Source organism: Treponema sp. OMZ 805 (genome assembly GCF_050937395.1).
Taxonomy (GTDB): domain Bacteria; phylum Spirochaetota; class Spirochaetia; order Treponematales; family Treponemataceae; genus Treponema.
In genome coordinates, this window is record NZ_JACCLP010000013.1 from 1 (window position 1) to 57671 (window position 57671).

Genomic DNA, 57671 nt, shown 5'->3' on the forward strand with positions numbered 1-57671 from the left:
GATCCAACTGAGCTATAATCTCAAATATCCCCGATATGCTTTGTCCATTAATGCATTCTTACCGCTTAATGCACAACAATACCCGGTTTTATCTTACGGAGCAGGGGGGATTCGAACCCCCGGTACCCGGATGGGTACAACTCCTTAGCAGGGAGCCCGATTCGGCCACTCTCGCACCGCTCCAAAGTTATTGCCTGTCTAAGTTATCGGTTTTATATACGCACATATAAAGGAACGTGCCGCCCTTTATTTTACGGAGCAGGGGGGATTCGAACCCCCGGTACCTCGCAGCACAACGGTTTTCAAGACCGCCGCCTTAAACCACTCGGCCACCGCTCCATAATTGGCTTATATATTAGCCTAGAATAACGCCGAATGTCAAGACTATCGCTCAAACCGTATCGATTTTTCTATTTAATAGCCCATAACAGCGCATGTAAAAAAAATTATAAATTTTTTTGCAAAAATACCGTAAATTTCCAGCCATTTTTAAATGAATGCTTTATATAACAGGTACTACAAGATCAAAAGAGACCGGAACCGCGGCGAGCGGGAATTCGGTTCTCTTATTTTAGGAGGCTATTATGCACAATTTGAATTCGTTGATCATTGAGGGAAATGTGGTTCGCGATCCCGTGGTAAAGGCAACGCCTAAAGGGACGCCGCTCTGTGTATTCTCTATCGCTTCGAACCGCTTTTTTAAGCAGGAAGATCAAACAACACAGGAAACTTCGTTTTTTGATGTTGAAACATGGGCACGCTTAGCGGAACTCTGCGGGGAGAATTGCACAAAAGGCCGCGGAGTGCGGGTTGTCGGACGTTTAAAGCAAGACCGCTGGGTAGGTACCGATGGCAAACACTACAGCAAGATTAAAGTAGTAGCCGAGCACATCGAGTTTAAGCCCTTGTTTAAAAACGGGAAACAGCCTGCCGATGCATTAGACGATATGCGTGAGGAGACCGTCCCTGAAAAAGAGGCTGTACCTGCCTTTTAAAAAAAATGCCGGTGGCTCCATATTTAGAACCACCGGCAGATAGTATGTGGCTAACACAAAGTCCCAAAAGTATTATTTGCTACGCTGATTTTTAATTTGTTCAATCGCGTAGTCCATCGCTTGATTAAAGAAATCTTGCGGCGGTTCTTTGATAAATCCGCTATCCATCAGCTGCTGTGTCAGCGCCCTGCTTTCTGCAATTTCAGCCTTAGCCTGCTTAAACGCTTCATCCCATGTAATGGTGATACGGGCAAGACCTTCTTTTATCGCCTGCATTGCGACATCGGCCGCTTCGACGGCAAAGACATCTTCATCATCCATCTTTACGACGATGTTTTCGGGATCAATGCCTTTTTTCTCCGAATAGTCGGCAATGGAGTGCGCACAGCGGATAGCCATACCGTCGGAAATCTTCCGTGCACGAACCAACAACGCACCTTTCAAAATTCCGGGGAAGCAGACGGAGTTATTGATCTGATTCGGGAAGTCTCCACGTCCGGTACCGGTAATAAAGGCGCCGGCAGCTTTGGCATCGTGCGGCCAAATTTCGGGGACGGGATTGGCGCAGGTGAAAACGATGGGTTTATCGCCCATAGAGGCAATTTGCTCTTTGGTTACCGTGTTCGGTCCCGGTTTGGACAGAGCGATCAGCACGTCGGCGCCTTTTAGCGCTTCGTTAAAGTCATTTATCCGCTTGGGGTTTGTCGCTTGGCACAACTCCCACTTACGGTAATAGCGTGTGTCGGCTTTGATATCCTCGCGACCTGCATGGAGCGCACCCTTTGAGTCGCAAATAATCATCTTTGCAGGATCTCCGCCATCCTGAAGGATGAGGCGTGCAATCGTCGTGTTGGAAGCGCCTGCACCGAGAAGTACAATGCGGCAGTCTCCAATTTTTTTACCGGCAAGTTTCAGCGCATTGAGTAAACCGGCAAGCGTAATACAGGCCGTTCCTTGAGCGTCGTCGTGCCAAACAGGAATGTCGCATTCTTCCCGCAGCGTATCCAGAACTTTAAAGCAATCCGGCTGCTGAATATCTTCCAGATTAACTGCGCCGACGCTTGGTTCCAGCATTTTCACAAAATCGATAATCTTATCGGGGCAATGTTTACCGGCGGGGAAGTTGTATTTCTTTTCTTCATTCGGCTTGACGTAGGAATCGATACAGATGGGATAGGCGTCCACACCGCCTAAGTACTTCATCAGCATGCATTTTCCTTCCATAACACCAAGTCCGCCGGAAGGAGAACAATCCCCGTCGCCCAGTACGCGGGTGGAATCACTGACAACCGCTACAAGATTCCCTCGATTGGAAAGCATAAAGGAGCTGTCGTGATTATCGCGGATACCGGTAGAAACGGCGGATACGCCCGGCGTATACCAAACGTTAAACCAGTTAAATCCGTAAATCCCGCATTTTGGGACGGTTTGCAGTTTTCCGCCATAAAATTCGTGTGTTAACAGTGAAAGTTTTTTTAAAAACAGCGTTTTCGCCGCCGCTTTTTCATTTTCCGTAAAGTCGGAAGGGAAGTGTTCCGTAATAGACTGTAAATCTTTATTGATAGTTTTCATACGATAAGTGTAGCACGGTTATACTGTCCCTGCAAGCTATCCTTTTGAAATATACGACGCATCTGCGTTGTCGCTTAACAAAAAACAGTCCTCGACGTACAACAAGTACGCCTGCGGGTGTTTTTTGTACGCTCCTAGCATCTGCATCATCTATTTCAAAAGGCTTACGGAAAGGATGAACAGTAAATGCCGCTACTGCAATAAATGCTCGACGTACAACAAGTACGCCTCCGCTTTATTTTTGTTCGCGCCTTGTATCCGGTATCACTATTTTCAAAAGGCTTACGGTGAAAGACTTTTCAGAACGGACAGGGATGTCCGTGAAATTGAGCAGCAGCGAGTTTGCCCCGCAAACTCGACGTTGAACAGTGCACACGGAAGTACACTGGTCAACAGGCTATTTTCAAAAGGCTTACGGAAGGGGGCAAATCCTCGACGTATCAAAAACTTGATTTACATAGTTTCCGTAGCAGCTTCGATTTTTCCACCGGTGAGGATTTTTGGATACACTGTTATGCCCAGTTTCTTCTCGATGCCTTGCAAAAGGCGCAGCTCGTATTCGTCTCCGATGACGATGTTGATACCTTTTCTCCCAGCCCTTCCGGTACGCCCCGCGCGGTGTATAAAGACATCGACATCCTTTGAAAGCTGCATCTGTACGATGTAATCAATGTCGGCAATATCGAGTCCTCGGGCGGACAAATCGCTGGTAATCAATATCCGCGTTTTACCCGATCTGAACCGAGCGATAATTTGTTTTCGCTCGGAACCGTTCAGTTTACCGTATAGCGGCACGGCATCGATCTTTTTATATTGCAGCTTTTGTGCAAGGTTTTCAACTTCTTGTGCAGGCGCCGTAAAAATGAGCATTTTTTTGGGGGAATCCACTGTTGCAGTGTTCAAAGCATGAATTAACGCACGTAAGGTATCGGCTTTGCCGCGCCGCTCGCTCAAAAGAGCCCAATGCTCGATGGACTTTTGCAGTACACCCGTATTTGCAATCGAAATATGATCCGGTAATGTAGCGGTTTCTGAACGCCGCAAAAAAACGTTGAGTAATGCACTATTTTTTCTGTTAAAAGTTGCCGAACACGCAAGCGCCTGCACATCTTGCGGCAGCGCTGCAAGAACGGTTTGCAGCGCATCTCTGCTTTCCCTCGTAAGCTGCCGGTCTGCTTCGTCAATCACTACAGCTTTTATTTCTTGCAGCTTGAGCTTCTTTAGTCCGATCAAATCGGAAATACGCGCCGGTGTTCCGATGATTACGGCAGGTTTTTCTTTTAATCCGTCTATTTGCCGTTTTAGCGAGCTGCCGCCGACACAGAGCAGCGTCTTAAAACATTTAGTATCAACTCCTTGTAATTGTGCAGCCGCTTCTTTAATTTGAGATGCAAGCTCTACCGTCGGACTTAAAATAAGAATACGCGGAGCGGTTGACTTTTTCTCTTCCTGCATCAGCCGAGTTAAAAGCGGCAGCAAAAAGGCAAAGGTTTTACCCGTGCCGGTTTCGGATTCAAAAAAGACGCTTTTGCCTTCTAAGGCAAGCGGTATTACTTTTTCTTGTATAGGGGTCAAGTGTATAATCCCTCCGGCGGCAAGTGTTTCAACAAAAGGTTTGTACAGCGGCAAATCCAAAAAGTCAGTCATTCGGCAAGGATAGCATATTGTTACGGTAAATGCTATAATCGTGAGTGTATCCGCCAGAGCAGTCTCACCGGATGTTTTATATAACCCCGCAGAATAATCGAGGCTGCGATTTTGATTTATTTATCCGGTGAGACTGCTCTGAGATGCTTAAAAATAAAAAAAAGAGGCTTATTTTGAAAATAGGGATTGATACGCTCGGATGCGATCATGGCAGATCGGGGATCGGGGCATACATTCTTTCATTAGTACATAACTTGCCAAAAACCGAGCACAGTATTCAGCTTTTTGGGCACGAATTGGATAAATATACCTATACGTCGGGTGTTGAAGGGGTCAAATACACCTGCGTCTCCGTCGGGGATTCTGCTTTTGCCGAGCAGACATGGCATCATCTCTCTTTTAATAGCTTTGCTCGTAAGCAGCAATATGACATTGTTTTATTCCCGTCGGGCACAAAGCTTTTACCTATGCGTTTTGAGGTTCCTGCGGTACTGGTTATGCAGAATATACTTGGGGATAACTCCCAAGGGTATTTAAAAAACATATCATCACTTGTATCAAAATTAACGCTCAGAGCTATCAAAGGTATCATCAGCCCCAGTAATTATATCAAGAATAATCTGCTTAAAAACGGTCTTACGGAAGATAAAATTAGGGTTATCCACAACGGAATCGACACCGAGCTGTTTCATCCGCATAACCTGCAAGCGCAGGAAGCGCTGATGATTAAGCCTTTTGCTATTCGGCGTCCATACATTATTTATGCCTCGCGGATTATTCATCCTGAAAAACGGCATATCGAGTTGATAAATGCTTTTTCTATCTTTAAGCAAAAAACAAAGGCGCCGCATCGGCTGGTAATTGCCGGAGCGGACGGTGAACAGGCGGAACAGGTGCATCAGGCTGTTCTTCGCTCTCCCTTTGCATCGGACATCTTGCTTACCGGATATTTCCCGCACGAAAATCTTCCGCTCCTCTATTCTGCAGCGGATCTTTGTGTGTTTCCGTCGCCCGTCGAAGGAGTCGGCTTGCCGGTAATCGAAGCGATGGCTTGCGGTATTCCGACCGCCTGCGTCCGTGCAGGTGCACTACCGGAAATTGCAGGCGACTGCACCTGCTATTTTGAACCCGATAAGCCGGAAGAGATTGCCTCAGTCATCGGCAGCCTTATCAACGATACCGCCGGTGCAAATAAAGAGCGGCGGCAAAAACTGATTGATGCAGGAATAGAATGGGTAAAGCAATACAGCTGGAAAAAAACGGCGGAAGAAACGCTTGCCTATTTGGAGACTATTAGATAATTGATGATAATTAGGGTAAATGCATCAGGCTGTTTTTTTTAAACCCCGCGGAAACTTTATTTCGGTAGCGGGAGACCGTCGGGGCGGATGTCGGCGTATCGGCCGGAATTATTCCAATAGGCATAGCCTTCATCAATGGAATCCTTGATGCCGATAATCTGCCGCTGCACATAATCTTCATTATAATACTTTTTGTCGTAGGATACGGGAATGTAAAACGCCTGTGTCCACGGTCGGATAATCACTTTATTGTGCGCAATAATCTTGTTCCGGTAGGAGCCTTGCTGATAAATACGGTACGGGCGTTCCTCAGCGGGTTTTTGCGCAAGAAAGCTTTGCCGGAAATGGCTGGGATAAAACATCGGGCATATCACATCAACGTAGTCGGCAAGTACTTCCACCTCCTGCCCCGTGCGCGCTCCGGTGCGGTACCATCCGTTCGCCCCGTAAATATCGATTGAAATCGGCGCGTGAATTTTTTCCCGGGCATAGGCAAGAAAGGACATGATTGCACTTTCCTTATCCATACCCTGTTCTTGCGCAGGGTATCGCGCCGCATAGAGATTCTCTCCATCGGTAGGGAAGCGGATATAGTCGAACTGAACTTCATCAAAACCTCTCCGGATCAGCTCTTCCGCAATAGCCGTATTGTACTTCCACACATTTTCGTTGTAGGGGTCTACCCAATATTCTTCAATCGGCTCTGCCGTTTCGTCAACGGTTTTATAACCCTGCCACGGGTTACCGTTTTTATCCTTTACCGCATATACATTTTTTCGGTATCGATACAGCTGCTTATCTTTGAACACGACGATGCGGGCAACGAGGTAGACGTTACGTTCTTTCGCTTTTGCGGTAAAATCTTCAAGCTGAATAAAGGGGCGCACCGCTCCCACTGCCTGTATTTCTTCATCCTGCGAATCGTAGCGGACAAAACCGAAATCATCTTTCATATCGATAACGAGCGTGTCGAGCTTATTTTGTTCAAGCAGGTCAAAGTAACGCTGCAAACCGGCAGCCGTCCTTGCCTGATACGCCGGTAGATACACTCCTTTCCGTCCCGTAGCGCGGCGGAGATATTCCGTTTTCCGTGTTTTTTCTCCTTCGTCGAACAGCCACAATTCCGAAAGACTGACTGCTTTGCCGAGCCGCGTCATCCGTTGCGGTATCCACGCCGAAAGAGGCTGTGAGGCAATACGTTTCAGGCTGAATTCTATTCCTTTTAGTCGGTTGGGAGCGGGTGCTGGCAGCATCAGCGGTATTTCAAACAAGCCGCCGTTTTTACAGCCGATGATGGATACCGCAGCAGGGCTGAGTCCGTCGATGCAGCGTGCAGCTGTAATGCTGTCCGTCCACTCCGCGACAGCATAGAAGCGTTTTGCCGTCCAATCGAGCTGGTACAGTTTGCCGGTAAATGTTTGCGCAGCATACACCTCCTGTTTTTGCTGATGGGTATACACAACAATATCTGAAATTTCTTCATCGCTTTCCGGTCCGGGGATAAGTCCCTCGCTCAAAGGTTGCCATTTGTCGGAAACGGACGGCTGTTTCCATGCCACGCCGTAGATGGAGTGGGAGGCAAGGACGGTTAGCTGCGGATTTCCCTGCGCATCCGGCAAATCGAGCACGCAGACAGCTTTTAATCCGTTGACCTGAGTATGGCAGCCGAGATTGCACCAATGCCGTCCGCCGTCTTCGCTTAAAAATACGGCGCTGTTTGTTGCGGTAATAAGGGTATCGGGGCGGGACGGATGCGCTTCCAAATCTTTTAACATCTGAGGCTTTTTAATAAAGGATTTTTCCCCATCGGGTATCTTTTTTATCACTTTTATCGGAAGGCCATTGTTGATATAGTCAAACCGTATTAAATCATTTGAGCGTGCAATGCCGTTATCGGTGAGGAAAAACCATGTATTCCCGCTTCTGATAATTTTACGCACCGCAGCCGTATCCCAAATCTTTTGTGTGGACACCGAGGTAAGTCTATATAATCCGTCTTGCGTACCTGCCAGAAGGAAATCCTGCGCATGAACCGACATCGCAGTAACAAACAATAAAACAATCAACAGCCGTTTCATAGGGGGCAATTATAACTTATATAATAACGGGGGTCTATGGAAATCTTGCTTATTTACTGCAAATTGAATACACTGTGATATTATGGAAAAGAAACTGTTTGTTTTACTGATGACGTTTGTGCTCTTTTTGTTTTCTTGTACTACCGGCAATAATATGATGGTGCCGGATATGCCGTCAAGCGAGACGAGAACACTTGCAGAAGAAATCGTAAAAGAGCTGAATTTCGTACGGACAAATCCTAAGCAGTATGCGGCGGAAGTATTGGAACCGCGGCTTAAATACTTTGATGGGAACATGTATGCCGAACCGGGAAAAGTCCGGCTTTTGACCCAAGAAGGTATTGCACCATTACAGGAATGTATCCGGGTACTAAAGACTACGGCTGCTGTGGAACCTTTAACCTTGGAAACGGGGCTGTGCCGTTCGGCACAATGGCTTGCGGATGATCAGGCGCGTACCGGAGAGATGGGGCATACGGGGAGCGATGGTTCCGACCTTGCTACCCGCATCAACCGCTATGGTACATGGGGTGTGCTTTGCGGCGAAAACTGCGCTTACGGCAGCGTTACGGCACGGGAAATCGTTGTTCAGCTTTTGATCGATGACGGAGTTCCGAGTAGGGGACACCGAATCAACATCCTAAAACAGGAGTTTAAGAAGGTTGGTATCGGCTTTAACGAGACCGGAAATGCACCGTATGGCGCCGTTACCGTAATGGATTTTGCGGGCAGTTATATTTCACAATAAATTTTTAGAGATGCCCGACGAGTTTTACTTTAAGTCTTTATATTGTAATGACTTAAAGCAAAACATCGCAAGTAAATCTAAGGAAAACCTCTAAAAAACTGAGGTTTTTAGAGGTTCCCTCTAGAAATACTAAAAGTTTTTTTGTTAAAATTTTACTTATTTTTTTATGAATACCCTCTTTTTTTTGTGGGATATTTACGATATAATATTCTTTATTCAAAATCAAGCATTTTACCGGGAGTGAGCATGGACGCAAGCAAAGAGGCAGTTGACAACACAAAAAAATATAAACCGACAGTACATTTATGGAGTAGTGTCCGTATAAAGTTCGTAGTTATTATTGTTATTATTTTGCTTGTCGTTATTTCAAGTGTTGCCACATCTCTTGCCATTACCATTATTCGCCCATATAAAGATTTACTTTCGAACAGTCTCTTGTTGCAAACAAAAATATTGCTCGATAACCTTGAATTACGGGTTCAAACTCATTTTTCGGATCCCAATCAGGAAGATTTTGATCTTTTGTTATTGAATCGCGTTACTTTTCCCGAAGCAAAATATGTCGTTGTTACAGGCAGGAGCAATCTTCCCGGGCGGACAGGGCTTCATTATGTCCTCGCGACCGACTATCAGGATATCACTAAAATGATTAATACTCATCGGTATATTCCCGGAGAATCTCAGTTTTATCCTGAAGGAATCGAAGAAATCTTACAAAAGCTGACGCATATCAATAACGAGGCCTCAATAATCGTTCAGCAGTACATCGACTCGCTTCAACTACTCACGAATGAGATGGATGAACTGAATATACATCGTGATCCATATATGCTTAAACGCCAAACTGAAATTCAGGCAAATATCAGACATCTGGAAGCAAAGCTGCAAGCTAATCTTTCGGCGCTGGCCGATCAAGGTTTTGGTTCATATCCTGACTATTCAATGCAGAATCTTTCAAAAAAACGAACCGAGTATTTATTTTACGAACCTATTATCTATTATAATCCTGCAAATCCGCAAGAGAGCGTGCAGGGTATCGTATTTGTTGATGTTTCGGTAGAAAATCTATTGAAAAAAATAAACGAACAGCAAAACCGATTGATTCGCCTTATTGTCAAAATCTCATTGGTTGTGTTGATTGCAGGTATCTTTACCGCATGGATCCTTAGCTCATTATTTGTACGTCCGCTCGGTCTATTGGCAGCGCATGTTGCATTAATTCGCGATACCGAAGATAAAGAGAAATTGGCCGGTAAGTCAGTTCAAGTTACTTCACGAGACGAATTTGGAATGCTGGGAACAACGATTAACGATATGACTGAAAGATTGGCCGCCGCTGCTGCTATTTCTAAAGATTTAAAGGTTGGGAAAGAAATACAAAAGATGTTTATCCCGCTGGATCTCAGTTCCTCCGGCAGAAAGCTGACAACGGGTAGCCATCGCGACCTCTATTCCGAGTTTTTCGGGTACTATGAAGGTGCGCACGGTGTTTCGGGTGATTATTTTGATTATCGGAAATTGGATGCTTTCCACTATGCTGTTATAAAGTGCGATGTTGCAGGGAAGGGGGTTCCTGCTGCCCTTATTATGGTAGAAGTTGCGACTTTGTTTCAAAATTATTTTCAAAATTGGAACTATAAACGCGATGGCTATAACCTCAGCAATATCGTTATGCGGATTAATGACGTTATCGAATCGCACGGATTTGTGGGACGTTTTGCTGCATTCAGCCTTTGTATTATCAATATGCGTGTCGGCGATGCGTATTTTTGTAATGCCGGCGATAATATTGTTCATATCTACGATAAGCAGACACGGCGTTTGAAAAGCTATACATTGCGTTCAGGCTCAGCAGCCGGAGCCTTTTCTTCAGAGATGATAAATCTTAATGGCGGATACCCTGTTGAAAAAATACACTTGAATTGTGGAGATATACTGTTCCTTTATACTGACGGTATTGAAGAATCGAAACGAAAGCTTCGTGTGCCGATTTTGAAGTCGAAGGATGGTTCCGATCCTATACTGTTGGAGGATAATGGCGATAGTAGTCATCTGCTGGGTACCGACAGCGAAACATTGGGAAAAGATAGGGTTGAAGCGATTATTGAGGCTGTTTTTGCCCGAAAAAAATTTACGCTCAAAAAACGGCAGAGTGATTTTATCTACGAACAGATGGATTTTGATTTTTCTTCGTGTAATGGAACGATTGAAGATGCTGTTTTGGCACTTATTTCCGTTGAAAAAGTCTTTAGAATGTATAAAGACAGCTCCGCGCAATCCTTTGATTGTGTCCAAGTGGATAAAAAAATTGATGCATTCTTGAGTAAGTGCTTCTTGCAATATGATATTTACTGTTGCGACAAGGCGCCTCATCCTATTTACGATGAATATGTTTACTACCAACAAATAAAGGAAGATATTCAATACGATGATTTAACCATCCTCGGCATTGCACGGCGCGTACCGGTGTAAATAATTTGTTTTGATACGCTTGACATTTTTCCGATTGTGGTTTATCTTAGGCGCCGTACATCGCAGGGTAGAGCAGTTGGCAGCTCGTCGGGCTCATAACCCGGAAGTCGTAGGTTCAAGTCCTACCCCTGCTAGGTTTGAAAAGGCATCCTTATTTAAGGATGCCTTTTTTTGGATTCTCAATGCGCGAAGTTTTAAATAAAATTTCGCGCATTTTTTTATTCGTGCGATGGTTTAATACCCCGACGCTTGCGTCGGGGTTGTTTATTGAGCCCTTTTTTCAGTAAAAGGGGGAAAACGCATCAGAGAAATAAATCAAATACCACAGAATAAAGAGGCTGTGAGACCATTTGAACCGCGAAGTGGTTCAACTCTGGTTGAACAGCCTCTTTATTCTGCGGGCGTGTATTAAAGGATCTGATGCGTTTTACCCCGAAGCGATAGATTGACTTTTTTATAGTGCTATAGTATAGTCGTCTGTCTAGTATATTGAGGAAGGTTTATTTTCAGCCGCTAAAGATAGCGCGGCTGAAAAACACGGCGAGTTCGCTTTCGCGAACGTCGCTTATTGACGTATGCGCGTTTCGCGCATCAATGCAACAATCTCCAAAATTGATATTTTGTTCGGTCGTTGCATTTTAAGGAAATTTGGCTTTCCTCGCTATCCCGATATCTTTTAGGCGGATAATGCGCCTGATAACTATATATAGAAGGAGTCTAGTTTTATGAAACGGACATTTCAACCGAGTAGAACGAAACGTTTGCGCCGTCATGGATTTCGTGCGCGTATGGCAACACGCGGAGGGCGCGCTGTTTTAAAAAGCCGCCGTGCAAAAGGACGCTATAAGCTTTCCGTATCCGACGAAAAAAAGAGTTACTAAGAGTTTTAACACATGGAGCGCTCTTGTTTACCTAAAGAAGAGCGCCTTTGCGGCGCCGTGCGGATACGGGAAATGTTTAAAATAGGACACCGCTATAGCTGCGACGGCGCGAAGTTGTTCGTTTTACCGAATAAATTACCATATAATCGTTTTGTTTGTACATTTAAGCGACATTACGGTTCTGCTGTACAAAGAAATAAAGCGCGCCGTTTATCTAAAGAGGTATACCGGCAAATGAAATCCCAGCTTGTAATAGGGAAGGATATTCTTTTGCTTATATTTCCGGGGCACGATACTTTTTCTCTACGTATGGCTCAGCTGGACTGTTTGTTTAAAAAAGCGGATATGTTCTCTATTCGATCTCAATAATATGAAACACAATTATCTGAAAACGATTGAGCGTATTTTTACGTCTTTATTATGTGCGGGGGTAAAGGCATACCAAAAGTGTATTTCTCCCTTGTTTCCGCCTTGTTGTAGATATTATCCCACCTGTTCTCATTACGCCCTTGAAAGCCTGACCAAATACGGGCCTGTTAAGGGAGGGTATTTAGCGGTAAGACGAATCCTTAGATGTCATCCTTTTCATAAGGGAGGGTATGATCCCGTTCCCTAGGAGATTCGTTTATGAATAAAAATACCGTTATTGCAATGGTCCTTTCCGGTCTTGTCATTGCAGCTGCGATGTTTGTGCAATACAAATTTTTTCCTCCTGCACCCGTACAGCAACAGCCGTCTACCACCGCTTCTACAACGGAGCAGCAGGCAGAAGTTCCGCAAAATACCTTTGTAGCGGAGACCGCTCCCGCCGATTTCGGAGTGCTGGAAACTCCTGACGAAACCGTTATCGGTGAGCAGACTGTTACCGTTAAAACCGATATTGCGGAAATCACGCTTACAAACCGAGGTGGCGATATCATTTCGTATAAGCTGTTGGAGCACAGCAGTTCCAAAGGCGATTCTTATGTGGAATTGGTAAAAAACCTAACCGATCGGAATAGAGCATTCTCGATTGCGCTGGGCGGTGCTCAGGCTTCCGCTTTAAATCAATTCTTTAATGTCAAAGAAGAAACGGTAAATGGAAAGCAGATTGTCGGCTTTTTTAAGACAATTTCGATAAAGAACCAAGACGGTTCCGTATCTTCATTTACGCTTGCTAAAAGATATACCTTTCTGCCTGATGACTATATGTTTGAACTTGCCGTTACAATAAGCGGCGATGCCGATATGAAAGGGCTGAATTTTGATAATGCAGGGTATACGCTGAGGACAATGCCTCAAATCGGTCCCGACTGGGATGCAAAAGCAGACCGTTACGAATACCGGCGCTTTTTTTCTTACATAAACGGAAAGAAAAAAGACACTGCATTAAAAGCCAACCAGACCAAAGTGATTACGGATTCCGTTCCGTGGGCGGGAATTTCAGGCAAGTATTTCAGCCTTATCGTTATTCCTTCGATTCCCGCACAGCAGATATTGTATTCCGCTGCACAGCCTAATGCGGATACGGTACAAGACGGCCAGCTGTTTTTTTCGCGGCCTGTGATTACCGGCAATAAGGCAACCGACGTATACCGTATCTACCTCGGCCCTTGTTCCGAAAATATTTTAAGTACTTACAATATTCCATCAAAAAATAACTACAACTATGATAATCTGCGGATTGATACGGTCGCCGTTTCCAGCGGGATTTGGCGTCCGCTTGAGGTATTGCTTAAATGGCTGTTGCAATTCTTCTATAAACTTATTCCGAACTGGGGTGTTTCGATTATCCTTGTAACAATTTTGATAAAGGTTATCTTTTTCCCGCTTACCAAGAAAAGCTCGGAATCAACGCAGCAAATGCAAAAAATGCAGCCTAAGATTCAGGAATTACAGGCGAAATATAAAGGAAAACCGCAAAAGCTGAACGAGGAGATGGCTAAGCTTTACAAAGAAGCCGGTTATAACCCTCTTTCGGGTTGTCTGCCTTTATTGATCCAATTGCCGATCTTGTTTGCAATGTACCGGCTGTTTAATAACTATTTTGAATTCCGCGGTGCAATGTTTATTCCTCATTGGATACCGGATTTGTCTGTCGGTGATAGTGTTTTGCAGTTTCCCAATCCCATTCCCTTCCTCGGATGGACGGAGCTGCGTATTTTGCCGATTGTCTATGTGATTTCGCAGATGGTGTTTGGAAAGATAACGCAAACTCCCACAAGCGATCAGCAGCAAAATAGCACAATGAAAGTTATGCTCTACGGTATGCCGTTATTCTTCTTCTTTATGTTCTATAATGCGCCGTCAGGATTGCTGCTCTATTGGACAAGCACGAACTTCTTGATGCTCGTTCAACAGCTCATCATTAAGGCAATGATGAAGAAAAAGGAGGGTCGGAAATGATCTATGAATTCGAAGGAAAAACCGAACGTGATGCTATAGATAAAGCAATCGCCGAGCTTGGCGTAGAGGCGGATCAGTTCGATGTGGAAATCGTCGAAATTCAAAAAAACTCGCTTTTTAAGAAAGGCTATGCCAAAATTCGCGTGCATATTGACGATAAAGCCGCTGCGGGGAAGCCTATTGTTGATACTCCCCATCAACCGGCGCCTTCACACGAGGTCGCTACGGATAAAAAAGCTGAGCTGGTGAAATTTATCGGCGAGCTTATTCAGGCAATGGGATATACCGCAAATATCGAAATCCTTTCACACGAAGAACATAAGCTGCTTATACGGCTTTCATCCGAAGATTCCGCTATTTTAATCGGAAAGAAGGGAAAAAATCTGGATGCGCTCCAACTGATCGCCAATGTGTATGCCGGCAAAATCGGCATCTCTGAGCGGATCATGCTTGATTGTGAAAATTATCGGCTTCGCCGTGAAGAATCGTTGGTACGGCTTGCCTATACCACCGCCGATCAAGTTGTAACAACGAAGGCTTCAGTGTTGCTTGAACCGATGAATCCCTATGAACGCAGACTTATTCACAGTACGCTTACCGATATTCGGGATGTCGATACAAAGAGCGAAGGGGAAGGTTTATACAAGCAAGTGCGTGTATTGTATAAAGGGCTTTAGTGAATGAGGCGGTGTCTTGTTCTTCTTGCTCTTTTGGCAGGCTGTTCTCTTTTTGCGCAGGATATCGGTAATGTACCGGATTCGGTGATTTCGGCGCTGGATTCATTTTTATCCGCTGAGCAGCGGATAGAATTGCTTAAGCAAGGACATCTTTTCCGCTCAGTGTATAATAAAGAAAACGCTGTGCCGCGGCTCGTGCCGCTTTTTGCTGTGCCCCAGACATTTGCAGAAAATTGGGATAAGGGTAATCCCACTTTTTTAATAGAGGCGTTGTATTTGCATAAAAAGACGCAAGGCAGCATAAAAGATGTAGAGAAAATATCCTGTATTCTGCGTTCCGTTTCAAAATTGGAAGGACTGCAATATTATTCGAGCAGTCGAAAAAAGATGCGGACGCTCTACGAAGCATCGTATATTATCGACGATCCTAAAACGGAAGGGAGAGTTGCCGATCCTGTTGACAATCCTTCCACGGATTTTTCGGTCTATGTGGTGCAAAAGGATTTAACCTTCGATAAAAATATTTATCGTTATCGGTTTTGCTCAGATTTCGATTCTGCAGGGTTCATTTCTACAAATATCGGTGTATTAAAGTATTCGATATTTAAAGCGATTGAACCTGAAAATTTAGAGGCGTCGATTGCCGTAACCGATCTTGGAGAATATCTGCTGATACACATGTTGACACGCGCCGATTTTACCGCCCCTTCCGTTTTTCGGGAGCGAGTGCAAAATTCGTTTAGAACACGGGGAGAAGCTGTGTACGGATGGTTCATTGCACAATATGAGAATAGCGCAGCATCTTGATGGAGGAACTATGCGGGTGAATAAAATTGCGGTATTGGTTTTACCGATTACTTTTTTGATTATTGCGACAGCAGCTGCTGCTGCGATTATTTTAACGGGAGATTCTGAAAAAGGAAGAAAAATGAACGCAATAAGTGCAGAATTACAAAAGGACGGCGTCTATGCCGTTATCGATACGAATAAGGGCGATATCGTTTTGGAATTGTTCTATAAGGAAACGCCCATGACGGTATGTAACTTTGTCGGATTGGCAGAAGGAACATTGGACGCTGCAAAGGGAAAGCCTTTTTATGACGGCTTAACCTTCCACCGTGTCATCGCGAATTTTATGATTCAGGGCGGCGACCCCGACGGTAAAGGAACCGGCGGGCCGGGTTATCGCTTCCCTGATGAGTTTGTTGACAACCTCAAGCATAATACCGCCGGTATCCTTTCGATGGCAAATTCGGGACCGGGAACAAACGGGTCGCAGTTTTTTATTACCCACGTACCGACCCCGTGGCTTGACGGAAAGCATACGGTATTCGGCCGTGTTGTAAAGGGACAGGATGTTGTAAACAAGATCGTGCAGGGCGACCGTATGAATTCCATATCGATTATCCGCAAAGGCTCTGAGGCGCAAAAGTTTACCGCAACCCAGAAAGATTTTAACGCTTATCTTGCAGGAGCCGAAGAACGGGCAAAACAGCGTACCACTTTAAGACGTGAAAAGAATGAGGCTTTGATAAAACAAAAGTTCCCCAATGCCGTTAAGAATGAAAACGGTATCTTCTATACCATTATAAAAGAAGGTAAAGGAGTTAAAGCTCAAGCAGGTAAAACCCTGACTATGAAATATAAGGGATCTTTGCTGGACGGTACGGTGTTCGACGATTCCGATATGCATGAACCGCTGAAATTTGTTGCGGGAGCGGGGCAGCTCATTGCCGGCTTCGACCAGCAAGCCATGCAAATGGCTGTCGGTGAAAAACGAACGATTGTTATTCCGCCGGAACTTGGATACGGTTCACGCGGTGCAGGCGGAGTTATCCCTCCCGACAGCTATTTGGTATTTGAACTTGAGTTGCTGTCGGTAAAGTAACCGTCAGAATAACCTGTGAATTGACTACGCATTTTTTTTGTGCTAGTATTTTAAGGATATTTATCATAAATAAGGATGTAAATAATGAATGCGATTCCATTGTTGCAGCAAGCCGCATCGGGGGGTAGTTTTATTCCGCTTCTCGCTCTCGGTCTTATCTTTGTAATTTTCTACGTTTTTATTATCGGCCCTCAAAAAAAGGAGCAGAAAAAAACGCAAGAAATGATAGCCTCCGTTCAAAAGGGTGACAAAATTATCACAATCGGCGGTATTCACGGTGTTGTGTCTTCCGTAAAAGAAACGACGATCATTCTGAAAGTTGACGATAATTGTAAGCTTGAAATGAATCGTTCCGCAATCGGGAGCGTTATTTTGGATGAAAAGACAAAAGCAAGCCGTCTGGCAAATGTGCCGGAAAAGACTTCTCCGTTTGCTACTCTCTTTAAAAAGAAAGAAAAGAAAGTTGAAGATTCCAGCTCCGAAAAACCGCAGCCGCCCGATTTTTCCGGCGAAGCGGAGTAAAAACGTACCGTATAGGAACGTATCGGCTGATAAGCGTTCATGCTGTGCATAACCGCAGTATGAACGTTTATTTCCGTTAGATGAGGAGATAGACATGAGAAAGCGAACTCGATTCGTGATTGTGCTGGCTGTACTAGGCCTCTGCTTTGCATTTTTATATCCTACCCTTAAATGGTATTTTTGGACAGATAAAGACGATAAGGCGCTGGCTCTCGGCTCCAGAGAAAAAATTAAAGATTATGTCATAAATATGACAAAAACGGATATCGACGCATTAATCGCATCTGCGAAGCAAGGCGATTCCAATCCTGTTCCGGCAAAATATGATCCGCTTATTAGTGCTGCAAAGAAGAATTTAAAAAGTCTCGGCAAAGAGCAGCCTTCCGTGTGGACGGCAGGCGCATTGCTTGCGGCATTCCCTGAAAATTCTGAGGATAAAGCACGGGCTGCAATGAGTCCCGTAATGGAAGATTCATACCGAAATAAGATACTCGGTATCAAAAATGCACAGGCAAATGCGGTAAAGCTCGGACTTGACCTTTCCGGCGGTATGAGCATCATCATTAAGGCCGATTTAAGTGCGGTAACCGGCGATAGCGGCGATACGACTACTTCGGCAAAAAAAGAGGCGATGAATTTAGCCATCGATACCATTTCAAGCCGCATCGATAAATTCGGTCTGACCGAACCCGTTATCAGACAACAGGGTGATGACCGTATCTATGTTGAAATCCCCGGTGCAGCCGATGCCGATAAGATCAACTCGATTATCATGGGGCGCGGCTTGCTTGCATTCCATATCGTAGACGACGATGCAACTCAAGCTTTTTATTCCTATTATAATGCTAACCCGACGCATACGTTTGATGCGGATTATAATCTCATCAATCCTTCGATTATTCCTGCAGATACCAAGGTACTCGGCGTATATAGCAAGGATGCGTACGGTTTGGATGAACGGCAGGGCTTCCTTGTTATTAAGAAAGAGGCTGCTCTTGAAGGCAGACACCTGCAGCGGGTAAGCACGACGACCAGCCAAACCAATGAGCCGTTGGTTGTATTCGAACTCGATAAGGAAGGTGCGGAAATCTTTGCAACCGTTACGACTGAAAACCAAGGCAAACGGCTGGCTATTGTATCCGATGATAAAATAAAGTCGGCGCCGAATATCAAGGAACCGATTACCGGCGGTACGGGAACCATCAGCGGGTTCAGTGCAGACGAGGCGGAAAACCTTAAAACAATTTTACGTACTGCATGGCTTAATGTACCGCTTGAATTGGAAAACCAGCAGGTGATAGGCGCCAGCATGGGTGAGCAAGCGATCAATCAAGGTTTAATGGCGCTGCGATGGGGGCTAATTGCTGTTTTGGCGTTTATGCTGATTTGGTATCGCGCTGCCGGCATTAATGCCTGTGTCGCACAGATATTGAACCTTTATATCGTGTTCAGCGTACTTTCCGCATTTAACCTTACGCTCACGCTGCCGAGTATCGCGGGTATGATTTTGACCATCGGTATGGCGGTTGATGCCAACGTTGTTATCTTTGAGCGAATTAAAGAAGAACTTGCATTGCATAAGAGTAGGGAGGCTGCTATTCAAACCGGTTTTGCTCATGCATTCTGGGCGATTATGGACTCCAATATCACAACCTTTATTGCAGCTCTGTTCTTGTCGATACTGGGAACCGGACCGATCAAAGGATTTGCTTACAGCTTGACAATCGGTGTTGTTTCTTCCGTATTTACAGCTCTTTTTGTTTCACGGTTGATCTTTGATTTCGGCACGGAAACATTACATCAGAAGAAGCTGCATATTACTTGGAGGTCACTCGTATGAAAAAAACGATAAAATTCAGCAAGCTTTTCGGTGTTATGGTTGTCGTAAGCTGCGCACTTATTATTTCCGGTATTGTAGGTCTTTTTACTAAAGGAATTAACTTCGGTATTGACTTTCAGGCAGGATTTATCGAGAAAGTACGGTTCGCGCCTTCTGCATTCATTTTAACGTATAGCGGCGAGAAAAATATACAGGTAGCACAAAATTCCCAAGGGATTGATATTACCGTTATTTCGGTGGATGCTGAAAATAAGGTTGTGTCCTTTAAGTATGCCGAATACCCCACCGTTGGACAGTTTATCGAAGCTGTACAGCAGCAAATTGATGGTGTACAGGCAAAAGTGCTTGCAAAGACCGATACCGCATTACAAAGCGTGTTTATTACTTCGGAGATTTCCCGTCTTACAACGGAGCCATTCCGCGTTCATTATATTCCTGATCAAATACAGCCGATCGATGCAGATGAAGTGCGCCACGCACTTGCATCCGTCCCTTCGGTTTCGGTACAGCAGGTCGGCGAATCACGCGACCGTGTGTTCCAAATTCGATTACCTGATAACGGCACATACACCAATGCAAATGCCGAACTGCGGGCATTGATAAACACTGCGTTGGTAGCAGCTTATGAAGCGGATAATTTTGCCGTATTGAGTACCGATTTTGTCGGCTCTCGCTTTTCCGGTTCGCTTGCTCGCCAAGCGATACTTCTGGTAATTGGCGCATTATTCTTAATCTTCATTTACGCTTTAATCCGTTTCCGTTGGACATTTGCATTGGGCGCCGTACTTGCGCTGGTTCACGATGTTTTGATTATGATTACCTTCATCGTGTGGACGCAGATGGAGTTTAATTCCACCACCATTGCAGCAATTTTGACAATTGTCGGATACTCAATAAACGACACGGTCGTCGTATTCGACCGTATCCGCGAAAATATCCGGCTGAATCCGAAACTTGCATTAGTTGATGTTTTAGATCTTGCACAAACGGAAGTATTAAGCAGAACGATTATCACAACCGTTACCACAATGCTTGCCGCTATTTCGCTTTACATCTTTACATCCGGCAGTATGAAAGACTTTGCGCTTGCCTTATTGGTAGGTATGATAAGCGGTGTATATTCGACAATCTACATTGCCGGCGCTTGTATCACCTTCTTTTCCGGTAACAAACGGGCAGGTGAGTTGGCGCTCGGCAGTGAAAAAAGAACTCCCGTTCCCGAAGTAACGGTGTAATTACTAGACACGCCTCTAAAATTGTGAACCTCTAAAAACTGTTGGTTTTTAGAGGTTTTTTTTCCTTTTAGTCGAAAAAAAGGCAAAGTCCGTAGACGTTTTTGCATCCGGCAGCTTTTAATATATGAGCACAGGCTTCGAGCGTCGCGCCGGTGGTCATTACATCATCGAGCAAGATGAGCGTCTTAGGAACGGTCTTTGCTGCAAGTTTTATTTTTCCCTGCAAATTCACTGCGCGTTCTGTCTTGGACAGTTTTTTTTGCGGAGTGCTATCCTGCCGTCTTAAACACCGGTATATTGCTGGTTTTGGATAAACCGATAAATCCTTTACAAGATCTTCAATTTGATCCCAGCCTTTTTCTCGCAATTTTTTGGGGCGTGGCGGTACCGGTACGAGTGGAATACTCATAAGTTTCGGATGTTGTGTGAGAAAACTGTGGATAAGCGGTGCAAATGCGGTGGAAAAACTGCGAATATTATTATTCTTCCAAACAGGTAGTAATTTTTGCCCAAGTCCGATATAGGGAAAAAGCGTAAAAATACGATCGCAGGCAGGTTTTTGCTTTTCCACCTTTTCGTCATCGGACGGTCTACAGCGGGTACAATACTCATGTTCGGAAATGAGGATCTTTCCACAATGTTTGCAGCGGGATTCAGCTTTTTGTGACTGCTTCTCCGCATCAGTAGCGGCAATATACGGTATGAATTCGGTTTGAATGCAATGATTACAGAGCGGTAATCCCGCTTCGCTTATGTTTCCGCAGAGACGGCACGGTTGCGGAAATAAAAGATTGCTATAAAATTTACGCGCTATATTTTTTGCGTGATGTAAAAATGCTATACGCTTCATATAATCTCCTATAACAAGGCTGATTTTTTCAGCCTTGTTATAGTCTTATATAGCACGAGAAAGAAAATGGCTTGTTTTTATTGATCTTCGACAGAAGTTTCTTCAGAATTTATCATAACATCAGTGTTTTCGTTTTCCGTTTTTGCTGCCTTTCTCTCTTTTTCAGCTTGCTTTGCTGCAAGGGCGATTTGCAACTGCTTTTGTCGGTTTTCTTCAAGCTGCTCCGTATCGTTAAAAAAGTCATACGCCTTTTTTATATCGTCATAATGGAATGGAATGCTGTCGATATAGTCGTCGATTGCTAATTTTCCATCGAGCGTTTGTACCTGAAAACCTTCAAGCAAGAGATATTTTTTCCCATCTTTCAGCAAAAAACTGAATCGTACATGGTTTGCAATTTTCCCTTCAGCAACAAGTCTGCTTATTGTCTCTGCAGATGATGCATAAGCATAAAGAGTTGTTTCACCAAGGTACCGATGACCGTTCTGTCTATGCTGGGAATCGGCAAGAGTGCTTATGCTGAAAAAACGGTCGAGTATAGCCTTCATTCCGGTATTTACGGAAAAATCGAGCCGATAGGTATACAGCATCGTATCGACTTTGAAACTAATAAAATCGTCTTTTGCTTTGGGCATTACACAGCAGTTAATAGCGTATACCACGTCAAAATGGTTATTTTCCGTATTAACCGTAACACCGGTAACTGTCGGTTCCGTATACAACGCCTTAGCCGGCAATGTCGTACAAGCTGTAAGGCAGAATGCACAAACAGCCGCCGGAATCAAAATGATTTTTAATATAGTATTCATAGAAATCTCCTTTTAGAACACACATTGTTATTTGGATTCTATATTATTCTGCGTGGATATCCAAAAAATACCTGATGCATTTGCCCTACAGCGTTATCCCATCAGTCCCATAAGCCGCGCTTGAAGCCCCTTGCTTTTTGCGACCTTCCGCATTGTTTGACGGGTCTTTTCAAACTGCTTTAACAGTTTGTTCACTTCGGCGACGGAGGTGCCGGAACCTTTCGCAATACGCTTGCGGCGGGGCGGCCCGATGATATGGTGATTTTCCCGCTCTTTAAGCGTCATCGACTGGATAATCGCCTTCTGCCGCTTAAAGCCCGCCTTATCGATATCCTCGGCGGAAATTTGACCGGCAAGCCCCGGCATCATATCAAGCATAGATTCAATCGAACCCATCTTTTCGACATTTTCAAGCTGGTCGAGCATATCGGAAAGGGTGAAGGTTTCCGACGCCATTTTTTTCTGCAAGCGGGCTGCTTCTTCCGCATCGATGTTTTCCTGCGCTTTTTCTACGAGCGAAACAATATCACCCATACCGAGAATTCTGCCGGCAATACGGTCGGGGTAGAACGGTTCAAAATCTTCAATTTTTTCACCGACACCGACATACAGGATAGGCTTGCCGGTTACGGTTTTTAACGATAATGCCGCACCGCCGCGAGCATCGGAGTCGAATTTGGTTAAAATAACACCGGTCAGACCCGCCTGTTCATCAAAGGCTTTAGCAACCTCGGCGGCATTTTGTCCTGTCATTGCATCGGCGACGAGGAGGGTTTCTACCGGATTAACCGCCTTTTTTACCGCGGCAATTTCCTGCATCATCGCTTCGTCGATTTGTAGCCGTCCCGCCGTATCGACGATAACGGTATCAAAGTCGTTTTTCCGTGCGAATGTAACCGCATTTTGCGCAACCCGTACCGCATCCTTGGTGTCTTCTTTATATACGGGGACGTCGATACGCTCTCCTAAAGAGGAGAGCTGCTCCACAGCGGCGGGACGGACGAGGTCGCAGGCAACGAGCAGCGGCTTACGGCCTTCTTTCTTTAAACGAGCCGCCAGTTTCGCTGCGGATGTCGTTTTACCGGAACCCTGCAAACCGAGAAAGAGGATAACCGATTGCGTGTCGGGACCTTTCAGTTGCAGGCTTTTCTTTTCGTCGCCTAAAAACGAAAGGATTTTATCGTGGACAATCTTGATAAACTGCTGACCGGGATTAACCGATTTTAATACGGTTTCTCCCTTTGCTTCTTCGATTGTTGCATTGATAAAACGGCGCACCACGCGGAGGTTGACATCCGCTTCAAGCAGCGCAATTTTTATTTCCTCTACCGCTTCTTCAATATTTTTTTCGGTAATAGTTGCCTTGCCGCTTATCTTGCGGACAATGCCGCTAAACGTATTGGTAATTTTTTCAAGCATTTTTCATCCTTAATCAAATATTTAAAGGAAAGTTCTAAAAACTTCGATCTTTTTAACGATATTCCAAATATATCCAAAGGTAATCGGCTAAAGCGATCGGGCTGGATGTCCGTTTTCGTTAGAACCAGTCCTTATTACCGTCTTCCCAGCTGAAAAATTCTTCCGGCTGAAAAAACAGGCTAAGCTCCCGTGCGGCGCTTTCGGCGGAGTCTGACGAATGGACAACATTGATATTGGTATGCAAGGCATAATCGCCCCTGATGGTTCCCGGCTCCGCATTCAAAACCTTTGTCGCTCCGCAGAGTTTCCGCACAATCGCAACAGCCTCATCGCCTTCAAAAGCCATCGCAACTACGGGGCCGGAGGTGATATACTGCACCAATTCACCGAAAAACGGTTTATCGGCATGTTCGGCATAGTGTTTTTTTGCAAGTTCGGGACTGATACGCATCAGTTTTAAGGCAACCAGTTTGAGTCCTTTTTTTTCAAACCGGCTGAGCACTTCTCCGGCAATCCGCCGCTGAACTACACCGGGCTTCATCATTACAAATGTTCTTTCCATAATTTATTTCTCCAAGATATAAAATAATTAATAATTAAAAATTCGTAATTTTTCTTAATTCTTAATTACTGAACAATGACTTTTTCCAGCTTCCAGATATCCCGCACATAGTCTTCGATGGTACGGTCTGAACTGAACTTACCCGATCGGGCGATGTTCAGAAGGCACATTTTAGCCCATTTCATCGGGTCGCGGTAGTATTCGACAATCCGCTCCTGCGCCGCCGCATAAGCATCGAAGTCCGCCAGTACGTAATAGACGTCCGGCCGCTGACCTTCCACGCCATATACCAGCGAATCATACAATTCTCTAAAACTGTTGTCAAAGGGCGGCGTATACGTCCCGTCGATAAGCTGGGTCAATGCCCTCGCCAGTGCGGGATTGCGGTTCAGGTATTCTTGCGGATTATAGCTGTGCTCGTGCTCAATCGTGTGAATCTCATCGGCTGTGATGCCGAAAATGACGGCGTTTTCCGCGCCTACTTCTTCCACAATTTCGATGTTAGCGCCGTCCAGTGTTCCGAGTGTGATGGCTCCGTTCAGCATAAACTTCATATTGCCGGTTCCCGACGCTTCCTTACCCGCGGTGGAAATCTGCTCGGAAATATCCGAGGCGGGGAAAATCTTTTCGGCAGTTGAGACGCAATAGTTTGCTGCAAACACCACCTTTAATTTTCCCCGTACGCGGTGATCGTTGTTGATGCGGTCGGCAACGGTATTGATCAGCTTAATGATGAGCTTTGCCCGCCGATAGCCCGACGCCGCTTTTGCACCGAAGATAAAGGTGTGCGGAATAGGATCATACGTCGGGTCTTCGATAATTCTGTTATAGAGTGTCATCACATGCAGGATGTTTAAGAGTTGGCGTTTGTATTCGTGGAGCCGTTTTATCTGTACGTCAAAAATCGAGTTGGGATCGATCACAACTCCCTGCGTCCGTTTGAGGAATTCCGCAAGCCGCTCTTTATTGTGTTTTTTTATTGCGATTAGTTCCTGTAAGGCTTCCTGATTATCCGCCAGTTTTTCAAGCTGCCGCAGCTGGGTAAGGTCTTTAATCCAGCCGTCGCCGATATGCTTCGTAATAAAGGCCGAAAGCGCGGGGTTCGCAGTTAAAAGCCAGCGGCGCTGCGTAACGCCGTTTGTCTTATTGTTAAATTTCTGCGGATACAGATTATACCAATCGGACAGCTCTTTGGTTTTAAGGATTTCGGTGTGCAGCGCCGCGACACCGTTGACCGAAAACGAACCGGCAATCGCGAGCCATGCCATACGGATTTTCCCTTCGCCGATAATGGACATCTTGTTGTGTTTTTTCCAATCGTTCGGATATTTTTCCCGCAGCTCCAGCAGGAAGCGGCGGTTTATCTCTTCTACAATTTGATACACGCGCGGCAGTAAGCCTTGGAATATCTCGATCGGCCATTTTTCCAAAGCTTCCGCTAAAATCGTATGGTTTGTGTATGCAAAGGTTTGAGTAACAATCGCCCATGCCGCATCCCAGCCGAGGTGGTGTTCGTCCATCAAAAGGCGCATCAGCTCGGGGATTGCCACGACGGGGTGCGTATCGTTTAGCTGGATAACGTTATAGCGCGGAAAATCGGCGAAATTTGTACCGTGCTTATGGATGAACGAACGCACCAAATCCTGTAAACTTGCGGAAGTGAAAAAATACTGCTGCTTTAAACGGAGCGCTTTTCCCGATGGACCGGTGTCGTTGGGGTATAGTACGCGGGAAATATTTTCTGCGGAGTTCTGCTTTGCAACCGCAGCGGTGTATTCCATATTGTTAAAGAGCTGGAGATCGAAGCCGTCGGGAGAGGACGCTTCCCAGAGGCGCAGGCGGTTGACGGTTTTGGTACCGTAGCCGATGATTGCCATATCATAAGGGGTTGCGATGACCTCTTCGGCGTTTTCCAAGCGGTAGAGGAGCGTACCGTCTTCTTGTTGTGTGCATATCGGGGTTCCGCCAAAGCGCACCGTTACTGCTAAATCGTCACGGCGTATTTCCCATGGATCGCGGTAGCGCCGCCAGTTGTCGGGGTACTCTACCTGATACCCGTTTTCAATCCGTTGTTCAAACATACCGTATTGATAGCGGATACCGTAGCCGTGCCCGGGATAGTCGAGCGTAGCAAGCGAATCCAAAAAACAGGCGGCGAGTCGGCCAAGGCCTCCGTTTCCAAGCCCTGCATCAGGTTCTTCATCCTCGATGTCCCGATACGTGGCGGAAAGTTCCGTTAAAAGTTCTTCCATTACGGCACGCATACCGGTGTTGTTCAGATTATTCGAAAGCGCCCGTCCCATCAGAAATTCGGCGGAAAAATAATACATCTGTCGCACATCGGGCTGCTCTTGCGCATTCCGTGTTGCGGATATATTGGGTTGAATGCTATCCATGATACTGCTTGCCACGGCATCATACAGTTCCCGTTTTGTTGCTTCGAATAAGTCCTTGCTGAAATTCCGTTTCAGCTTACCTAAGATGCTTGCCCGTAAAGTTCCTTTTAACTGAGACATAAATTACCTCTTATTTCAGAATTAACACGACGGCAGTCGCTGCCAACGCGACATATTTTTGCTGATTTTCCAAAAGCGGCGCCTGTTCGGGTGTGGTAAAATCTTCTCCAGCCGGATAGGATGTATCGATCAGCCGGTACCAATGCTTTCCTTCCGGCGGTGGGCAGATTGTTGCGGTAACGTCAAAACTGCCTCCGTTCAATATGATATAAAAGCTGTTATCATCGCGTTCGGCTCTCGTTTCCGCCGTGGAACCGTCAAGAAAATATGCCAAAAAAGACGAAGGCTGGTTCCAATCGGGAGCGCCGCCCTGCGCGTCGTACCAACTAATATCCGGTTTACGCCGGTCGTCCGATTGCGTTCCCGTTAAAAATTCCGAGCGCGAAAACACCGGATGCTGCTTACGCAGGCGGATCAGTTTTTTCACAAATGTTAATATATCGGCATTGCTTTGGGTGAGCGACCAGTCGAACCAGCTGATCTCGTTGTCTTGACAGTAGGGGTTGTTGTTCCCCCCTTGCGTTCGCAATACCTCATCTCCGGCAGTCAACATCGGAGTACCCAGTGATAAAATAAGCGTCAGCAGAATATTCTTTGCTTTTTGCTTTCGCAAGGTCTCAATGCGAGTGTTTTCGGTTTTTCCTTCAAAGCCGTTGTTATAGCTGCAATTAAAATCGGTACCGTCCCGATTGTTCTCTCCGTTCTCTTCGTTGTGCTTTTTATCGTAGCTTAATAAATCGTAGAGGGTAAATCCATCGTGGCTGGTAACAAAGTTGATGGAATGGAAGGGCTTGCGTCCGTTGCCGGAGTACAAATCGGCGGAACCGGTTACCCGTGTCGCAAGTTCCTTGGCATGGAAAGAATCCCCGCGCCAAAAGAGCCGCACATCATCACGGAAACGGTCATTCCATTCAGCCCACCTGCCGCCGGGGAAATTTCCAACCTGATAGGCGCCGCCCGCATCCCACGCTTCGGCGATGATCTTTGTTTTTCTCAATATGGGGTCTTCGGCAATATGCTCAAGGGTCGGCGGATTATCCATCAGTTTTCCTTTTTGATCTCTACCCAAGATGGAGCCGAGGTCGAATCGGAAGCCGTCGACGTGCATTTCGATAACCCAGTACCGCAGACAGTCTAAGATAAAGGTCTGCACAATCGGGTGATTACAGTTGAAGGTGTTGCCGCAGCCTGAGTAGTTGCGGTAATAACGTGCATTATCTTCCAGTATATAATAGATGGTATTGTCCAAGCCGCGGAACGAAAGGGTCGGGCCGAATTCGCTCCCCTCCGCCGTATGATTAAATACGATGTCCAGAATCACTTCGATGCCGTTTTTATGCAGTTCGCGCACCATCCGTTTAAACTCGAATACCGCCCCTATACCTTCACGTTCGGAGGCATACGACGATTTTGGCGCAAAAAAAGCGATGGTGCTATATCCCCAGTAGTTTTTTAATACCGTGCCCGTCCGCGGGTTGATTCCGGTGAGTTCATGCTCGTTAAATTCCTGAATAGGCAATAGCTCAAGGCTGGTAATGCCCAGTTCTTTTAGGTACGGAATAGTATCGATAATACCTTGATACGTTCCTTTATGCTGCTGCGGCGCATTGGGATGGCACGAAAGCCCTTTTACATGCGCCTCGTATATGATGCAGTCTTTCAGCGGATAATTGAGCGGATGGTCGCCCTGCCAGTCAAAATCATCGTGAGCTACTGCGATGCACTTGGGAAAAGGAGCAGCTGACTGTTGGGTTAAAAAAGCAAGGTCGCCGTCTATATGCGGCGGAGGTGTTTGTGTAGAAAAATTTCCGCTAAAAGATTCCGTATTAGCAAGCCCCTGTGCGTATGGGTCGAGCAGATAATTGCCGGCATTAAAGCGCATTCCTTCATAAGGAGCAAAGGGACCGTCGACGCGGTAAAGGTATAAGGCGTTTTTCGGTAAGCCTGTGATAAAAACGTGCCAGATATCCCCTGTTTTATTCGTATGAGGGTCAAAAGTGTATGAGCAACAAGGCGCAGAATCTTCGGGATTTACAAAGATATCCAACGTTACCGAAAAGGCATGGCGGGAAAAGATACTGAAATTCACACCGTCGCTATAGACGGCAGCGCCGGCAGGAAGCGGACTCCCCGGCAAAAATGATAGGGTTTCCATGAACAAAACGAAATGTAGCACGAAAAATAAAATTATGCTATACTCATCCAAAGTTAGGATAAACACATCAGCTTTTTTATAGTACCCCGAAAAATAAAGAGGCTGTTCAACCAGAATTGAACCTCTTCGCGGTTCAAATGGTCTCACAGCCTCTTTATTTTTCGATATTTGATTAATAACCTGATGTGTTTATCCTGCTTCTCAAAATAAAATGTGCAAAATTTTTAGCAAAATTTTGCATGAAAGGCAGCGCTTAAACTATTTCTGATGCGTTTGTCCGTCTTTCCTAAAAGTAGTGTGAAATTTTGTATATCTACAAAATTTCACACAGAAGGATAAAAGTTATGAAGAAGATACCGATTGTCAGTACCGTTGCAACCACCGTAGATGCGATGGAGCAGGCATGTAAACAGTCTAATTTCAGTATTATTTCGCAACAATTACATGATTACGCCGAGGTGCTTTCGGCTTTCCGATACGAAATGCCGGAGATCAAGATTATCGATTTCGGTGATCCGGCGGTTCATGCGGAAAAATGCCTTAAAGTAGTAAAGGATGATCCGTGGCTGCTGTTTGGAGGAGTTATTGCAATTACCGATTCGCAGGAACAAAAAGCGACACTGACACAACGGAAAGAGCCTAACTTTTTATTTGTTTTAACGCGCAAGGAATTTGAACAGTATGTTGCGCAGATTATTAAAATCTTAAATCATCATGAACATTTTTTAGTCAACCGTGGAATGAGTCATCCGGCAAACGAGCTTGAACACGGCAGTTTTACCAGTGAGACCGATCCGTTTGAAATTATGTTCTATGCAAATCTTATCTCTACATACCTTTATAATACCGATCGTGTGAATGAAGCGGAACGGAGTGCGTTTCAGGGCGCGATGATGGAGTTGCTGCTGAACGCTGTAGAGCACGGTAATTGCAATATCAGTTATGATGAGAAAACCGAATGGCTTAAACAGGGAAAGGATGTACTTGAGCTTATCAGAATAAAGCAGATGGATCCTGCTGTCGGAACGAAAAAAGTTCTCATCACATACAATATTTCTCCTGAACGCACGCGGATTACCATCAAAGATGATGGCCCAGGGTTTGACTGGCGTTCCGCGCTCGATGCGCCTTTTGAAGCAGGTTTACATGGGATGGGCATTAAGATGAGCCAAAGTTTTGTAAAAGAACTGTATTATAATGATGCGGGGAACGAGGTTTCATTCGAGGTTCCAAATCAAAAAAACAGTGCAAACCTCACACCGGCAATTTTGCGGGAGCAGGAAACCTTTCATTTTAATCACTTGCAGGTGGTATGCCGTCAAAACGATGAATCAAGCAATCTTTTTTATATTCGCTCCGGCCGCTATGCTGTTTATGTCGACAATACGCTGTTAACGGTGCTGACTCCCGCGGATATTTTTATCGGAGAGATGGCATTTCTCACTAATGATAGACGGTCGGCAACGGTTGTCGCAATCGGAAATGGTACGTTAGTTAAAGTGCCTAAGATGAAATTTATGAAGCTGATCGAATCTTACCCGCATTACGGTATTTTTTTGTCGCGGCTTCTTGCTGACCGCCTTGCTCGCCAATCACGCGAAAGCGCCTCGCTCAAGACCGAACTGAAAGCCTTGAAAGATTGAGCTTAGGGTAAACACATTTACAAAGATACGCCGGTTCGCTATACTCGCGTATATGCTTTCTAAGAGTTTAACGGTACTTGAGTTACTCGATCTCGACCTAACGGAGCACGATGCGCTTCACCTGCATTGCGTGTGCGGACAAAAGGGATTGACGCGCAGCATTACCGTTGCGGATTTAAATCGTCCCGGGCTTGCGCTTTCAGGTTTCTTTGATTCCTTTGCGTATCAGCGCGTTCAGTTGTTTGGCAGGGGGGAATGCGCGTATTTACAAAAACTCATCGAAAGCAATACCGTCGAAAATATAAAAAAAATGATGACCTACGATATCCCTTGCTGTATTTTCTCTCATAATATCACTCCGCCTCCGGTATTTCTGGAACTGGTACAGGAAACCGGCTGCCCCGTGCTGCAAACGGATCTTTCTTCCAGTGCGCTTTCCGTGCGGTTGATGCGTGTTCTCTCTAACGTGTTCGCCCCGACGGTGGCAATCCATGGTGTTCTGGTAGAAGTGTACGGACTTGGTATTCTTATTTTAGGTGATTCTGGGGTCGGCAAAAGCGAAACGGCGCTTGAGCTTGTGGAACGCGGACACCGATTGGTGGTTGATGATGTGGTCGAGATCACCTGTATCAACGGGAATAGCTTAATCGGGCGCGGCGCCAATAAGATGATCGGTCACCACATGGAAATACGGGGGCTGGGCATTATCAATATCATGCAGCTGTATGGTGTCCGATCGGTGCGGGAACAGAAGCAGATACAGCTGGTGGCAAAGTTGGAAGAGTGGGATTCGCACAAAGTATATGACCGCATCGGTACTGAAGAGCTTACCACCGAGATACTGGATGTAAAACTACCGCTTTTGGAAATACCGGTAAAATCGGGGCGGAATATTCCGATTATTTTAGAAACGGCCGCAATGAATGAGCGGCTTAAAAGTATGGGCGTTTATTCTGCGAAAGAATTTAATCAAAATATTCTGCGCTGGATGGAAAGCGATACAAGCCGTGTACCTTATTATTCGGCGGATGATACCTACTAAGGAAAATATCTATGGTAACAAAGAAGATTATTGTGCAAAATCGCGCCGGCATCCATGCGCGTCCTTCATCGTTGATTGTACAAACGGCAGCTAAGTTTCAGTCGAATATTATGTTTGAAAAAGAAAACATTACCGTGAATGCAAAATCCATTATGGGTGTAATGACAATGGCAGCAGGGTATCAAACCGAACTGACCGTTTCCGCAGACGGCGCCGATGAAGCCGAAGCCATCGCAGCGCTTGAACAGCTTTTTGCCTCGAAATTTGAAGAGGAATAACGCAAAAAGATGAGTGCTCCTTTATGGCTTTTTACCGGCCCCGAGTTGGGAGAGCGGAACGATGCGCTTGAAGCGCTGCGAAAAAGCGCGGAAAAAAAATACGGACAGCTCGACAATCATCTCTTTTATGCAGCGGATACTTCAATATCGGTTGTTTTGGATGCCGTGCAGAACGGCTCCCTGTTTGCGGAAGCTCGGTTTGCCGTTGTCAGAAATGCGGAAATAATCAAAAAAAAGGAAGATATACAGGCGCTTACGCAGTGGGTTGAGCAGACTCCTTCCGAAGTCGGCGCTTTTTTAGTCCTGATCTCCGATGAAATCGGCATCGATAAAAAAATTGAAGCGCTGGTTCCCAAAGATCATAAAAAAATATTCTGGGAGCTTTTTGAAAATAGAAAGCAGGATTGGATCCGCCGTTTTTTTGCGCAGTCGAAGATCAGTATTGAGCAGGATGCTATCGAGGTACTGCTGGAGTTGGTAGAAAATAACACCGAAGCGTTAAAAACTACCTGTGCGCATATCAGCCTCTTTTTTGAACAGGGTGCAACGCTGACTGCGGAAACCGTTGAACACCTGCTTGCGCATAACAAAGAAGAAACGCCGTTTACGCTTTTTGACGCGCTGAGCAATGCCAATCTGGAATATGCGCTGAATATCCGCCAAAAGCTGACCCTTTCCAAAGAATCCTCTCCGGTACAGCTGATTGCGGGACTTACTTACTGCTTTCGGCGGCTGCGTGACTGGCACAATCTTGCGCAAACCGGCGGGCTTGACGATTTCAGCTTAAAAAAAGCAGGCTTTACCTCGAAAAAAGCAATCGACCAATATCGCCGGGCGAGTAAACAGTGGAGTGAGCAGACCGTATACCGCATTATATCGCTCTTAAATAAAACCGATATGCAAATCCGCACGATGGGGCAAGAACTTTCGGGTGTGTTGCTGGACACCTGCCTTTACAGCATTATTTATAATCAAGGGCGTGAATTGGCGGCGTACAGCAACGCTGCACGGTAGTGCATTTTCAATTGACACAATCGACTGCGCAGTATACAATTCCGCAATATTTTTCGAATAATCACTAAAACACGACCTTTCGAGCCTGATTGACAGGGGCGTTTGAGTTCAACACAAGGACAACATGAGTAAAGAACAAAACAATCAGAAATTAGTACATTGGGCGGATCAAACCGCGGAGAAGATTATACGCGAGCGCGGCGATTTGGATTCTTATACGTGCGCTTCGGGGATTACGCCGTCGGGAACCGTTCACATCGGTAACTTCCGAGAAATTATCTCGGTCGATTTAGTTGTACGCGCGTTGCGCGACCGCGGCAAAAAGGTACGCTTTATTTATTCTTGGGACGATTACGATGTGTTCCGCAAAGTACCAGAAAATATGCCCGGAAAGGAAACGCTGCAAAACTATCTGCGGTATCCTATAACGATGGTTCCCGATACAACCGGTCGCGACACCTCGTATGCGCGCCATCACGAAGTGGATGTAGAGCAGACGCTGCCGCGCGTTGGTATTTATCCCGAGTTTTTATATCAGGCTGAACGGTACCGCAGCGGTATGTATGCCGAGGGGATGAAAAAAGCGCTGCAGAGCCGCGACAAAATAAAAGATTGTTTAAACCGTTACCGCGACGATGAGCATAAAATTCCTGCAACGGAAGAATATTGGCCGGTCGCGGCTTTTTGCTGCAAGTGTAATAAAGACACTACGGAAATAATTTCTTATGACGGCGAATACGGATTGGAATACCGCTGCACAAGCTGCGGGCATCAGGAAAAGGCTGACTTGCGTACTTCAAAGGAATTAAAACTTGGATGGAGAGTCGACTGGCCGATGCGCTGGCAGTTTGAAAAAACGGTTTTTGAACCTGCCGGAAAAGACCATCACAGCCAAGGCGGCTCATTCGACACGGCGCGGCTTGTCGCGGATGAAATTTATAACTGGCCTGCTCCCGTCAGCTTCCGCTACGATTTTATCGGCATTAAAGGCTTGCCGGGTAAAATGTCGTCGTCGAAAGGGAAGGTTATCAGTCTGTCCGATGTCTTGAACGTGTATCAGCCTGAAATTGCGCGGTACCTGTTTGCCGGAACGAGGCCGAACACGGAATTCTCCATCAGCTTCGACTTGGACGTTATCAAAACCTATGAGGATTACGATAAAACCGAGCGCATCGCATGGGGTGTCGATAAAGCGAAAAACGATGAGGTATATGCAAAGGAGCGCCGCATCTATGAACTTTCACAGGTTGAGGGAATGCCGCCGTGCATATCCTATCAAATTCCGTTCAGACACCTCTGTAATTTATTGCAAATTAACGCAGGAGACATCGCTGCAGTCATGAAGCTTTTGCCGGATATGAAAGAAGAACAGCGGGAGCGTTTTGAAGCGCGGGCGAAGTGCGCATGGTATTGGATTACTGAATGTGCGCCGGAAGATTTCCGGTTTGCGCTGCGTACTGACGGCGGCAAGGCGGCTCTTTCCGCAGCCGAAACCGCTGCGCTCTGCAAAATCCGCGACGAGCTGTTACCGCAGATGGACGCGCTTGATGAAAAAGCTTTTTCAACTGCGCTGTATGATGTAGCTCATGCGTGCGAAATCGAACCGAAAGCGCTGTTTACCGCTGTTTATCAGGCGTTGATTGGGAAAGACCAAGGACCGCGCCTTGCCGGTTTTATGAAGATAATCGGAAAGGAACGGCTTGCACAATTGCTTTCATTCTATTAGAATACTGCGCAAATGGCAAAACATGGTTGCACTTCGGCATTGGATGTAAATTCTGTACTCGAAAAAATGGGGAAGGTATTCCGCTGTTGTTGCCTTTCCCTTTGCAGCCGGTGTTTCATTTTAGTGAATTTTTTTTAAACGCTCTTTTTTAAGGGCGTTTTTTTTTGTGAACACGGATGTCTTAGATGTCTTAAAAGGCCGGCCGTATTTATGATCATCTTCGTATTGTGCCGAATGCTTCGTCCGTGTTTATATGGAGGAGTTTGATATGAAACAAGTTATTATGGAAGCGGAATCGCTTCAAGGGTATTTAACATCGAAGGATACTGCATACCTCAAGAAATTGGATGAATTGTATAATCAGACAATGCAACAATTTACACGGCTCGATGCTGCCGCGGATATAAAAGAAAAAGATACGGCTGAAACTGAGATTATCGCATTATATGATAAAATGGGAAAGATTTTGCAGGAAATCTGCAAAGAAGTACCTCAGCTCAAGGTCTATTCATTCAATACCGATTTTGCAAGCCATGCGGAAGCCTCCCGTGTTATAGCAAAACTGCGTAGTAGCGAAACCGGTCATAATGAATTCATCTATTATACGCAGCGTGCTTATGAGATGCTGTTTAAACTTGCATATAGCGGAAGCCACGAGGATAGCAAAAACTACCTTATTTCCAAAACGCCGGTTACCGTCCCCGTACAGAACTATGCCGTGCATAAGATCTGCGACATCGATCACAAAATAGAAAACACCGTCATGTGCGTTATGCTGCGCGGTGCACTCCTTCCCTCGATGATTATGTCCAAGGAGATTGAAGAATATTCCTCGCACGGCTATGTAACCCCGTTCGCGCTGTTCAAGATTAAACGGGATGATACAAAAAAAGTCGATGATATGCAGTACGTTCTCAATTTGGATATGTCGTATTTTAATCTGGACGACTTAAACGGAAAGGATCTTATCTTTGCCGATCCGATGAATGCAACCGGCGGCAGTTTGATTACCGTTGTCAAATACCTTGAACGGCAGGGGGTAAAACCGAAATCGATCAGCTGTTTCCATGTCATCTCCTCGCTCAAGGGAGCCCTTTGTGCCGCCCGCGCCTTAAAAAACTGTACGGTATACACGCTATGGATGGATCCCGCATTGAACTCCGCCGCCTATATCCTTCCCGGGCTGGGAGATGCCGGCGATAGAATCAACGGCATCGATGAGGCAGAGCATCCACGGAATATGATTCAGCTTATTGCGGATTATGGCGCGACTATTGCAGGCCTTTACCGGCACCAGTTGAGAGCGATTGAGAATGTGGTACTTCAAAATAAATAAGCGTATTGATGAGAGAGCTGTGCAATTGACGGCGGGAGCGGCGGTTCAACAGAGTACAGCTGTTAACTCCGCCGAGGCTGTCCGCAATAGTGCCGATCGGGTACCGAAAAAAATCATACTGTTTTGCTTACTGCTTTTTATAACCGCTGCAGGCACGTTTGCAAAGGGTAATGTCGACTCCGAAACGGCGAAAGCCTATTTTGAGATTGCCCAAGCCTATACCGAAGTATCTAAGTACGACAAAGCGGCGGAGTTTTATCTAAAGGCTGCAAAGGATCCTGCACATAAAAATGCGGCGGAGTATAATTTGGCACGGGTGTACGGGCTGCAGGGCGATTGGGGAAAGGCAAAGAACATCCTTGAGCGGCAATATAAAGATGCGCCCGGCAATGTGCTGATTGCAAAAGCCTACTCCTACAGTCTTGCGGCAACCGGCGATGAAGCGCGCGCCTGTGAAATGTATAAAAAACTGTACGATGAGGATTCGGAAAATCCCGAAGCGGCGCTCAATTATGCTCGAATACTGATTCTTTCCAAACGGTATGACCAAGCGCTTTCTTTTATTGAAGAGATGAAAACTCGATTTACCGAAAGCACCGAAAACAAAGCCTTCGCTGAACTTGAAGAAAAAATCAAGAAAGCGCAGGAAGAGCCGGAAAAAGAAGATCAGGATAAAGACGGTAAAACGCAAGAGGAGCGGGATAAGGGCGGTACCGAAAACCGACCGGAAAAGGGCGCGTCCGATTCTAAAACAAAACCGGATGCAGAGAAAACGGCAGACAAGGTAGCCGGTACAGAAAAAGATAAGGTTTCGCAAACGAAGCCGTCGGCTGATTCTAAAAAGCCGTCGTCAACGCCTGCAAAACCGGAGACAGGAACCGAAGCTTCGGATGTAAAGGTAAAAGATGGAAAGAAAACATAACAGGTTTGTCAGCAACATAGGGTTTATTCTCGCCTGCGTCGGCTCAGCTGTCGGTATGGCGAATGTGTGGGGCTTCCCCTACAAGCTCGGAAGCAACGGCGGCGGCGCCTTTTTGCTCATCTATATCTTATTTGTTATCCTTTTCGGATATGTCGGACTTTCCGCAGAATACGCAATCGGCCGCCGCAGCGGTACGGGGACGCTCGGTTCCTATGCCTATGCGTGGAAGCACGGCCGCAAAGACCTTGAGGGCATCGGTAAGATAATCGGGTGGCTGCCCTTGGCTGGTTCAATTACAATCGCTATCGGGTATGCCGTTATCATCGCGTATGTACTAAAAGCTTTTACGCAGTCCGTATTTGGCAATATTATGACGGTAGAACCCGGACAGTGGTTTGAATCCTTTGCCTTTAAGCAGTTCAGCGTTGTACCCTATCACGCGGTTATTATTATTGTAACGCTGCTGACCATTGTGCTCGGTGCACATACGATAGAAAAAACAAATAAAATAATGATGCCGCTCTTTTTCATATTATTTGCAGCATTGGCGGTTCGTATGGCATTTTTGCCCGGCGCTTTTGAAGGATATAAGTTCCTATTTATCCCCGATTGGAGCCATTTAAAAAATCCGTCTGTGTGGATAACCGCGATGGGGCAGGCCTTTTTCTCGCTATCCATTACCGGATCAGGGATGATTGTCTACGGCGCTTATTTAAGTAAAGATCATGGCTGTGTAGCGGGAGCAAAAAATACCGCACTGTTCGATACCATCGCGGCGGTTGTTGCAGCCCTTGTGATGATCCCCGCGTGTTTTGCTTATCGGATGGATCCTGCAGGCGGCCCCGGTTTGCTGTTCGTTGTCCTCCCGTCCATCCTTCAAAAAATGCCCGGCGGCAGACTATTCGGTATCATTCTGTACCTTGTCGTCGTGTTCGGAGGAATTTCATCCTTACAGAATATGCTTGAAGTTGTCGCCGAATCGCTGATGCACACGTTTAAAGGCTTAAAACGCACCGCAGTGATTATTGTGCTCGGCATAATCACCTTCGGCATTGGTGTATTTATGGAACCGATCGCAGAAACTAAGGGCGCAATTCTCGGCGGATGGGGCGCATGGATGGATTTAGTTTCCACATATATTATTCCGATCGGGGCAGTGCTCGGCGCCGTTTCGTGGTTCTGGGTGATGAAAAAAGATGAGCTGTTGGACGAAATCAACACCGGCGCAAAAAAACACTACGGCAACGGATGGTACTACCTCGGCAAATACGTGTACACGCTCTTCGCACTGTTTTTGTGCGTTGTCGCATTAGTGCGCGGCGAAGGGTTCTAGGAAAACGGCACCCCTGTGAAAAAACGCTGTATCCGTCGATTGACTTAGTTGGGAAAATCTAAACACCTGTATTTATGTATGTAATAGCTGCCGCCAGCGCATCGGCGGCGTGGTCGGGTTTCGGTATCGCTTTAAGGCCGAGCAGCAGCTGGACGGTGAGCTGCACTTGCTGTTTTTCCGCCTGTGCGATGCCGGTAACCGCTTTTTTAATAGCGTTCGGCGCGTATTGAAAGACGGGAACTCCCGCCTGCGCTAAGGCAAGCAGGGTTACGCCGCGCGCCTCCGAAACGCTCAAAGCGCTCGTTACGTTTTTTGCAAAATAGAGCGTTTCGATACCGGCGGCGACAGGTTGGTATGTGCGGATAAGCTCCGTAAGTCGGTCAAAGACAATGAGCAGCCGGTTTCCCTGTACTTGCCCCGCCTCCGTTTGAATAACACCGTAATCGATACAGCGCATCCTGCTGCCTGACACAGCAATAATGCCGTAGCCGGTATGGGCAAGCCCGGGGTCAAGCCCCATAATAATCCGTCCTGCAGCTGTCTGCTGTTCTGCCATCTTACAGCGCCCGTGTTCGCTCTTTTAAGAAGGCGCGATGTGTTTCATCCAAATGAGGTTCCAGCGCCGTGCGAACCGCTTGATTATAATCGTTCAGCCACTTGAGTTCTTCGGGGAGTAACAGCTCCTTCACTACCGGCCGTGTGTCGATCGGGCAGAGCGTCAGCGTTTCAAACTCCAAGAAGGTGCCGTACTCCGTCGTTTTCCATTCCTTTGTCAGTGTGAGATTTTCGATGCGGATACCGTGACTTCCGGCGCAGTAAAAACCGGGTTCGTTGGAGGTAATCATTCCCGCCTTCATCGGAGTATCCGTATAGCGAAGTCCGATATTCTGCGGCCCTTCGTGAACGGCCAACACATACCCGACGCCGTGTCCGGTACCATGCTTATAGTCCTTGCCGTATTTTCGGAGCGGATTGCGGGCGAGGATATCGAGCTTATAGCCGGTGGTGTTTTCCGGGAAGCGGGCTAAAGCAAGCTGGATATGCCCTTTGAGCACCAGCGTATAGTCCTCTTTTTCTTCTGCGGTGAGCGGGCCAAGCGGAATGGTACGGGTAATATCCGTTGTTCCGTCTTTATATTGTCCGCCTGAATCAAGCAATAAAAAGCCTTTGGGCTGTAAGGTTGCGGCCGTTGCTTTTTTAGGTCCGTAGTGAATAATCGCCGCATTCGCCCCGTATCCTGCAATCGTGGTAAAGCTCGCCTCGATAAAGTCGGGCTGTTCGGCACGGAAGCGCAACAGCTGTTCGGAAACATCCCATTCGGTAACGCCGCTATCGGCATGATCTTCCGCCCATTTAAGGATTTTGACCATCGCGATACCGTCTTTAAGGAACGCATGCCGGTAGTTTTTAATTTCGATTTTGTTTTTCACCGCTTTCATCGAAGAGGTGATATTAAGACCTTCTATTATATCCGCTTTAATCTTGTTGCGTAAGAAGATATTTGTCCGTGCGGGATCAAGGTAGACCGTACCCTGCAGCTTTTCGGCATCGGCGAAAATCGCTTCATACGGTGCAACGGAGACTCCTTCGTTTTCCAGCGTCGCCTTTACCGTATCTGTCATTTGCCGCGCGTCAATGTAAAGCCGTGCGTTCTGCATATCAACCAAGGCGTAGGCGGTAACAACCGGCGTGCATTCAATATCGTTGCCGCGGATATTAAAGAGGTAACAAACATCCTCCAAAGCCCCGATAACCGTTGACTCCGCTTTCTTTTCCCGAAGCGCTGCGCGGACTTCCTCGATTTTCTCGGAGGCGGATTTTCCCGTATAGCGGACATCGAGTATAAAGGCGGCGCTTAATACGGGTGCAGGGCGGTCAGTCCACATTTCCCCGATAAGATCACGGTCAGTAACAAACTTCATATCGGGAAGCGACGAGTTAAACTGTGCGAACGAATTGACCGACATCACTTTCCCGTCCATGCCGATCGTACTTCCCGCAGGAAGCGTTTGCGCAAGATATTCAAACACAGTCGGTACATTCGGCTCTCCGCTTTTTTGCAAGAGGATACCGCTTCCCTCCAATTCTTTTTCAGCCTGTAAAAAATAGCGACCGTCAGTCCATAAAAAGGCCTTGTCTTTTGTAACCAATACGGCGCCCGCAGAGCCGGTAAAGCCGGAAATAAAGACGCGGGTCTTATCGTGTTCGGCAAGATATTCACACTGATGCGGGTCGGCGGTTGGAATATAATACGCGTCAAATCCGCATTCCGCCATTTTATTGCGCAATACGTTAATACGTTCAGCTATTGTCATTCTGATCTCCTTCTATAGTCCTGCGTACATGCGGCGCAGGAGCTGGTCTATCTTATGCCCGTAAGCGGGATCCGATGCCCACGTTCCGGCAAGGTTGTAAATATACGGCGCCTTGCCTTTTGGGTTTACATAGCGATAACGCGGATCTACGGACGGAAGGTTGAGCGGTTCGGCACTGGCATACGCCTTTAAATGCTGAATATGCGCCCTGACTCCCATTTGTTCGTCGGGGAACGCCAAGCCCGGGTTTTCTGCGTTGACGGCGCCGAGTCCGCAAAAATTGTTCATGTCTGCGGTTACCAATCCGCCGAACCGTAAAAAGCCGGTTTCCAAGCACATCTGCACAAAAGCGATATCGGCATTTATCCCTTCGGCGGCGGACTCTTCCAGATAATACCCTGCTAATCGTTTTACTTTTTCCTGATCGGCTTCGGCTGCTTGCGCTAAGGCGGTTTGCGTTAAAAAAAACGAAACAAGTTGCTCCTGCGTCATGCGTCCGGTTCCCATAATCGCTTTAGGAATGGATGGCGGAACCGACCGGCATGAAAAACAAAGCAATACCGCAAGCATGGTAATAAGGGTAAAAGGATGGTTTAAAAAACGCTTTATGCGAAAGTGGGAAATGCTCATACGGTTATGTTACTCCCATTCAATGGTTGCAGGAGGCTTGGGCGTAATGTCATACACCACACGGTTGATGCCTTTTACTTCGTTGATGATGCGGAGCGTAATCTTTTGCAGCAGCGGATATGGGATTTCTGCGACCTCAACCGTCATCGCATCGACGGATGTTACCGCCCGTATTGCTATCAGGTTGTCATACGTTCTGCCGTCGCCCATGGCGCCGACCGTGCGGACATTGGGGAATACGGTAAAATACTGCCAAATAGAATCCGCCAAGCCCGCCTGCGCAATCTCTTCTCGGAGAATGGCATCGCTTTCGCGTACCCAATGTAGTCGTTCGGGAGTGATTTCTCCTAAGATACGCACCGCAAGTCCCGGGCCGGGGAAGGGCTGCCGCTTAACCAGTTCGTCGGGAATACCGAGCGCCGTGCCGAGCGCCCGTACCTCGTCCTTAAACAGCATCCGCAGCGGTTCAATCAGTTCCTTAAAGTCGATATGTTCGGGAAGCCCGCCGACATTGTGATGGGATTTTATGACCGCCGCCTTTTTGCTGCCGCCGGATTCAATAACATCGGGATAGATGGTTCCTTGTACTAAAAAATCGACGGTGCCGATCTTTTTTGCTTCTTCTTCAAAAACACGGATAAATTCTTCACCGATAATCTTCCGCTTGCGTTCGGGTTCGGTTACTCCGGCAAGTTTTTTTAAGAACCGCTCTGAGGCATCCACATGGATGATGTTAAGACCGAGTGTTTCACGGTATGTTTTTAATACCTGTGCCGCTTCGTCTTTGCGTAAAAGACCGTGATCGACAAAAATACAGGTAAGCTGATCGCCGACGGCTTTATGCACCAGCACCGAAGCGACGGAGGAATCAACTCCGCCGGACAGAGCCGATATAACCTTTTTGTTGCCGACCTTTCGTTTTATTTCCTGAATAACCGTGTCGGCGGCGGTTGCGGCGTTCCAGACTTCGGTACATCCGCAAATACCGCGCACAAAGTTTTTGAGCATTTGTGTGCCGTATACGGAGTGTAATACTTCGGGATGGAATTGTACGCCGTAATATTTGCGCTCGGTATTCGCCATTGCGGCGATAGGACAGTTATCCGTTTTCGCAATAACGGTAAAGCCTTGGGGAAGGGCGGATACGCTGTCGTTATGGCTCATCCACACGATGGAGTCTGCCGGGCAATCTTTCCAGAGCGCTGCACCCGCTGCATCTCCGCCGGTGTACAGCTTCGTCTTACCGAATTCGCTTTTTTCTGCAGGCTGCACTTTTCCGCCGAGCAAATAGGTCATCAACTGCATTCCGTAGCAGATACCCAACACCGGTACTTTTAAGTTGAATATTTCAGGGTTACAGGTTGCCGCATCATCGGCATATACCGAATCGGGCGCTCCGGTTAAAATAATCCCTTTTAAAGAAACGCTTTGTATGCGGGAAAGTTCCGCGTCGAAAGGAAGGACTTCGCAATATACTCCGCATTCGCGGACACGGCGGGCAATGAGCTGGCTATACTGCCCTCCGAAATCAAGGATAATAATTTTTTCTGTGTGCATAGCGTACTATATCAGTGTATGAGCTGTTAGACAAGCAGTCTTTCGATTAGAGGTCAAGACTTTCCGAACCGCCATGGATAGCGGGCGGTTTTGATATGTTATGCCATTTGTCTAACCTCAAAATAGCTTATCGAGTTGTAATGAAGGGGATATGTCGTAGGTAAATCCGTTGCGTTCGCAATATGCTTTTATTTCTTTTGTCAGCTTTTTCGTTGCGCCGTATTCGAGTATATAGACGGCGAGGCCATACCTTTTACATTGAGCCAGATATTCCAAAAAATACTCTCTATCTTCTGCAGACTTTGCTCCGAATGTATTATTCTTAAAATGTATTTCGGTAAAGACGCTTTCTTGATTAACCCCGTGTACCATCACTTTAATGGAATCTTGCCGCATCGCTTCGGTTATAAACGTATCGCCGCCGTTAATGATAATGGGTTTATGCTCCGTATGTATTGTATGCAAGAGAGCTATCAGTCCCTGATATATTTCGGGTGTGTGATAATGATAATACACGTCAGCGTTATCAAGAAAAAAACCGTCTATGCCTTTTTGAGACAAAAGCTGCGCCTTATTTTTTATTCTGTTCTGCCATTTTTTATCCGCAACATTTACCCATTTTTCTTCATCCCAATTTTCGTAGTGTCCTAACGCCGTATCTGTAAATGCTGCGTAATCATCGCGGAATGTTTCGATAGAGCCGATATTTAAATAAGAAAAGATATACGTGTTTCCGTTTTTGTGAAGCTGTGCAATATCTTCTTGAGAAAAAAATTCCGCATCAATTACCAGCGTCTTAATTCCTTTAAGCTGTACCGCCTTGTCGGGCGACATACCGATCAGCACTTTATAATCTTTGGTACTTTCTGCGGATATACCGTTTATCACAATAAGTGCAAAAAAAATGAGGGACATACAAAAGGTTTTTACGGTTCGCATAAGTTGCTCCTGATCAAAATGAGAATATGACATCTATAAAAGATCGGGAAAATTTGCTACGCATCCTTCAAAATACATTTTTTTGCAACATATACTACAGCGTAATCCTCTGCACGGCTTTCGTTAAAACTGTAGTCCGAATAGGCGGCAGCGGACTGGAATCCCGTCTGTTCAAATAAGGTTAAAAGTGTTTGCCGTTGCAGCGGATGCAGCACCGTAAAGTCTGAATCTATAGTATCGTGCGTCTTGTCGGTAAATTCTATAGTAAACTTGATATTCCCGTCCGGTAAAAAATCATAGCGCCGCTTAAAAATAAAGGCGTCCGTTTCTTTATCCTTAAAGTTCATTTTTTTCTCAGCAAGGATGCGGTCGTAATTGAGAACTTCAACAATAAAAATACCGTACCCCTGTAACGACTGATACACGGAACTGAAAAAACGGCGAAGCGCTGCTTCATCAGGTAAATGCGGGAGCGTATTGCCGAAACACAGTACGCCGTTACAGGTACCGAATTGCAGAATATCGGCGATGTTCGCTCGATGGAATGCCAATTCTCCTGATGTGCGGATACCGAACGTATGGGCAGCTTTTTGTTCGGCAATTCCGATCATCTTTGCATTTAAGTCAAGTCCGTATATATCGTATCCGCGTTGATGTAATCCCAACGCCAGATCGCCGGTTGCACAACCGGCATCACACAATCTGCCCGGCAACGGACAAAGGTGTTGGATAAAATCAAGCTTTTCCGCCTCAACTGGGAAAAGTTCGCTGTAATGGTCTGCAATCAAATCATATACGTTCATTTACTCTTCTCCACCGCTGCAATTATGGTATACTATATCGATACAATGTGCTATAGGAGAACGATATGATCAAAATGACGAAATGAGCTTATAACCTAATTTGCAGTTATACAGATAACAGATACGGGGTGATTGTAAGGAATAAATCTACGGCGGAAAGTTAAGCTGCAGCGCTGTGACCCCACAGATAATAATACACCCCGATATTCCAAAGGCCGTGGACTGCGGCTACTAGTGCGATACTCGCCGCGGGATGAGTCACCTGTTTGAGCTTGAGATAGGCAATGCGGAATACGATTCCGGCTCCTGCGGCAAAGAGCATGGAAGAGAGTCCGAGGTAACGGTGTGCCAGTGTGAAGAGCAAGAGGGCGGAAAATTCGGTGAAGCACAATTCAAAAAACGACGCGATGTTATTCTCGCTGCATATATAAGAGAAAGACGAAAGCGGTAAACGTGCAGAGCATTTTGCTGCGGGCGAATTTTTTTGCAAGCGCGGTTCGACATAATGAGTGTAAATGCGATGCAGCCGATTCGGAGTATAGAGCCGGTATAGTATTTCTTCATACACAGCTGCGCATATCGTGTAACAGCAAAAAACGCTCTGCGCATATAGTCCGGTCGGCTTAGGCGGAAGGGTAAACGGTACCGCTGAAAACAGCGGAGGAAGTAATAAAAAAGCGGTTACCGCTGCAAATTCACTAAAGAAGAGTGCATCTTTTTTACTAAAGCGCCATTCCATTTCATCCCGCTATTTTATTGTAATCTTTTCCTTAAAAGCAGGTTATAGCCTGTTTTCTATCCATCCCAAGATATCGGCTTTTACTTCTTCTTTATTTGTCTCATTTAAGATTTCGTGTCGGGCGTTTTCGTATAGTTTTAACGTTACATCCCGTATCCCGATATTCTGATAGATACGATAAAGGGTTTTCAGCATTTTGCCTCCGTTGGAAACGGGGTCTTCCGAACCGGCGGTAATGAGAATAGGTAAATCAGTTGGTATACCTTTTAAAGCTTCTTGCGTATGGAGCCTTTTTAAACCGCGCATAAAATCCTGAAAGAAACCTGCAGTACAGACAAATCCGCAGTATTCATCATCGATATATTTTTTTACTTCGTTTTCATCCCTCGAAAGCCAGTCAAAGGCTGTGTGCGGATTTTTGATTCTGTTGTTATACGAACCGAAAACTAATGCATTCATAAACTTGGCAACGGATTTTCTCCCTTTGAATGCGCAGGTAAGGCTTGCAAGCAGCGAGGCAACAGATACGCTGGGGTTAGGACCTGCAGAACCGATGAGAACGGCCGCCTTTACCGTTGTACCGTACCGTTCGATGTATTCCTGCGTTACAAAGGAGCCGAACGAATGCCCGACGATGACATTTGGAAGTGCAGGATACTGTTTTTGTATCTCCGCATTGATTTCTTTTTGATCTTCGACAACACGTCCGAACCCGTCTCCGTCGGCAAGGTACCCCATTAAGCCGCTCTTTGCACCGGTCTTTCCGTGACCGCGGTGGTCGGATGCAACTACGGCAAAACCTTTTTTGCACGCTGCCTGTGCAAAATCATCATACCGGAGAGCGTGCTCCGCCATCCCGTGCACGATATGCAGCACCGCCTTCGGATGTTGTTCAGGAAGCCATGTATAAACGGCGAGGGAAGCGCCATCGCTCATTGTCTGATACGTAGTTTGCATCGTCTTTATCTCCCATAAAAAGTCAAGAAGAAAGTATCAACTTTCGATTGACTTTTTACGCACGTTCACAACGAAGTGAGAACGTGCAGATGATATACAAGTTTGCGTTTGAGCAAACTTGAGTAAATAAAAGCCGTGCCATTTGTACGGCTTTTATTTTACACTCCTTTTTGCCTTACCACGTTTCTCGGCAGGCGGTCATAATGCGTAAGGCACGGTTATAGCGTACCGCTTGCGGTTCAAGTGTTTTATTCGCTTCGGGGCATGGATCGAGCCGTTCTTCTTCAAGTTCATCAATGTGCGTAATCTTACCCTGTATATAATCGGCTAGTAATTCCTGCGTAACTTCCAGCCGCATCAACATTGCCCCGAAGCGATGATCCAACACCTCTGAACCGAACCCGCGGCATTCTTCCATCCATACCCGCCGCCGTGCCTTCGCCATTGTGGCTAATGCCATTTTGAGCGGTTGTATCTTCTTTTCGATCAATGCCTGCAATGCTCTTTTATCCGCTTTTTTATAGGCCTCCCAAATATCCAAGGGGAGTCTCCACTTATAGTAAAGCGTCTTCATCATCAATGCATAAAATTCGGCAATGCTGCGCTGAAGAGGATTATCCGTATTGGCTGCATCCTCGGTAAAGGCTTGCTCCAGTTTTTTATAGACGGCATCCATATCAGTTGTCAACGTCCGTATATAATACAGAAATTTTGAACCGAGCGGGTCTTGATATAACAGATACTTCGACGGCGTTATATCATAATCGTTACCGGTTGTTCCTTCAAACAAATCCGGCTCTCCCTGTCGCATCCATTCGTCAAGCCCCATACCGGTATAGAGCCTTAGATACTGCGCAAATCCCGCTTCTTGATATTTGGGATGACAGTCAAGATAGGCGAAGAGCACCAAACCGAACATACAGGTATAGAGCGGAGCCTCGCTGCCGTCATCACCCCATGAAGTAACGATGACTTCTTTGACTTTTTCCTTTCGGCAAGCTTCAATAGCAGCAAGTGTTGTTTCAAGGGTTTTCTTATGATGCGGTATATATCCCGTCCAGCGCCATGCTCCGCCGGCAAACATGGTCTTTTTCGTAAGCGCTCGGCATACTTGCAGGTGTTTTCGGTAATGCTTGGTCAAGCAGCTATAGTAATCCCAGTACATTAATCCTACCTGATGGGGGATAATCGGCTCAGTATTTTCTTTGTTATTGGAATAGCGGCCAAAGAACATATCATCCCAAACGATAGGCTTAAAGCCGTATGTTTTGCAGAGGTTTTTCATAAAAGCAAGATGCTCCTCCATAATATTCCTCTTTTGTTTGAGTCCGTTTTCATCCAAATAGCGCCCACGTCCCAGATTATGGGCTTCGTCCATTCCGATATGGATAATATCCGAAGAAAATGCTTTGCGTAACGACGCAATCATCCGTGTAAGCAGTACCCGGACTTCAGCATTAGCAATATTAAAGATGTTATCGATATCTTTATACTTGTATTCTATCGCCTCCCACATAAAATATTGATCCATGTGAGCAAGCGTCTGGATGCACGGAACCAACTGTACGCCGAAAATCTGCGCATAGCGGTCGAGCTCCTGCAAATCTTTGATGGAATACCGTCCGCGTAATGCACCAAAGTAAGGAGCGCCTTCAACTTCGTACACATCTTCCATATACAGCATAAACCACGAATGTCCCATAAAGGCCATTTCGCGAATAAGCTGTTTTAGCATATCGATATGTGCAACAGCATTACGGGAAAGATCGAGCATTAAGCCGTTTTTTGTAAAAACATGATCCATGCGGAATTCCAATAAACGCTGGGCATCCCGCCTTGAGTAGAGCAGAGAATCTTCAATTGTTTGACTTTTAAGCAACAACATCGACAACGCAAAATAAAAATGCGGCGCAGAATCCGCTTCAATTTCGCACACGCCGTTTCTAAAAGTTGTGGAAATTTCGGAGTTCTTCACTTTTTTGAACATAACGGGAATACCGTCTTCGCTAATTCTAAGCGGATAGCTTTTTCTCAGTTCTGCAACTGCGAGCGTCATTTTTTCGTCAAGATCGGATAGATCAAGTTTTAACGGTTTCAACGGTTTTATTGCCATACACATTATTTTATCCATCAAAAATAATTAAAGAAACCCTCTAAAAATTTTAGGTTTTAGAGTTTCTAAATAGTAAAGACCATTATACCACAGTTATAAAGAAATGACAGCGCAAATTTTGCGTAAATTTTGCATAGGCTTTTAAAAAATTACTAACGAAGGTATAATTAGAAATAGGAATTATATACAATAAACCTGTTCGAAAACGCAGTTATCGAATAGGTCTAATATAAGAATTCGGAGGCATGCTGCTATGAAATGTATTATCGATAAAAGTATCGTTGAACTCGGGATTACAAGTGTTGTGATTGGCGTTGCAAAAAATATCGATCCGCACGCGAAATTATCCGATTCATTCTTAAAAAAGCAAAAAAAGATGGAAGATTGGGCATTACAGTGCGATGTTGATGAGGTTTTGCATAATCCGATTACTCAAGGCTATGCCGATTTGCTGCAAAGCGTCGGGCGCAGTATCAAAAAGTATCCGCCGACTGTTCCCGCATTTATTCGGAACATTCAGCGCCGCGGTTCTATGCCGCACATCAATAGTGTTATCGATATCTACAACGTCGAATCATTACATTCGCTTTTAGCGATTGGCGGGCACGATCTTGATAAGATAGACGGGCAGATAGAATTTACCGTCAATAAGGAAGCGGGGGTTTTTCTTCCGATTTCATCGACTGAGAAGCATGTTGCCGAAACCGATTACGTATACCGCGACTCTAAAGGTATTATTGCATGGCTTGGTGTCCGCGACGGGGAAGATTATAAATTTGACGACGGAACAAAAAACGCAATCTTTATTATCACAGGGAATGCCGATACTTCCGTAGAAATGCGTGTGGAAGCGCTTAAGCGGATTCAAAGCGATTTGGCGGAGTGTATGCCTCAGCTGGAATTTGAGATACAGGTTATCGAAGGATAGGCTCAAACCGCTATTCGCTCTTGGTTTTGAGTACCGAAAGGAAGGCAGACTGCGGCAGCTCCACATCGCCGACCATCTTCATGCGCTTCTTTCCCTCTTTCTGCTTTTCAAGGAGCTTGCGTTTGCGGGTAATGTCGCCGCCGTAGCACTTTGCCAGCACGTCCTTGCGCACCGGATTAACCGTTTCCCGTGCGATAACTTGGCTGCCGATTGCGCCTTGAATAGCGATTTTGAACTGCTGGCGCGTAATTTCTTCCTTTAGCTGCTCGCACACGTGGCGCGCCTTGTTGTAGGCGTTGGGTTTATACGAAAGCTGCGCAAGTGCGTCCACCGGTTTGCCGTTCAGCAGAATATCAATTTTAACCAGCTCCGTCGGGCGCATTTCGATTACTTCATATTCAAACGACGCGTAGCCGCGGCTGATGCTTTTAAGCCGGTCGTAAAATTCAAACAGTACTTCCGCAAGCGGCATTTCATACGTAACCTCTACCCGTTTTTGGTCAAGGTAGTTCATATTGGTCTGCACGCCGCGTTTTTCGATGCAGAGGGAGATGATATTACCGAGGTATTCCGTCGGGGTGATGATATTCGCTTTGATATACGGCTCATCCGCAGAAGCGATCTTACCTTCGTCGGGGTATTCGGCGGGGTTGTCGCAGATCATCGTTTCTCCGTTCCGCAGATGGATGCGATACTGCACGGACGGCGCGGTAAAGATAACCGCTTGGTCGAATTCCCGTTCAAGTCGCTCTTGCACAATCTCCAGATGGAGCAGCCCCAAAAAGCCGCAGCGGAACCCGTGCCCAAGCGCAACGGAAGAGTCTTTTTCGTAGGTGAGGCTTGCGTCATTGAGCTTGAGCTTGTCAAAGGCATCGCGCAGCTGTTCGTAGTCGTTGGTGTCGACGGGATACACGGAAGAAAACACTACGGGCTTAACCGCTTTAAACCCTGCACGGGGTTCCGCACAGGGGCGTGCCGCATCGGTGATCGTGTCGCCGACTTGCACATCGGAGACTGTTTTAATCCCCGCGATAATGTAGCCGACTTCTCCGGCACGGAGAGAATCCCGCTGCACAAGGTCAAGGATAAAAACACCGGTTTCTTCTACACGGTATTCCGCATTGCTGTGCATAAAGCGGATGGTCATTCCGGGCGTTACCGTCCCTTCAAACACCCGCAGGTGGATAATAACGCCGCGGTATGCGTCGTAGTGGCAGTCGAAGATGAGCGCCTGCAAGGGCGCTTCTGCAGAACCGGTCGGCGGCGGAAAGTGTTTTACAATAGCTTCAAAAAGCGCATCGATATTTTTGCCGGTCTTTGCCGAAACCGCAACGGCGATATCGGAATCAAGCCCTAAATCGTGATCAATCTGAGCAGACACTGCCGGAATATCCGCCGCCGGTAAATCGATCTTGTTGATGACCGGCAGAATTTCGAGGTTATGCTCAAGCGCAAGGTACATATTGGAAAGTGTTTGAGACTCCACACCCTGCGTCGCATCTACAATCAAAATTGCCCCCTCGCAGGATGCAATAGCGCGGGAGACCTCATACGTAAAGTCAACGTGTCCGGGAGTGTCGACAAAGTTTAAAAGATAATCCTGCCCGTCGGCGGCACGGTACGGGATGGTAACCGCTTGGCTTTTGATAGTGATGCCGCGCTCCCGTTCAATGTCCATGTTATCGGTCATCTGCGCCCGATAATAGCGTTCGTCGATAACCTTTGCTTTTTCTATAAGACGGTCGGCAAGCGTAGACTTTCCGTGATCGATATGAGCAACAATACAAAAATTGCGGATATGGTCGATTGAATACATAGGTTCTCTATAGTATTGGAAATACGGGCGGCTGTCCAGAGCGCGCATTTATAGCTATGAATTCTTAATTATGAATTATTTCGATGAGTAGGGCGCATTCAGCTTCCGCTTTTTCGGCAATGCGCGGGACTTGTTTAAGCATATCCTGAGAAACGGCAGTATAGTTGCGGATTAGATCAGTGGGGGTACTTGCAAAGCGCTGTTGTTCCAGCATAGCATAAAAGATGTAAAATAGATCGGCAATATTTCGTTTTGGAGCAAATAGTTCCGTAAGGGTTTTCGTTAACTCCGTGTATGTCGCGCTTAAAAAATATGCTTCATCCTTTGTTGGGGCTTCACAGGTATTGTCCATATACAAAGCCCATATATAGTTGCGAAGGCAGCGATCAATGCCCGCATACCAGCTTTCTATGGCGCTTTTCGTATTTTGAGAAACTTCGCCGGCAATCGAGTTCATATCCGCAGAAACCGGATTTGTATCGAAAGCTGCACCGAGCGGAGGCATGTGTTTTTGAATTTTCCGTGCTGCTTTATATAATCGCTTTAGCTGCTTACGCAGTACCGCCAGCCGTTTTCTTGCCGTGCCAAGTGTTTTTTTTCGTAGTTTACGAAGCAGCAGCCATACTCCGGTACCTACCGCCGCAAGCAGCCCGACACTTATAATCGCCGCGCCGTATAATAAAAAATCGGTTCCCGGCGGTAATAGCGGCGGCTTCGGCGGCTGAAGGCTTACCCGTTCGCCGGTTCCTAAGAGTGAAGAAACGGAGATTGCCGGAAGTTTACGGTGTAATTGTAAGAAAGTAAGAGCGGGGAACTCAATTTCGCCTGTTTCCCATGGGACGAATGTAATGGCGAGGTAGTACCCTGTTTCCCGTTTCACAATCATGATTTCGTTGATTGTCATTACGTCGCTTTGCGTCATGCCTTTAAGCGGAATAGGTACGGCAGCAGTAAAGCCGCTCGCGGTTAAAGATTTGTATTCTTTTTCGGACAACGGGAAAAGAAACTGCGCCGTATCGCCGACAAAGATACGCTGAGGAATGAGTACCCCGTTCATAATGCCGTATCCGCTTGCGGCCGGTATCGGCTAAAGGGGTGAGCACCGTATTTGCCGGTCAAAAAAAATTGATTTAAGAGCTTTACCGTATTGCCGTCGTATGGTAGCACGAGCGGATATGCTCCGCAGCGTATACAGGTGTTTTCCCATTGTTGGGTGTCTTCGGTTATACGGCGGATACGATCCTGCCGGAACTGATGCGAATTGGTCGGTAATAGCCGCTCCAACCCCGTTTCGGGGTCGGCAAAGCGTAATATCCCTGCGGCGGGCAGCGCTTCATCATAAGGGGCTGTGATACGGATTGCTGCAACGTCATGACGGCGCGCCAATAGACCCAACTCTTTTTCAAAATTTTCTACTTTAAAATCGGAGAGAATAATAACGAGCGCCCGCTGCCGTAGCAGCTTTGCCGCCGCTTCAAGCGCAGGCGCTAGGGCGGTTCCTTTGCTTTTAGCGCCCGAAACGGCAATCCGTTCCAGAGCGCTCAGTATATGCAAGCTTGGCTCTCTTCCGCGCCGGAGCTGGAATATTCGCGCAACCTTTCCGTCAAAAGCGAGGAGTCCCGTATAGCTATGTAAGTGTTCCGCTGCAAAGGTGATCAGCGCTGCTGCTTCCAATAGTTTTTCTTGCGGTGAATCAATAGTACAGCCTGCTTCCATCGAAGCGGAAACATCGGCAATCAAAAAAAGCCGCAAGTCCCGTTCTTCACGGTAGAGCTTCACAAAGGTTTTGCCGCTCCGTGCCATCAAGTTCCAGTCGATACTGCGGATATCATCCCCCGCTTCATATTCACGCAGTGCATCAAACTCAATGCCTCTGCCGCGAAAATGACTGCGGAAGCTTCCGGCTTGCATTCCCTGCGCGATGGAGAGCGCTGCCAGCTGTAACTGTTTTGACCGTTCCGCTAAATAACCGGTTTTCATCTGCCTCGTATCCGGAATCGGCAGCTGCTTCGTGAGCATCTGCGCAGCTGTCCGCTCCCCGTACAATTGTTAAAAGGCTGCTCGCTTACATAACCTCAAGGAAGGGAACAATCACAAGTCCTGTTGCATTTTTCAGTACGATATATACGGCTTTTGCAAGCGCAAGCCGGGTTGCAGCAACATCGGGATCTTCCGCACTGAGGATGGGGCAGTCATGATAGAAGCGGCTAAACAGCTTGCAGAGGTCGTAAAGATAGCTTGTTATCAGCATCGGTGCATACTGGGCGGCGGCCTTGTCTACTTGAGCGGGAAATTCTTCCAGTTTTTTCAGTAATTCCCATTCTATATCGGAGCTAAGCAGTTCCGGCTTGCAAACGCCTGCCTTCGCTTTTTTGCCTTCTTCAGTATCAGCCTTGCGTAAAATAGAAGAAATACGGGCGCCCATGTATTGGATATAGGGACCGGTGTTGCCGTTGAACGAAAGAGATTCGGAAGCATTGAACAGCATATCTTTTATCGTGTCTACTTGAAGCAAGAAGTAGTGCAATGCACCGAGTGCGACTTTTTCCGCGACTTCTTCAGGATTTCCTACCGCGTCTTCGCGTCCCTTGGAGGCGATCTCCTTTAACGCGCTATTTTTAAGTTCGGTAATAAGATCGTCCGCATCGACAACGGTACCTTCGCGGCTCTTCATTTTACCTTCAGGCAAGTTCACCATACCATAAGCGAGGTGATACAAACCGGCATACCAATCATAGCCAAGCAGCTTCATAATATAGAAGAGTACTTTAAAATGGTAAATTTGTTCATTACCTACGACGTAGATGAGCTTGTCAAACGGCCATTCACCGTGGCGGGTTATTGCAAGTCCGATATCTTGCGTAATGTACACCGACGTTCCGTCTCCGCGCAGTAACAGTTTCTTTTCAAACCCGAGTGCTTTAAGGTCAACCCAAATGGATCCGTCCTCGTCTTTGTAGAAGATACCTTTTTTTAAGCCTTCCATAATTTCAGCGCGACCTTTGCGGAATACATCGCTTTCAAAGAAAAGCTTATCGAACGAGACACCCGTGCGTTTATATGTTTGTTCAATACCCTGCAGCGCCCAGCCGTTCATCGTCTTCCACAGCTTCATTGTTTCAGGATCGCCCGCTTCCCATTTTCGCAGCATCTCCTGCGCTTCATCTTCGGCTTCGGGATGATCTTTGCTGTATTTGTGAAACTGAACATACATATCGCCGACAAACTTATCGGGTTTTATGCCTTCCTTTACAGGATCGATACCGTTTCCGAAAAGTTTATACGCGAGCATCGATTTACAGATGTGTACGCCGCGGTCGTTGATGATGTTGGTTTTGTATACATCCGCTCCGCTGAACTGGAGAATGCGGGAGAGGCTTTCGCCGATAGCGTCATTACGCAGGTGTCCGAGGTGTAGCGGTTTATTGGTGTTAGGGCTTGAAAACTCAACCATGATTTTTTTACCGGCAAGGGTCGTTGTCTTTCCGTAGTTTTCATTCTCGCTAATAATGGTGTTGAGAATCTGAGCAGCCGTTTCACCCTTGGGCAAAAAGACGTTAATATACGGCCCCACCGCTTTCACTTCTCCCTTTCCTTTGAGGGCAGCATCGGCTTGCAGCTTGGGTAACAGTTCCGTTGCTATTTTAGCAGGAGCGGAACGCAATGTTTTTGCAAAACTAAAAAGCGGAAAACCTAAATCGCCCAGATTCGGATCGGGTGGCGTTTCCATTGCAATTCGCTCCGCCGTAACGGCTTCGGCGCCTTCAGGCAGCATCGATGTAAGTGCGCGTGCAATACTTTCTTTCCATAATAACCGTATATCGTTCATAATTACCTCACTTATAGGAACCGCTAAAAGATTTCGTTTTTAGAGATGCCTTTGTGTTTCTGATTTAGGAAAAACCTCCGGAATTATCGATTGTAAGAGGCTCATATCAGTATAGAAAATTCCGTGGCTTAGTGCAAGAGTATTTATAATTATGAATTTGCTCTAATTTTATTGTAAATTTTGCTTGCATTTAAGAAAAACTGTGTTATAATTATTTCTATCTTTTGCAGGGAGACACGGCTGATAGTGTTTTTTTACGCGAAGCAGCCTTTGGGCGGTATAGTTACCGCATCCTGCACTATAAGTTATAGGAGGCTTATATGTCCGTATTAAGTGTTACCAGTGAAATTAAAACACTGCGTAAAGTATTGCTTCATAGGCCTGGTGCCGAACTACTTCATTTAACTCCCGACACCTTAGGCGAACTGCTGTTTGACGACATTCCGTTCTTAAAAGTCGCTCAGGCAGAACACGACGCCTTTGCCAAGATTTTGAGAGATAACGGAGCCGAAGTTCTGTACCTCGAAGACCTTGCCGCAGAAGCAATTAAAAAACCGGAAATTAGAACAAAGTTTATTGAGCAGTTTATTAACGAAAGCGATGTTTATTCCGAAAAACACAAGGAAAGCATTCGCGAACTGCTGAACAACATCAAAGATAACAAACAACTGATTTTAAAAACGATGGAAGGTATTGATATTAAAGAACTTAATATCAAAGGTAATGCCTCGTTGGTAGACTTCGTTGCCGATTCCGATTCGTCAATGGTTGTCAATCCTATGCCTAACCTGTATTTTACCCGCGATCCTTTTGCTACAATCGGAAACGGTGTAAGCTTGAATAGAATGTTCTCCGTTACTCGTAACCGTGAAACAATCTATGCCGAATATATCTTTAATCATCATCCCGATTATGCCGGTAAAGTACCCAAGTTCTACGATCGCTATGATCCGCCCCACATTGAAGGCGGCGATATCCTCAATATAAATGAAAAAGTTTTAGCCATCGGTATTTCCCAGCGTACAACTGCAAATGCCATCGATATTATCGCAAAAAAGATTTTCTTTAACAGCGATTCAAAGATTGAAACGATCCTCGCGTTTGATATTCCGGTAAGCCGCGCATTTATGCACTTGGATACGGTCTTTACACAGATCGATCACGACAAGTTCACAATCCATCCCGGTATTCTCGGCCCGCTCCGCGTATTCACCATTACCAAAGGCGCTACGAAAGGCGAGTTGAAGATCGTAGAAAATGATACGACGCTCGAGAAAACGCTTGCTCAGTACACCGGTACCGGCCATGCAGAACTGATTCAGTGTGCAGGCGGCGACAAGATTGCTGCAGCGCGTGAGCAGTGGAACGACGGTTCAAACACACTGTGTATCGCTCCCGGAACAATCGTTGTATACGAAAGAAATGATGTTACCAACGAGATTCTCGCAAAGCGCGGACTGAAAGTTTTGACTATGCCGAGCGCCGAGCTTTCACGCGGACGCGGCGGTCCCCGCTGTATGAGTATGCCGCTCGTACGCGACAACTAAATCATACATTTTGTGCGAAATTTTATTCAAAATTTTGCACTCGTTTTCCAGAAATGGGAAGCGTCTTCGTACGAATAAGTATTGGAGGCGTTTCCCTTATTCTTTACTGCCTGCAAGGGAGCAGGCATCAATTTAGCGCTATGTATAACAATAGCAAGGAGTTTTTATGGGTGTGAATCTTTTAGGACGCAGCTTCTTAAAGTTATTGGATTTCAGCTCAGCAGAGATCAGGTATTTGTTGGATCTTTCAAAAGAATTAAAAAAGTTGAAGATGACACATACCCCGCACGATCACTTAAAAGGAAAAAACATCGTATTGCTGTTTGAAAAAACCTCAACACGCACACGCTGTTCTTTTGAAGTCGCCGCAATGGATTTAGGTATGGGTTCAACCTTCCTTGATCCGGCAAGCTCCCAAATGGGACATAAAGAAAGCATCGAAGATACCGCACGGGTTTTAGGCCGTATGTACGACGGTATCGAATATCGCGGATTCAGCCAAGAGATTGTTGAAAAACTGGCAAAATATGCAGGCGTACCGGTTTGGAACGGATTAACCAACGAATTCCATCCCACTCAGATGCTCGCAGACGTACTCACCGTTGAAGAGCACTTCGGTCATTTGAAAGGTATCAAGCTGACGTTTGTCGGCGATGCTCGCAATAACGTTGCCAATTCATTGATGATTGTCTGCGCAAAGATGGGTATGCACTTTACCGCATGCGGCCCCAAGGATCTGTTCCCCGCAGCCGACTTAGTAAAGACTGCTGAAGCGATTGCAAAAGAGACCGGCGCAACCATCACCCTTACCGATGATGTAGAAAAAGGCTGTAAAGATGCAGACGTATTGTACACCGATATATGGGTATCGATGGGTGAACCCGACAGCGTATGGGAATCCCGCATTAAGTTGTTGAGTAAATATCAGGTGAACAAGAAGATGATGGCTCTGGCTAACCACAATGCTATCTTCCTGCACTGCTTGCCCTCGTTCCACGATTTGAACACAAAAGTCGGACGCGAAGTAAATGAAAAATTCGGTATTCCTGAAATGGAAGTAAGCAACGAAGTCTTTGAATCGGTACAGTCAAAAGTGTTCGATCAGGCTGAAAACCGCATGCATACCATTAAAGCGGTTATGTATGCAACCTTAAAATAAAGCGAGCGTTACTACGAGTATGAAAAAAGAAAGAATTGTTGTAGCGCTTGGCGGAAATGCACTGGGAAACAATCCGCAGGAGCAGCTTGCGTTAGTAAAAGAAACGGCAAAATCGATTGTCGCATTGGCGGAAAGCGGCTATGAGATCGTTATCGGGCACGGTAACGGACCACAGGTCGGTATGATCAATTTGGCGATGGACTATGCAGCAAACGGAAGTGCGGGAACTCCAGCAATGCCGTTCGCCGAATGCGGAGCCATGAGCCAAGGATACATCGGCTATCATTTGCAGCAGGCAATCGGCGACGAACTGAAACGTCGGAATGTTAAGCGCGATGTTGTATGCCTTATCACGCAGGTTTTAGTATCGGAAAACGATCCTGCGTTCACAAACCCCAGTAAGCCCATCGGTATGTTCTATACAAAAGAACAGGCTGATAAAATTAAGGCTGAAAAACCGGATCAAACATTTGTTGAGGATGCAGGCAGAGGC

48 protein-coding genes and 3 tRNA genes (1 of these 51 running past the window's edge) are annotated in these 57671 nt (G+C 46.2%); 27 read left to right on the forward strand and 24 right to left on the reverse strand.

The genetic code is table 11. From position 1 onward, the window contains the following. Positions 1–96: 96 nt before the first annotated feature. Both HGH47_RS09915 and HGH47_RS09920 read right to left on the reverse strand, forming a co-directional pair. Positions 97–183: transfer RNA gene (locus HGH47_RS09915), tRNA-Ser, on the reverse strand. A 71-nt stretch (positions 184–254) separates the two neighbouring features. Beyond that, positions 255–339, reverse strand: a tRNA-Ser gene (locus HGH47_RS09920). 245 nt (positions 340–584) lie between these two features. Between HGH47_RS09920 and HGH47_RS09925 the strand changes: the two genes are divergently transcribed. Next, positions 585–995: a single-stranded DNA-binding protein gene (locus HGH47_RS09925; protein WP_212565901.1), complete on the forward strand. Its 411-nt coding sequence runs from the start codon at positions 585–587 to the stop codon at positions 993–995. A 72-nt stretch (positions 996–1067) separates the two neighbouring features. Here HGH47_RS09925 and HGH47_RS09930 read toward each other — a convergent pair whose 3' ends face one another. After that, a complete protein-coding gene (locus HGH47_RS09930; RefSeq protein WP_253676110.1) occupies positions 1068–2567 on the reverse strand; it encodes an NAD(P)-dependent malic enzyme in 1500 nt (499 codons plus the stop codon). Between the two features lie 453 nt (positions 2568–3020). Then, on the reverse strand, positions 3021–4214 hold the full coding sequence (locus HGH47_RS09935) for a DEAD/DEAH box helicase (RefSeq protein ID WP_432912132.1): 1194 nt from the start codon (positions 4212–4214) through the stop codon (positions 3021–3023). 173 nt (positions 4215–4387) lie between these two features. On the opposite strand from HGH47_RS09935, the gene HGH47_RS09940 reads away from it, so the two are divergent. Continuing rightward, positions 4388–5515, forward strand: coding sequence for a glycosyltransferase family 4 protein (locus tag HGH47_RS09940; RefSeq protein WP_212565903.1), 1128 nt, complete (start codon positions 4388–4390; stop codon positions 5513–5515). 56 nt (positions 5516–5571) lie between these two features. Here HGH47_RS09940 and HGH47_RS09945 read toward each other — a convergent pair whose 3' ends face one another. Then, positions 5572–7593, reverse strand: coding sequence for a putative glycoside hydrolase (locus HGH47_RS09945; RefSeq protein ID WP_212565904.1), 2022 nt, complete (start codon positions 7591–7593; stop codon positions 5572–5574). A gap of 82 nt (positions 7594–7675) precedes the next feature. Here HGH47_RS09945 and HGH47_RS09950 point away from each other — a divergent pair, with 82 nt between their 5' ends. The 13 genes from HGH47_RS09950 (at position 7676) to secF (ending at position 20241) form a co-directional block, all read left to right on the forward strand. Continuing rightward, entirely contained in the window at positions 7676–8341 is a 666-nt protein-coding gene (locus tag HGH47_RS09950; protein WP_212565905.1) for a CAP domain-containing protein, read from the forward strand. A gap of 246 nt (positions 8342–8587) precedes the next feature. After that, positions 8588–10813, forward strand: a complete 2226-nt coding sequence (locus HGH47_RS09955) for a SpoIIE family protein phosphatase (protein WP_212565906.1) — start codon at positions 8588–8590, stop codon at positions 10811–10813. Between the two features lie 61 nt (positions 10814–10874). Further along, a tRNA-Met gene (locus HGH47_RS09960) sits at positions 10875–10947 on the forward strand. Between the two features lie 591 nt (positions 10948–11538). Next, positions 11539–11694 (forward strand): 50S ribosomal protein L34, encoded by a 156-nt coding sequence (gene rpmH, locus HGH47_RS09965; RefSeq protein WP_006188846.1) that lies wholly within the window; start codon positions 11539–11541, stop codon positions 11692–11694. A gap of 72 nt (positions 11695–11766) precedes the next feature. Beyond that, entirely contained in the window at positions 11767–12063 is a 297-nt protein-coding gene (locus tag HGH47_RS09970; protein ID WP_432912201.1) for a ribonuclease P protein component, read from the forward strand. A 1-nt stretch (position 12064) separates the two neighbouring features. Continuing rightward, entirely contained in the window at positions 12065–12310 is a 246-nt protein-coding gene (gene yidD / locus HGH47_RS09975; protein ID WP_371922018.1) for a membrane protein insertion efficiency factor YidD, read from the forward strand. Positions 12311–12321: 11 nt separating this feature from the next. Then, the gene (gene yidC / locus HGH47_RS09980) at positions 12322–14079 is read left to right on the forward strand and encodes a membrane protein insertase YidC (RefSeq protein WP_212565908.1); all 1758 of its coding nucleotides are present in this window, start codon (positions 12322–12324) and stop codon (positions 14077–14079) included. After that, positions 14076–14756, forward strand: coding sequence for an RNA-binding cell elongation regulator Jag/EloR (jag, locus tag HGH47_RS09985; RefSeq protein ID WP_212565909.1), 681 nt, complete (start codon positions 14076–14078; stop codon positions 14754–14756). The genes yidC and jag overlap by 4 nt, the downstream gene beginning before the upstream one ends. Before the next feature lie 3 nt (positions 14757–14759). Continuing rightward, on the forward strand, positions 14760–15563 hold the full coding sequence (locus HGH47_RS09990) for a DUF6675 family protein (protein ID WP_212565910.1): 804 nt from the start codon (positions 14760–14762) through the stop codon (positions 15561–15563). Between the two features lie 10 nt (positions 15564–15573). Then, the gene (locus HGH47_RS09995; RefSeq protein ID WP_212565911.1) at positions 15574–16644 is read left to right on the forward strand and encodes a peptidylprolyl isomerase; all 1071 of its coding nucleotides are present in this window, start codon (positions 15574–15576) and stop codon (positions 16642–16644) included. An 84-nt stretch (positions 16645–16728) separates the two neighbouring features. Then, on the forward strand, positions 16729–17166 hold the full coding sequence (yajC, locus tag HGH47_RS10000) for a preprotein translocase subunit YajC (protein ID WP_212565912.1): 438 nt from the start codon (positions 16729–16731) through the stop codon (positions 17164–17166). Positions 17167–17260: 94 nt separating this feature from the next. Then, the gene (gene secD / locus HGH47_RS10005; protein ID WP_212565913.1) at positions 17261–19006 is read left to right on the forward strand and encodes a protein translocase subunit SecD; all 1746 of its coding nucleotides are present in this window, start codon (positions 17261–17263) and stop codon (positions 19004–19006) included. Continuing rightward, positions 19003–20241 carry a protein translocase subunit SecF gene (secF, locus tag HGH47_RS10010; RefSeq protein WP_212565914.1) on the forward strand — a complete coding sequence of 413 codons (1239 nt, stop codon included), beginning with the start codon at positions 19003–19005 and terminating at the stop codon, positions 20239–20241. Before secD ends, secF begins: the two co-directional genes overlap by 4 nt. Before the next feature lie 67 nt (positions 20242–20308). Here the strand turns inward: secF and HGH47_RS10015 are convergent, their stop codons facing one another. The 6 genes from HGH47_RS10015 to glgX all read right to left on the reverse strand — a co-directional run bounded on the left by HGH47_RS10015 (position 20309) and on the right by glgX (position 28552). Then, complete coding sequence (locus tag HGH47_RS10015; RefSeq protein WP_212565915.1) at positions 20309–21091, reverse strand: ComF family protein; 783 nt, start codon at positions 21089–21091, stop codon at positions 20309–20311. 77 nt (positions 21092–21168) lie between these two features. After that, positions 21169–21900 (reverse strand): hypothetical protein, encoded by a 732-nt coding sequence (locus tag HGH47_RS10020; RefSeq protein ID WP_212565916.1) that lies wholly within the window; start codon positions 21898–21900, stop codon positions 21169–21171. Positions 21901–21993: 93 nt separating this feature from the next. Beyond that, the gene (ffh, locus tag HGH47_RS10025) at positions 21994–23319 is read right to left on the reverse strand and encodes a signal recognition particle protein (RefSeq protein ID WP_212565917.1); all 1326 of its coding nucleotides are present in this window, start codon (positions 23317–23319) and stop codon (positions 21994–21996) included. Positions 23320–23437: 118 nt separating this feature from the next. Next, positions 23438–23881, reverse strand: a complete 444-nt coding sequence (gene ndk, locus HGH47_RS10030) for a nucleoside-diphosphate kinase (protein ID WP_432912147.1) — start codon at positions 23879–23881, stop codon at positions 23438–23440. 65 nt (positions 23882–23946) lie between these two features. Continuing rightward, positions 23947–26397: a glycogen/starch/alpha-glucan phosphorylase gene (locus HGH47_RS10035; RefSeq protein ID WP_212565918.1), complete on the reverse strand. Its 2451-nt coding sequence runs from the start codon at positions 26395–26397 to the stop codon at positions 23947–23949. A 10-nt stretch (positions 26398–26407) separates the two neighbouring features. Next, a complete protein-coding gene (gene glgX / locus HGH47_RS10040) occupies positions 26408–28552 on the reverse strand; it encodes a glycogen debranching protein GlgX (RefSeq protein WP_212565919.1) in 2145 nt (714 codons plus the stop codon). A 344-nt stretch (positions 28553–28896) separates the two neighbouring features. Between glgX and HGH47_RS10045 the strand changes: the two genes are divergently transcribed. From HGH47_RS10045 to HGH47_RS10080, 8 genes are all read left to right on the forward strand, one after another. Continuing rightward, positions 28897–30195, forward strand: coding sequence for a cyclic nucleotide-binding domain-containing protein (locus HGH47_RS10045; RefSeq protein ID WP_212565920.1), 1299 nt, complete (start codon positions 28897–28899; stop codon positions 30193–30195). Positions 30196–30247: 52 nt separating this feature from the next. Beyond that, the gene (gene hprK, locus HGH47_RS10050; protein ID WP_212565921.1) at positions 30248–31237 is read left to right on the forward strand and encodes an HPr(Ser) kinase/phosphatase; all 990 of its coding nucleotides are present in this window, start codon (positions 30248–30250) and stop codon (positions 31235–31237) included. Positions 31238–31248: 11 nt separating this feature from the next. Further along, positions 31249–31515: an HPr family phosphocarrier protein gene (locus HGH47_RS10055; RefSeq protein WP_212565922.1), complete on the forward strand. Its 267-nt coding sequence runs from the start codon at positions 31249–31251 to the stop codon at positions 31513–31515. Between the two features lie 9 nt (positions 31516–31524). Next, positions 31525–32529 (forward strand): DNA polymerase III subunit delta, encoded by a 1005-nt coding sequence (gene holA, locus HGH47_RS10060; RefSeq protein WP_212565923.1) that lies wholly within the window; start codon positions 31525–31527, stop codon positions 32527–32529. Positions 32530–32653: 124 nt separating this feature from the next. Beyond that, complete coding sequence (gene lysS, locus HGH47_RS10065; RefSeq protein WP_212565924.1) at positions 32654–34255, forward strand: lysine--tRNA ligase; 1602 nt, start codon at positions 32654–32656, stop codon at positions 34253–34255. Between the two features lie 253 nt (positions 34256–34508). Beyond that, entirely contained in the window at positions 34509–35591 is a 1083-nt protein-coding gene (locus HGH47_RS10070; RefSeq protein WP_212565925.1) for a uracil phosphoribosyltransferase, read from the forward strand. A gap of 19 nt (positions 35592–35610) precedes the next feature. Continuing rightward, entirely contained in the window at positions 35611–36513 is a 903-nt protein-coding gene (locus HGH47_RS10075) for a tetratricopeptide repeat protein (protein WP_432912154.1), read from the forward strand. After that, complete coding sequence (locus HGH47_RS10080; RefSeq protein ID WP_432912156.1) at positions 36497–37846, forward strand: sodium-dependent transporter; 1350 nt, start codon at positions 36497–36499, stop codon at positions 37844–37846. Before HGH47_RS10075 ends, HGH47_RS10080 begins: the two co-directional genes overlap by 17 nt. Before the next feature lie 58 nt (positions 37847–37904). Here HGH47_RS10080 and ruvC read toward each other — a convergent pair whose 3' ends face one another. From ruvC to HGH47_RS10125, 9 genes are all read right to left on the reverse strand, one after another. Beyond that, on the reverse strand, positions 37905–38402 hold the full coding sequence (gene ruvC / locus HGH47_RS10085) for a crossover junction endodeoxyribonuclease RuvC (protein ID WP_432912159.1): 498 nt from the start codon (positions 38400–38402) through the stop codon (positions 37905–37907). Between the two features lies 1 nt (position 38403). Further along, positions 38404–40161, reverse strand: a complete 1758-nt coding sequence (locus HGH47_RS10090; protein WP_212565929.1) for an aminopeptidase P family protein — start codon at positions 40159–40161, stop codon at positions 38404–38406. A 12-nt stretch (positions 40162–40173) separates the two neighbouring features. After that, on the reverse strand, positions 40174–40731 hold the full coding sequence (locus HGH47_RS10095) for a glucosaminidase domain-containing protein (protein WP_371922029.1): 558 nt from the start codon (positions 40729–40731) through the stop codon (positions 40174–40176). 69 nt (positions 40732–40800) lie between these two features. Next, positions 40801–42348 (reverse strand): glutamine-hydrolyzing GMP synthase, encoded by a 1548-nt coding sequence (gene guaA, locus HGH47_RS10100; protein ID WP_212565931.1) that lies wholly within the window; start codon positions 42346–42348, stop codon positions 40801–40803. Between the two features lie 117 nt (positions 42349–42465). Continuing rightward, positions 42466–43287: an endo alpha-1,4 polygalactosaminidase gene (locus tag HGH47_RS10105; RefSeq protein ID WP_212565932.1), complete on the reverse strand. Its 822-nt coding sequence runs from the start codon at positions 43285–43287 to the stop codon at positions 42466–42468. A gap of 56 nt (positions 43288–43343) precedes the next feature. Then, positions 43344–44090 (reverse strand): class I SAM-dependent methyltransferase, encoded by a 747-nt coding sequence (locus tag HGH47_RS10110; RefSeq protein ID WP_432912164.1) that lies wholly within the window; start codon positions 44088–44090, stop codon positions 43344–43346. Positions 44091–44250: 160 nt separating this feature from the next. Continuing rightward, positions 44251–44829 carry a CPBP family intramembrane glutamic endopeptidase gene (locus HGH47_RS10115; protein WP_212565934.1) on the reverse strand — a complete coding sequence of 193 codons (579 nt, stop codon included), beginning with the start codon at positions 44827–44829 and terminating at the stop codon, positions 44251–44253. A gap of 42 nt (positions 44830–44871) precedes the next feature. Then, positions 44872–45786 carry an alpha/beta hydrolase gene (locus HGH47_RS10120; protein WP_212565935.1) on the reverse strand — a complete coding sequence of 305 codons (915 nt, stop codon included), beginning with the start codon at positions 45784–45786 and terminating at the stop codon, positions 44872–44874. 175 nt (positions 45787–45961) lie between these two features. Further along, positions 45962–47899: a beta-N-acetylhexosaminidase gene (locus HGH47_RS10125; protein WP_432912169.1), complete on the reverse strand. Its 1938-nt coding sequence runs from the start codon at positions 47897–47899 to the stop codon at positions 45962–45964. Positions 47900–48152: 253 nt separating this feature from the next. Between HGH47_RS10125 and HGH47_RS10130 the strand changes: the two genes are divergently transcribed. Beyond that, entirely contained in the window at positions 48153–48827 is a 675-nt protein-coding gene (locus tag HGH47_RS10130; RefSeq protein ID WP_212565936.1) for a B3/B4 domain-containing protein, read from the forward strand. Between the two features lie 10 nt (positions 48828–48837). Here HGH47_RS10130 and lepA read toward each other — a convergent pair whose 3' ends face one another. The 4 genes from lepA to argS all read right to left on the reverse strand — a co-directional run bounded on the left by lepA (position 48838) and on the right by argS (position 54472). Next, on the reverse strand, positions 48838–50643 hold the full coding sequence (gene lepA, locus HGH47_RS10135; protein ID WP_212565937.1) for a translation elongation factor 4: 1806 nt from the start codon (positions 50641–50643) through the stop codon (positions 48838–48840). A 64-nt stretch (positions 50644–50707) separates the two neighbouring features. Further along, positions 50708–51700 carry a hypothetical protein gene (locus HGH47_RS10140; protein ID WP_212565938.1) on the reverse strand — a complete coding sequence of 331 codons (993 nt, stop codon included), beginning with the start codon at positions 51698–51700 and terminating at the stop codon, positions 50708–50710. Continuing rightward, positions 51697–52623, reverse strand: a complete 927-nt coding sequence (locus HGH47_RS10145) for a DUF58 domain-containing protein (protein WP_212565939.1) — start codon at positions 52621–52623, stop codon at positions 51697–51699. The genes HGH47_RS10140 and HGH47_RS10145 overlap by 4 nt, the downstream gene beginning before the upstream one ends. 85 nt (positions 52624–52708) lie before the next feature. Then, positions 52709–54472: an arginine--tRNA ligase gene (argS, locus tag HGH47_RS10150; protein ID WP_212565940.1), complete on the reverse strand. Its 1764-nt coding sequence runs from the start codon at positions 54470–54472 to the stop codon at positions 52709–52711. Positions 54473–54792: 320 nt separating this feature from the next. On the opposite strand from argS, the gene arcA reads away from it, so the two are divergent. The 3 genes from arcA to arcC all read left to right on the forward strand — a co-directional run. Then, positions 54793–56019 (forward strand): arginine deiminase, encoded by a 1227-nt coding sequence (gene arcA / locus HGH47_RS10155; RefSeq protein ID WP_212565941.1) that lies wholly within the window; start codon positions 54793–54795, stop codon positions 56017–56019. A gap of 166 nt (positions 56020–56185) precedes the next feature. Further along, positions 56186–57178: an ornithine carbamoyltransferase gene (gene argF, locus HGH47_RS10160; protein WP_212565942.1), complete on the forward strand. Its 993-nt coding sequence runs from the start codon at positions 56186–56188 to the stop codon at positions 57176–57178. Between the two features lie 19 nt (positions 57179–57197). Then, positions 57198–57671 carry the 5' portion of a carbamate kinase gene (gene arcC / locus HGH47_RS10165; RefSeq protein WP_212565943.1) on the forward strand. It continues 471 nt past the right edge of the window, so only the first 474 of its 945 coding nucleotides appear in the window; its start codon is at positions 57198–57200; the stop codon falls past the right edge of the window.

What these genes read in the sequence shown, in the direction of transcription:
- guaA (WP_212565931.1), bottom strand. Translation starts at nt 42,348, where the DNA reads ATGCACACAGAAAAAATTATTATCCTTGATTTCGGAGGGCAGTATAGC.
- HGH47_RS10095 (WP_371922029.1), bottom strand. Translation starts at nt 40,731, where the DNA reads ATGCTTGCGGTATTGCTTTGTTTTTCATGCCGGTCGGTTCCGCCATCC.
- HGH47_RS10015 (WP_212565915.1), bottom strand. Translation starts at nt 21,091, where the DNA reads ATGAAGCGTATAGCATTTTTACATCACGCAAAAAATATAGCGCGTAAA.
- yidD (WP_371922018.1), top strand. Translation starts at nt 12,065, where the DNA reads ATGAAACACAATTATCTGAAAACGATTGAGCGTATTTTTACGTCTTTA.
- argS (WP_212565940.1), bottom strand. Translation starts at nt 54,472, where the DNA reads ATGAACGATATACGGTTATTATGGAAAGAAAGTATTGCACGCGCACTT.
- lysS (WP_212565924.1), top strand. Translation starts at nt 32,654, where the DNA reads ATGAGTAAAGAACAAAACAATCAGAAATTAGTACATTGGGCGGATCAA.
- argF (WP_212565942.1), top strand. Translation starts at nt 56,186, where the DNA reads ATGGGTGTGAATCTTTTAGGACGCAGCTTCTTAAAGTTATTGGATTTC.
- HGH47_RS10125 (WP_432912169.1), bottom strand. Translation starts at nt 47,899, where the DNA reads ATGGCAATAAAACCGTTGAAACCGTTAAAACTTGATCTATCCGATCTT.
- HGH47_RS10045 (WP_212565920.1), top strand. Translation starts at nt 28,897, where the DNA reads ATGAAGAAGATACCGATTGTCAGTACCGTTGCAACCACCGTAGATGCG.
- ndk (WP_432912147.1), bottom strand. Translation starts at nt 23,881, where the DNA reads ATGGAAAGAACATTTGTAATGATGAAGCCCGGTGTAGTTCAGCGGCGG.
- HGH47_RS09955 (WP_212565906.1), top strand. Translation starts at nt 8,588, where the DNA reads ATGGACGCAAGCAAAGAGGCAGTTGACAACACAAAAAAATATAAACCG.
- secF (WP_212565914.1), top strand. Translation starts at nt 19,003, where the DNA reads ATGAAAAAAACGATAAAATTCAGCAAGCTTTTCGGTGTTATGGTTGTC.
- HGH47_RS09935 (WP_432912132.1), bottom strand. Translation starts at nt 4,214, where the DNA reads ATGACTGACTTTTTGGATTTGCCGCTGTACAAACCTTTTGTTGAAACA.
- holA (WP_212565923.1), top strand. Translation starts at nt 31,525, where the DNA reads ATGAGTGCTCCTTTATGGCTTTTTACCGGCCCCGAGTTGGGAGAGCGG.
- glgX (WP_212565919.1), bottom strand. Translation starts at nt 28,552, where the DNA reads ATGGAAACCCTATCATTTTTGCCGGGGAGTCCGCTTCCTGCCGGCGCT.
- HGH47_RS10055 (WP_212565922.1), top strand. Translation starts at nt 31,249, where the DNA reads ATGGTAACAAAGAAGATTATTGTGCAAAATCGCGCCGGCATCCATGCG.
- HGH47_RS10130 (WP_212565936.1), top strand. Translation starts at nt 48,153, where the DNA reads ATGAAATGTATTATCGATAAAAGTATCGTTGAACTCGGGATTACAAGT.
- HGH47_RS10140 (WP_212565938.1), bottom strand. Translation starts at nt 51,700, where the DNA reads ATGAACGGGGTACTCATTCCTCAGCGTATCTTTGTCGGCGATACGGCG.
- HGH47_RS09950 (WP_212565905.1), top strand. Translation starts at nt 7,676, where the DNA reads ATGGAAAAGAAACTGTTTGTTTTACTGATGACGTTTGTGCTCTTTTTG.
- HGH47_RS10110 (WP_432912164.1), bottom strand. Translation starts at nt 44,090, where the DNA reads ATGAACGTATATGATTTGATTGCAGACCATTACAGCGAACTTTTCCCA.
- secD (WP_212565913.1), top strand. Translation starts at nt 17,261, where the DNA reads ATGAGAAAGCGAACTCGATTCGTGATTGTGCTGGCTGTACTAGGCCTC.
- HGH47_RS09990 (WP_212565910.1), top strand. Translation starts at nt 14,760, where the DNA reads ATGAGGCGGTGTCTTGTTCTTCTTGCTCTTTTGGCAGGCTGTTCTCTT.
- HGH47_RS10090 (WP_212565929.1), bottom strand. Translation starts at nt 40,161, where the DNA reads ATGACAATAGCTGAACGTATTAACGTATTGCGCAATAAAATGGCGGAA.
- jag (WP_212565909.1), top strand. Translation starts at nt 14,076, where the DNA reads ATGATCTATGAATTCGAAGGAAAAACCGAACGTGATGCTATAGATAAA.
- HGH47_RS10020 (WP_212565916.1), bottom strand. Translation starts at nt 21,900, where the DNA reads ATGAATACTATATTAAAAATCATTTTGATTCCGGCGGCTGTTTGTGCA.
- arcA (WP_212565941.1), top strand. Translation starts at nt 54,793, where the DNA reads ATGTCCGTATTAAGTGTTACCAGTGAAATTAAAACACTGCGTAAAGTA.
- HGH47_RS10070 (WP_212565925.1), top strand. Translation starts at nt 34,509, where the DNA reads ATGGAGGAGTTTGATATGAAACAAGTTATTATGGAAGCGGAATCGCTT.
- HGH47_RS10035 (WP_212565918.1), bottom strand. Translation starts at nt 26,397, where the DNA reads ATGTCTCAGTTAAAAGGAACTTTACGGGCAAGCATCTTAGGTAAGCTG.
- HGH47_RS10145 (WP_212565939.1), bottom strand. Translation starts at nt 52,623, where the DNA reads ATGAAAACCGGTTATTTAGCGGAACGGTCAAAACAGTTACAGCTGGCA.
- ffh (WP_212565917.1), bottom strand. Translation starts at nt 23,319, where the DNA reads ATGCTTGAAAAAATTACCAATACGTTTAGCGGCATTGTCCGCAAGATA.
- yajC (WP_212565912.1), top strand. Translation starts at nt 16,729, where the DNA reads ATGAATGCGATTCCATTGTTGCAGCAAGCCGCATCGGGGGGTAGTTTT.
- rpmH (WP_006188846.1), top strand. Translation starts at nt 11,539, where the DNA reads ATGAAACGGACATTTCAACCGAGTAGAACGAAACGTTTGCGCCGTCAT.
- HGH47_RS09995 (WP_212565911.1), top strand. Translation starts at nt 15,574, where the DNA reads ATGCGGGTGAATAAAATTGCGGTATTGGTTTTACCGATTACTTTTTTG.
- HGH47_RS10115 (WP_212565934.1), bottom strand. Translation starts at nt 44,829, where the DNA reads ATGGAATGGCGCTTTAGTAAAAAAGATGCACTCTTCTTTAGTGAATTT.
- HGH47_RS10120 (WP_212565935.1), bottom strand. Translation starts at nt 45,786, where the DNA reads ATGCAAACTACGTATCAGACAATGAGCGATGGCGCTTCCCTCGCCGTT.
- ruvC (WP_432912159.1), bottom strand. Translation starts at nt 38,402, where the DNA reads ATGGCAGAACAGCAGACAGCTGCAGGACGGATTATTATGGGGCTTGAC.
- HGH47_RS09930 (WP_253676110.1), bottom strand. Translation starts at nt 2,567, where the DNA reads ATGAAAACTATCAATAAAGATTTACAGTCTATTACGGAACACTTCCCT.
- lepA (WP_212565937.1), bottom strand. Translation starts at nt 50,643, where the DNA reads ATGTATTCAATCGACCATATCCGCAATTTTTGTATTGTTGCTCATATC.
- hprK (WP_212565921.1), top strand. Translation starts at nt 30,248, where the DNA reads ATGCTTTCTAAGAGTTTAACGGTACTTGAGTTACTCGATCTCGACCTA.
- HGH47_RS09925 (WP_212565901.1), top strand. Translation starts at nt 585, where the DNA reads ATGCACAATTTGAATTCGTTGATCATTGAGGGAAATGTGGTTCGCGAT.
- HGH47_RS10105 (WP_212565932.1), bottom strand. Translation starts at nt 43,287, where the DNA reads ATGCGAACCGTAAAAACCTTTTGTATGTCCCTCATTTTTTTTGCACTT.
- HGH47_RS09970 (WP_432912201.1), top strand. Translation starts at nt 11,767, where the DNA reads ATGTTTAAAATAGGACACCGCTATAGCTGCGACGGCGCGAAGTTGTTC.
- yidC (WP_212565908.1), top strand. Translation starts at nt 12,322, where the DNA reads ATGAATAAAAATACCGTTATTGCAATGGTCCTTTCCGGTCTTGTCATT.
- HGH47_RS09945 (WP_212565904.1), bottom strand. Translation starts at nt 7,593, where the DNA reads ATGAAACGGCTGTTGATTGTTTTATTGTTTGTTACTGCGATGTCGGTT.
- HGH47_RS10080 (WP_432912156.1), top strand. Translation starts at nt 36,497, where the DNA reads ATGGAAAGAAAACATAACAGGTTTGTCAGCAACATAGGGTTTATTCTC.